The organism is Holtiella tumoricola (assembly GCF_027857615.1).
GTDB lineage: Bacteria > Bacillota > Clostridia > Lachnospirales > Cellulosilyticaceae > Holtiella > Holtiella tumoricola.
In genome coordinates, this window is the sequence record NZ_JAQIFT010000062.1 from 1 (window position 1) to 57,671 (window position 57,671).

A 57,671-nucleotide genomic window follows, 5' to 3' on the forward strand; every position below is an offset into this window, starting at 1 on the left:
TATCTCGGCCCTGCTACTCCATCTGTTTCTTTCTGTCCTCCTGCCATAACAACATAATCTTTAGGATAGATATTAAGAACTCTGTTATATTGCGAATTTAAATTAAAAACATTTGTATTAATTGCCTTATCATCCAAAATATCTGTATCTTGATAAGAGCCACCCATTAACGCTCCCAGTCCATCATTCCCAATGTCTACCATTAATCTTTTTGTAAATCTTGCTGCATCATTTGCAAAATTATTTTCAAAATCGCTGATACTTAAATATTTTGTATTATCGACAATAGCTCTATTTAAACTTTTTCCTCCACGAATTTCATTTAAGAATTTGTCTAATCCATTAGAAATATCTTCTTTTTTAATAGAATCTTCACCATTCATTAAATATCCTAAATACATGGTAGCTAAGTAACCTGTTCCATAATCAGCATATGTATTTCCTTTATTCAGATGATATCTCTGAAGTTTCGATTTTATATCGGACTCTTCTGAATCTGCTGTAATATCCAATGTCCTTCTGACTATATTAGCTCCTCCGCCAGCAGCCTGTGCCGTTCCTTCTATAAACCAACTAGGAAACATCTTAGCTTTGTGGCTTCTTGGATTGTCTTCAGATACTCCAAGCATACCGCTTGTTAATGCTTCATACATCATTGCATGCATCATTTCATGTGAAATAGTGCTTTCCAAATATTTTCTGCCATCAGGTGTTAATTCCCCAATGTCATTATTAGAGAACGAAAGCATATCATAATTTACCGCTAACGTATAATACAAATCCATTACTACTCTATCATTAACTTCCTCAAACACAGTAGACAATGTTACATATCCAACAGTACTTGCAAGAAGATTGTTATCAGGCAACCATGAGCCACTATACAGATTTAATCCAATTCCAATATCCGAGTTATCTAAATATTGGAATGTAATAGGAAAGGTTTTTATAAGAGTATTAACGGATTGAGGTAGTATTTGCTCTTTTAGTACTTCTCTGAGGTTCTCATACCCATTTACAGTATTTTCATCTGATTTTGAAATAATTTGTTGAGTCTTAAAAGTTCTCGAATTAGAAGGATATTTTAACTTATCATTTTTCTCATAAAGTGATTCATCTTCTTCCGTAGACACAGTAACATCTATCGCCGATTCTGTTGCCTCTTTTTCTTTTATAGGCACGGCAGTCCATTTTCCATCCATATCAGACAACACAACTTCATCTTTTTGGGTAAAATATGGAATAAATGTAAATACTCCTTGTTTTTCAGGCGCATTTTCAACATATATATATACATGATCTAGCCTTACCAACCCTGACTCCTCCTGCATCAAAGATGCCTCATTAACAGTTCTGAATTCAATCATTCCTGTAAATGATTCGTTAATGTTTAGACTTGCATCTTGGTCTGTATATAAAATACTTCCTTCATCACCATTTAATTTTCTTATTTTAAAGGAAGGATTCGTTTTAGTCACAGACGATAAATCTAAACTACTTCCAGAGTGAATTTTTATTTCTATGTCTTCATTTAAAACTTTAGGTTTTAACTTACCTTTCATCAATTCTAGTATGCCTACGTTTTGAAAAGACATCAAGTCATTTGTACCTTCTACACTTACTGAAACAACAGCATTCTTTAAGATGCTTTCACCTTGCTTCCCATCTACATTTTTCACATTACTGTTTTTAAGATTAATAGTCACCTCTCCACTAGAACTGCTACTTTTTCCTGCTGCATATATACTACCTATGTTGCCAACTCTTCCCTCCACAGTAATGTCCACATCTTGTGTCCAATCCTTATCTTGGCTTCCTGCAAAAATATCACCTATGTTTGTCTTTGTTCCTGTTACTATTATTTTACTTTTATCTCCATAGTCAACAGTTTGTCCACTTAATGAGCCACCAAATATATCAATAAGCTCTGTGCCTCTGATACATCCGATATTTTCCATCACTAAAGAGTGACCGTTTGCAAATACTGCCCCAATAGAATTTGTATAGTTGAAATTAAAATTTCTAAACGTTACATCTTCAGCAAGAATGATTCCTCCACGACGCATATTTAATGACGGCATAGAATCTCCTTCTCCTTGAATAGTAACTCTTTTATCAATAATTAGAGGAGCATTTTGGCCCAAGTCGCCTGAAGTTAAATCATTTACATAGCCCCCGCTACTTTTAATAACAATAGTATCTCCATCTTTTGCTGCATAGATTGCATCTGCAATATCATAATATGGTTTTTCTAAACTTCCATCTTGTTCAGAACTTGAACCAACACTTACATCTGTGTAAATAATTTTGTTTGATGTTGTTAAAACTTCTTTAGTTTCTCCAAACACCACAGTAGGCATCATCATGATAAATATACATATACATAGAAATAAACTTAAGACCTTTTTCTGCATTCCTATACCTCTTTCTTTTTCTTTCTTAAAACTAGAATTTTTTCAAAGCTATTATTCGTTATCTCATCCCCCCCCTTTCTTTTCTAATTTCTCGTATATTTACAAGTAGGTTACTAATTATTTATTTACACCACCTCATTTCTAAGAAAATCTCTTATACTTTAGAATGTATATTCTAATTAAATTTTAAAAAATTATTTAATATAAGTAAATGATTAATTAAATTTTATTAATTTATTGTAATGCATAATTGATACGATTAACTAATCTCCTGAAAAATGATACTGTTCCCATAGCTACATAAGAGACAGTAATTGAAAATCAAATTGGAAAGTTTCCCTATTGTAAATAACTTCTTGGATTTTGTTTCTCACCGTTGACTCTGATTTCAAAGTATAGATGGTTTCATGTACTTCTACCCGTAGTTACTACCTCTGCAATCTTGTCAACGCATTTCACTTGCTGCCCTTCAATGACAAGAACTTTGGAGCAGTGGCATACAATATAACAAAGCTACAACAGTATTGTTGTGATTTGCTGTGCCAGAGAGCAGTCCACAGATTAACACAGCAATTAAAATAATAGATGAGAGCATAAGACCTACTATCCAAGCAATATCTTTTCACAATCGTTTATCAAACAAAGCGGTAGCGCCCACCTTTGTCACAAATAGTATAGTTGATACTACTTCTGCAAAAAATCACCCACCATGGCAGTGAGTGATTTCATCTAAACATTTATATTTCAAATTCCTGAGTCTGTTCTGTTGAACCTTGTTACTCTTATTTTAAAAGCTCCTGTTTTAAAAGTAATTCCATGCTATAGTCCATTATTTTCGCTTTTCTCTCGGCGATCATGACCTTATAAAAATCTTTTTGCACCTCTGTAATTGCAGGTGCTTGATCAATCAGGCGATAGATGCTCTCATATGAATGCATTCTTCTATTCACTTTAATGGCCCATTACAATCTTCATTTTGAAATGAGGAGATGTAGTCAAAATAGGATATCTTTTTACCATTCTCTAAAATAGTGAGGTTGGAAAAACATAAATTCGCTGATCAATCTCTTTTTGATTGTTCAAGACAGTTTGCATCATTGTTCCATCTATTTGCGGATAAAGGCAAGAACTACAGTGATAGACTGGAGAAATCTTCTCACATTATTTTTGTTCATCAATTAGAATACCTCAGTTTTCATTATGGCAGTCAAAGTTCCCCAAGAAAGCATCTGTAATAAATATATTCCCAAAGAAATCCTTTAGCTTTTGCGAATCCACAAGAGACTGCTCATCAATAGCTTTCATAATAGAGGAAAGTTCTGTACTATATCCACTTTACTCACTATCCACACAAGTATTCTTAGCATGAGTAAATTTCATCAACTTTTTGCCATCAGCGGTAAATTCCTTCCAAACCACTACAATTTTTTCTTTTCCTCGCTTGTCAGTATAGGCGACAAGCAATGTTTGCTGTACATCTAATCCAAGTGTTTCGAAGATGTGCTAGGTAAGATATTCACTGATACAGCTGTTAGTATAGCTCTCCCCACAGACAATCCATGTAGTTTACCTTGTCTTTTTTTCCTTATATATAGTCACTGATTGCTTTTTGAAGTTGGGCAGAAAGGTTGGTTTCCAAGTAGGAACGATCTAGTGTTTTGCCGTTATTCTGATTTTCATAAGGCTCTACCCTTAGCTCCAAAACTTCCTCCATAGTGATTCCAAAGGTATTTGATAACTTTTAAAGGGTTTGAACATTGGATTGAGCAAGACTTGTGTTACCGGAACAAATATCTAAGAGTGTTATCCAAAGGATACCACTTATCTTTGATAAACTGTACTTGGACATTCCTTTTTCTTTTATTATTTCGTTAATTGCCATTTTCATAACTAACATTATATCGAATTTCCGATATATCATCAATGACGTTTTATCTACCACCCACCTTCCCTAATAGCTTTCCCGTGTAGCGGTGTTAGTATATAACTGTGGACACAAAAAGTCCAACAACTTATAATGAGTCCAATAAGATAAAGGAGTTGTTCGACATAACTAAAAATCATATCTACCAGAATTTAAACAACAATTAGTTAACTTATACAATACCGGTAATTATTCATACCCTCAATTAGAACAAGAATGTGGAGTTTCAAAATCTACGTCGTAAGATGGGTTAAAAACCTTTCTCCAATTAAAGTTCTGATTCAGAAACAATCTCTATGAAAGAATATAGACGCTTTATACAGTAAAGGCTGCTACACTCCTATTTCAAAGTGTAACAGCCTTCACCTCTATCACTCATCTATTTCATTAATCCTGAGTATTTTTCTTTTGTTGCTAGGCCACCTCTTAAGTGTCTTTCAGCTTTGTTGAGCTCTAAAACTTTCCTAGCTTCCATGGCAAGTTTTGGATTAATTTTTTCTAATCGTTCTGTAACATCTTTATGAACTGTACTTTTACTGATACCAAATTTTTTGGCCGTTTCCCTTACTGTAGCGTTAGAATTGATAATAAATTTTGCAGCTTCAATGGCTCTTTCTTCGATATAAGGTTTCAAGAAAAGGCCCCCCTTAACACAACTCTTGATTAATAAATATGCTAAGAAGTCCCTCTTTATTCTCAAAACTTAATTAAGGACAAGGTTTTTGACAAAAAATATATTTTAATTATATAATTTAACTCAAGTTTATATTTATTTTTAGCAAAGGAAATTTATCTATGCGATTGCTCACAAAAAAAGAATTATTTACTTCTTTAGGAATCGGAACCTTTTTAGGGCTCATTGTAGCTCTTATTCTCATATCTTATTTAATGCCTTCAGAAACTATAGAAGCAAATTCTATGCTTACAACATTTGATATACATGAACCAACCTTCTTTTCATTTTATAATGCCCATTCCGAAGATCATAGTTTCCCAGATATTATTAATATTCCGATGGAAATCTACATGGCCCATCCTTCCCTAGATACAAGTAACTACCATCTTATTAATGTACGCGTCTCCTTCTACACAGGCCTAGCTTGTGAAAATGGTGGCTATGCAGAACGCAATGCCATAGGTGGCCCACTTCAAATAGGCTCGCTAGCTGCCCCACAAGATATTCCATTCGGTACATCATTTATCATCAAAAATCTTCCTCAAGATGTATCAACCGATACCTTCATTGTCGATGACCGCGGTGGTGCCATTAAACGGATCAATGACAATACCATTAAAGTAGATGTCTATGTAAAACGCAACCCCGACGAAAGTGATGCCCAATACTTCGATCGCACCAATGCTCTTGGCATCATCTATACTAAAGCCCTCTACAAGCTTCCTCACCATTCTTAAATCCACTCCTCTTCATCCTCATAGTAGCTATCTTGCCTTGAATGTCTAACTGTAATCAGGGAAGTACAAGCAATTACCCATCTTCTTCCCACCCCTGCATTGTCCAAAGAAGTAGCATTTTCTTGCTGTCTAGCTGAAGTGAAAAGAAGTGATAGAAAACATTCTGTAAGCTTTTTCACGAAAGTAAAGCTGGAAGAATATTTTCTATCACTTCGACTTCACTTCCCTCTTCCCACACAAAAAAGAGGCTGCCTTTGGCAACCTCCTATTCTATGCAAACTTAGTCTGCAATATGACCCATATCTACACCTGCTACTGATTCATGGTAGCCTAAAATAGATGTAGGATCTACAATTTCATCATTGTGTTTAACTTGTAAATATACATTGCAACCAAGGTCAGCAAATGGACCAGTTGCACTTCCTGTTGTACCAATTACTTGCATAGCATCTACTGTTTGTCCTAATAAGTCTTTGTCAGCTTTACCACCTTGGATACCGATTTCTGATGTATATCCATTACCGTGGTCAATAACAATAACACGACCTACATTACCAATAAGTTTCATACTATCAAGTGTTGTTGCATCATCAATAATATCTACAATAATACCTTTAGCTGGAGCTTTAATAGATTCACCTTCTGAAGCACTGATACAAACACCATAAGTACGCATTGTTTGTTCTAATGCTGTACTATACCAATGTTTTGTACTATCATCTCTAAATGGTACAATAATATTACCTTCTACAGGCCATAACATTGTATCACCATCTGCGAAGAAAGGTCCTTCATTTGGATCTGCTGTTGTAGAGCTAAATGTTTCAACAGCCATTTCATCTTCTACAATTGCATCTGCTGATTCTGTTTGATTGTTTTCATCAACAGCAACATCTACATCTGTAGTGTCTGTAGCTACGCTATCAGATACAGCGTCTTCTGAAATAGCTTCTTCATTAGTTGCTACTTCATCTTCTGGTAAGATTTCTACATCTCCCATTTCATTTTCTGTTCCTTCTAGCATACCATTTGTAACATCTTCTACATATGCTCCATTTTCACTTTCTACTGTTGTTGTATTGTTTGAAAGTACAACAGCAGCCACAATAGCACTTACACTTACAAGTCCTACTGCTAAATAAAAACCATATTTTTTTGTAAAGTCTTTAAGTTTGTTCATCCTTTACACCTCCGACGTCTACATTGTCGCCAGAGTAATAGGCTTTTATTCACATACTATTAAAAATTTTTAATTATTAACCTTAACTTCTATACCTGTATAGTAGTAACCTAGAATTTCCTTATAAGTTGCGCCTTGTTTTGCCATTTCGTTAGCGCCATGTTGACTGAGTCCTATACCATGTCCTATACCTTTTACATTAAAAGTAATAGTATCTGCACTTTGTACAACTGTAAAGCAAGAAGATGGTAAATCAAGTATCTTTCTTAGTGTCTCTCCCTCTATCAATAGATTCCCAATCTGCAAACTTTCTATGTAACCTGCTTGGTCCTTTGATACTACTTGAATTTGTTGTGATAAGGCTTCTGCTTGTAAGGATAGATGGCTATATGCCTCTTGTAAACGTTTGACAAATTCATCTTGTGTAAAGTTAAAACTTTCTTGTACTGTATCAAGACCACTCTCAACCGGTTGTAGATAAGGAATATCCTGTTTATAAATTGCATTTGCATTTCTTGTCCAGCCAGCACTCTCATTATGATAAATAGGCTCGATCAATTCATTGCCACAATAAATGACTTCGTTAGCTGTATCTTCAACTGCTTTTTTTAGTTTATTATAATAGGTCGTATAACTTTTACCCCAAGTTTCTTTCATTTCATCGACTGTCATATAGTTTAATGATCCTTGACTTACAATACCTAACTGTCTTCTAAGTCTATAAGTTCTTAGCATAACAGCATAGGCTTTTAATGCTTCCTCTGATTCTGTAGGCGAAGCAATCTTTGCAATAGCTCCAATAAGCTCGTCCTTTTGTTTAGCCAACTCTTCGTCTTTGCTCTTATCTTGCTCACTTATACCTTTTACACTCTGTAATAATTCTGTACTATAATGTCCCCCCATATAAACCACTAATGAAGGTATACCAATCAACATTCCTAATAATAGTAGGCACCATGCTCCTATCTGTTTCATGCTTGTCCTCCCGTATCTCTATCTTTAATCCTGTATTACATTATATGAAAGGTAGACAAGTTTATGCCTCTATCTAGAACATCAATTCTAATCCAATGATGCAAATCGTACATATTACAAAGGTAATAAGGATTACCGTAATATTTTTCTTATCATACATAAAAAAGCCTCCTCCTCTTATTTTCTAAGAGTATGGAGACTTTTTTATAACTTTATTCAACTTATGGAAGAACCATTACAATAAGTTCTGCTAATTCTCCATATGTTACTGTTTGTTGTGGTGCTACATCATTAACTATTCCTAATGCATAAGCCTTTTGTACACCTTCTTTATAAACTTGGCTTACACCTCTCACACTTACACTAGAAGCTTTTACTCTATTACCTGAAGTCATCTCATAAAGTCTTACAACAGCATGCAGTGCTTGTTCTTGAGTAACTGTTCCAGGTCTAGCTTCTGTATAGATATTTGCTGCAGATGCTTTTTTTCTATTTTGTACAACGTCAGCATCCATATTAATATCTGTATAGCCTTGTGCAATACCTAAAATCAGATTAATCATCTGATCACTATTGACAGATGTATTTTTGCCATATTTATTACCTAATGCTTCTATATTGTATCTTGATAAGAGCTGATCCATAGCAGCATTGGTGTGACGATAATCTGTATAATTAATAATGCGTTGTAACGTATAAATCCCTGTACTTGCTGTAGAATATACCGCATAAGTTGCATCTACTCTTGTATCAATCTTATGCTCATTTGCAAGCCATCCACCATAACTATAATCATAAGTATAAGTCTTCAGTGTTTGTGTCTGATACATATTAGCTGTATCTAGTTTAAGTGCTACCTTAACCCTACTATCAAAACGTTCAAGTGGTGCTTTAGTAAGAACCTTACTTTGTAGTTTAACACTTAACTTCTCTGCCTTATCAATGCTATATGGGAATGGCATAGCAATATTCCTTAAGTCATATGCAAGAAGTGTTTCAAGTTCAAGTTGAACCATATCTTTAGCATTTGCCTTATCTATATAGTAGCTCATAGCTTGTGCTGGAATCTCATAAATCCCTATTTCAGTTTCTATTTTAAGCTCCATACGACTTGTCGCAAGTGCTTGCATCACTGAGACTGGAATCTTGATACGTCTTAAATGAGCTTCATAGCGATTATTATACTTTTTCATTGTAATGGTATAGAAGTAATCTTTAGAGGCTTTGATCTCACCTATGATTTTTTGTGCATCTACAATTTCTAAAGTCCACTCACCATTTTTAAATTCTTCTTCTATGGCATCTGGATAAGTGACAATGTTATCATTTTCTCCACCATCATATTCCCCACCACTTGTCTTCGTAAAGATACGTACCCAAGTCGAGTACGCAGACTCTTTGCTAATAGAGCGCTTAGATTGTGTATCTGTTAAAATAACTCTTGCTTTAATACGCACATAGTAAGGTCTGTTAGCAATTAACTTATTAAACTTCACTAAGTTCTTAGCAAGTACATCATAGTTATTGCCTTTTCCTAAGGAATCTTGCACCACTACAACTTGGCTATCTAAAAACTCAACATTATCTGCAAATTCTAGATCATACTCATAGGTCTTTTGAATATTGCCTTCTTGCTGAGTACCTGTATCGTTATGATCCTTTGTCCACTCTACTGTAATGTAATCTGGCCCCAGTGGTGCAAAGTCTAAATTAATATCTTGTAAACTTTGTGAAGCAGCTGGGCCTAATCCTGTTGGTATATGTGGAGCTTGTAAATCTTTGGTTTTAACTGTTACTGGATTACTCCATGCGGATTCTTCTGTTCCTTTTTTCTGTTTGGCTTTAAGCCATATATTATAAGTGGTCTGTGGGAAAAGGCCTGTTATAGTAACAACAGCTTTTTCTCCATCAGGTACATAATCTTTATCTGATTGATTATCTGAAATCACAAAATCCCATTTAATCGCTTCATCTGGCTTATCCTTTGTACTATATACAAGTTCATATTCAAAGTCCTTATTATACTTCCAAGATACTGTTACTTCTGTATCTGTATAGCTTTCTAACTGTAAAGTTGGTACAGTTGGTATAGGCTCTGGTCCTTCATAATCCGTAAGTGTTGTAGCAATAATATAACTTGGGAAGCTTTGCATAAGCTTTTCTCCCGTATCTAATGTACGATAGGCACGAAGCATAACAACATAACGTGTATTAGGTTCTAAGTTGCCTACACTATACTGTTTCCAAATCAGCCCTCTATCATCTTGAGTTCCTTCAGTTGGGTCAATATCTGACCAACCTTCTTCATTATCCTTTTGTGTTGTAGCCACCCAGTTTTCAATACTTTGATCTTTTTCAAGTACTGCTTCTACTTGGCTATAAGGTAATACTTTAAGCTCATATTTCACATCATCTTCAAGCTCTATTTTACGGTTATAATAATCTTCATTAAATGCAGCCTCTGTTACATTGTTTTTAACTTGTTTTACATCATCTTCAGTTAACAAGATATGTTCTTCCCAGTTTTCCTTAAACTTAAAGTGGATAAGTGGTTTGATTAAAGTTGGAGTCTTTGGTGTATAAACCTTTGTACTTCCTATTTCAGCAAGTACTTGTTCATCTTTATCATCATCATAAAGAGATAAGTCTTTTGCTAAAATCTCATACCATACAGTTCTCCATTCAATGGTTACACTTGTTTGTGTTACACCTTCTTTTTGAATTCTAAGAGGTGGCTTACCTATAACTGGAGGAACTGAAATGTTTCCATTTTTATCAAGATTAATACTTACATAAGTTGGTTGTGAGATGGCGTATTGGTCACCATATGCACGTTTTGCTACTATTTTAATGTAGTAGGCATTGTTTGATTTAATAGGTTGTACGATACCTAATTTATCAACATACTGTGTAAGCGTTGTACGCATACCTATAACTTTACTTTTATCTTCTGGATGCGTAATCAGTTGATTGAGATTACCTTGCCTAATCTTAAGATCCTTTTCAACAGGTTCTAACTTACTATTATTCTGTAGTGTTTTTAAATTATCACTTACCCATATATCATAAGAAAGGTCATAATCTATTTCATTCTTTTGACCATCTTCTTGCTTATGTGGTGCATCCCATACCACTTGAATAGTTGTTTCTTTATCTACCTTCCCATGGAATGTATGGTTAATAAAGTCTGGGTCTTCTAATCCTATTGTATCTCCTGTAACTAAGTATTCATTTTTCGTACTTGTAATATCTAAGTTTTTGCCATATGGCTTTGGTATCTTAGGATTAAGTGGTTGAAGTCTTAAATCAAGTGGTACATAGAGTTTCTCTCGACTTAGAATTTCTTTACCATCTATAATAAATCCAACTTGATAATACGTTGCCTTCTCTGGCTCATCCAATATGATAGAAATTAAATTCCCACCACTACTTACTGATTTTTCTGCTACAAGGTGTTGTTCACCACCATCTTGTCTAGCATATACTTTAACACCTTGTAAGTTACCACCAAGTTCTGCCCAAGCAATTGGTCCCCAGTAGATTTCAATTTCATCTTTACCTACATTGTAGATATCAATATCAATCCCTGGAATCCCTTGTACAACTTTTGGTCCTCTTTCATCTGTATATGTATTTTTTTGAATACGTTCAAAGCCTTGTCCTGATGGATCCTTACTAAATCCTGTTACTTCTACAAACATTGAGTAGATTTGTTTAGGTTTTAAGTCTTTTAAGACATAACGTACTTTGGTCTTACCACTGCTTTGAACGATAAATTCTTGTGCCATTTCATCTGTAACAGTGATTTTACTGTGAGGAATATTACCGCTTGATTGATCGATTCCCAAAATTTCTTGTTTTGTTTTCTTATCAGCAGCAACATAATAAATAGTATAATCTGCGCCTGGTATGTACTCCCATTCTAACTCCATACCTTCTGATGAATCATATAGCTTGGTATTAAAGTCTGTAAGGAAGTAAAGAGATGCTGGTATTCCTGGCGAATCTGGAGCTAGGTCTGCTCTTATTGTTTCTCCGTCTGTTATCTTGTGGTAATGCTTACCAAATACTGTTCCACGGTAGAAAGTACCATTTTCAATATAGTAATGTTCTCCTTGGAACACATTGACTTTATTGTATCCAAAGTCAATATTTTCTAGCCTTTGGCTCATACTATCATCTAGCTTTGTTGGAGCTGGGTCTTCAATGAATTTACTTAAGTATGTTTTTTTATTTGCATAATCATAGAGCTCAATTTGATAATGTGTAGTTTCATGTGTTTGCCCCATTACTGTATCAGGTTTCCCTACTGGGTCTGCTGGAGTTGGCTTGTTCCATACAAGTCCTATAGATGGTGTAATTTTCTCTGTATTATCCTTATCTGTTACATGTGTTATCTTATCATTTGTAAGTTGCAAGGTTGTTACATGATTCTGACTGTTTGCCAAAAGTTGAACTGGCATGACCTGTATCAACATGATACAGATCATAAGCCACGCCAACCATTTACTTTTTCTCATTCTTGCCTCCTATTTAGGTACAATTTTTGTAAGCATATATATGATTTCTTTTGCGGTCATTACTTTGCTTGGTAAAACTTTATTACTCTCTAGCACTACTACACCTAACTCTACCGCTGCATAAACATAGGGTCTGTATTGGGTTTGGAAAGCACCAATATTGCTCACTTTTAACTTGTTACTTACTGTAATTGTATTAATATCTTTGTAGTACATTTTTTCATAAGCTTGCATGATGATATATATCGCTTCATCTTGTCTAATAGGTTGATACATATTATTTGGTACAATCAGTTTAACTCCTCTATCTTTTAAATAAAGTGTATAGTCTGTACCACGTCTTGCGCCAAGCACTCTTGCTACTGCGCCATAAACTTTTTCTCTTGTTACTGTTTGATTTAATCCTTTTTCTATATCAAAGAAATCTGATAGTGTGTACTTACTAATTAGACTACTTCCTCCTGGAATATCTGGTACTAGAACAGTGCTACTACTCTTTCCTGTGAAAGCATAACTTCCTAAACGATCCATTTCTAATGCCAGTTTAGAAGCTACATTATAAGCGTATACGCTCTCCCATCTACTACCATCATGATAATATGCATTGGCTTCATAAGCATCTAGAGTTGCCTCTAAATAAATAGGTGTTTGAATCTCATAGATATCTGCATCTTTCTCTATGACTTTCTTTAAGATCTTTTGTACCTCAGTTAGGTGTTTGTTTTTAACCCAATTAATAGCTTTGTCTATAATACTATTTAACTTAGCATCATCTATTTTCCCACCTACTACATACTTCTCTAAATCTTTAACTACATCTTCTCGGCCATCATCAATCAATTCAAGAAGTTCATTCATAATAGTATCTTCAATAATTAGTTCTTCTTTGTTTAGATATACAATTTCTAAGTTCATAGAAATCTCAGGAGAAATAACATAGTCCCCTTGAATCCTGCCTGTTAAACCTATTAATCTAAATTCAATACCTACATAATAATCTTGATACTTACCTTTTTTAACTCGTTCTTGTGCTTCTTTAATATCTTCATTATCTTTAAGCATGTTTGGTCTTAATGTTGCTGTGTATTTATCCAGCTGAATCGTTACTAATGTATTGTTCTTAACTGCTTCATTAAAGAATGTTGAAGGCACATAGTAATAGACACTACTACCTGTATCATTGCTTACTAACTCATAGGTTTTAAAAGCTGCAAGCTCTGATTGAATATAACTGCCTCTATACTTATAAATTTCTTCGTATTTACTACTTTCTACTTCCCAATATGGATTACGTTTAAGTTTTTCTGCTTCTCTATCATATTGCTCTAAATATTTGTTGAATGCATTTTCTTCATCTTGATCGTCTTCACTAAAGTCTGTTCTTGCTGTTACTTTCTCTGAGTAAAGAGATGTACTCAGAGCTTCCCCTGTTTTATCTACAATACGAACTTTAATGTCATAGCGTGTCCCATGAGTCAGCCCTTTAATCTTATAGACAAAGCGTCTATATTCTTTACTAGATGTTTCTTCTTGTACAAAGCTTACTTCATAATCTAATCTATAATCTTCATCTTTTTCACCTTTAACGGCAATATCAAAACTAAAATCTTCTGGCACTTTACTTCCTTGTGGGATAGGTGCTAAGAAACTAATAACTGTTTCGTGTTGTCCATCATATTTAAAGGCACTTTGAGGTTCAACTTTTAAATTGATAGGTGGATTCACTGGTGATGTTGTAACAGGTAGCATAATCCAATCTGAGTAAACCTTCTCACCTAAGTTTTCATATACTGTACGAATGTAATAGTAATAGGTTGTATTTGGTAATAGGGTATTTTCTTCTAATCTTAAGAATTGGCTACCTTGTCTTGGTGTATGTTCTATCCATGCACCTTTATTATAAGTTTGGATATAGGTATCCTTTGTATGGAAACCTTTGTATTTACTGTTTTTACCTAGTACATCTTCAATATCTAGTAGACGATTGGTATGCTCTTTAATCATTGCTGTACCATCTGAACGTACTAATTGGTAATACGTCTTGTCTTTATGACTTAATGCAAACTCCGATTCTTCCCAACCTATTTTAACAGTTGTATTATTGGGCTGACTTTCAATGAAGAATTTTTCTGGTGCTGGTGGTACCTGCTCATCAGTTGTAGGTGGTACAGGCTTAGTTTGGGTTGTAAAGGAATGTATTTTTGAAAATACTGAGTAAACGCTCTTACCTAAAGGCTCTTCTCCTTTATACAAATCAATACGTGTTCTAATTTGAATATAATAAGGCGTATTAGATTCTAACCCTTTAATTTTTAATTCATGTAAGTTTTGTTCACCTGTTAAGGCATTTTGAGTACTTTCATAATTTAATAAAAGTGCTCCATTTTGCTCACGCATAAACACGCGATCTGCTTCAGATAAAGTGGTATAAGTCATACCTTCTTCATTTTTTTCGCTCTTGATTTCTTGTGTCTTATTAAATGGTACATTTTCACTACTTCCTGAATCTGGTGTTGTCTGATAAATATAAATCTCATAATTTCTATAATAAGTATATTGTTCATCAGATGCTGCAAGTTTGTGTAACTTAAGACCTAGAGGATTAAGCATGTATTTTACATAAGTTGTTAAATCTACTGGATTAAAGTATAGTGTTTGCACACTTTTTCCTTCATTTGCAGTTTGTGGCTTACTTTGAATAATTTCAGGTGTTGGAACAACTCTTTTTACAATATCCAAAGAAAGAGATTTTGGATTAGAGTATTTACTAATCGCAAGCTTAGGTTCTGCGCCTTCTCCACTATAACGTTTTTCATAAACTGGTCTTACTGTTAAGTAGTATGTATTAGGAACTTCATATTTGGCTTCATTTTTCACTACGATTTTACCTTTCGTAGGATATTTGGGATTTCCCTCATACTCAGGTATATCAAGAACTTCCCATTCATTTAAAGGTGCTGTCTCATCTTTTAAAACAATTCCAGGAGCGATGAAACTTCCTCTAGATGAATCATAAATAGTTTCTCCTTTTACCTCCCCTGCATGAGTTGTAAGCTTGATATCACTGCCCTCTAAGAAAGCTTTAAATACTTTAATAGGTTTACCTATTTTATTTGGGCTATCACTTAAATAAATTTCATAGTAAATATCCCCATCTTTAAGATAGCTATTAAGTTTCTCTTTCTCTGGTGCACTCCATTCAAGGTCAATTCCTACTGCTGCAACATCTGTACTTGTTGGGTTATCCTTTGTAAAGTCATCTGGGATAACATATACATTGTCAATATTGAGTATTTCTGAATAAGGTGGTGGTACAATATCATTTCTACCATTGTATTTTACAATTTGTGACTCAAATTCTCCTTTGTCACTCCCCGTAGTCATTACAATTTTATATTTTTCATAAGCACCCTTTTTAGTCGTCAATGTAATCTGCTCTGTCAGTGGCTTGTCTTGATAATGCCTTACATCTACGGCATCCCATCCCACACCTAAGAGTCCCTCTTTTAAAAGGGTATAGCTTACAGGTCCTCTAATATTATAAGGTTCTACTTTAAATGAAATATCATCTGTTGTTAAGCGATAAATGGTATAACGTACATAAGTGTATCCTACTTTATCTGGTTTAAAGGTAAGATTCTTTGTTGGATCTCCAAACAAATGTCCACCAAATGCAATTTCACCATTAATGAGCATACCTTCTTGTAAGTGTGGCCACTCAAATAAATATTTAAGGTCTTCCTCACTTGCTAAGCCTTTAATTTTCAAGTCCTTGGCAAAGTACAATTCAAATCGATTGCCATTAGAAATAACTTTTCCTTTTTCTTTACCATCTATGGTATCTACCATAGCTTCTCCATGTTTCAACTTAAATTTTACTTTGATTTGTTTGGCATCACCTGTACTAATATCTTTTCCTAATAATTCTTCTAAATAAATTTCTGCTTGCTGTGCATTGGTTGAATCCGTTACATTATCGATAGATTCGAATTTTAGCGAACCTGCTTTATTAACTAGAGTCATAGGTTTTGTAAGTGTTACAACAATCCCTGGTCTTGAACCTGCTTCAACTCCTAGTTCACCTTCTGCCACAACTTTATCTAAATCAACTACTGTTTGAGATGGTAACTTCAAACTTTTATCCGTTTCTACATCTGCTTCAGTTGTTAAATGGGTAGGAAGAATCTTGAACTCTTGAATACCCTTAAATGCATTAAAACTACTTTCCTCTTTATCTGCACCTACCACTCCACTATCATAGGTTAATGTGAAAGGCGTAATATAATCTTTCTTAATGCCTGTTACAGATACATGCATCTCATAATCTTTGAAAAACATCTTAACTTTTGTAAGATTTCCTACTGCTACGACTAACTCTTTATTTTTTGTTAATGCACTAGGATCCATATTGATTTTATGTGTAGATTTTAAGGTATCTTCAACCTTTTCAATATCTGTATCCCCATAAGATGGCTTATACGTTGTAAACTTAGTTTGAACTGGATTACCTTTGTCATCCAATACTTCTATATTTACATTTATATCAGTTGTCCCCGCTAATTCATAAGTTATTTTAACTTGATAAATCTTAGAAGCTTCCTTTGTCCCACTCTCAATATAATAATCTAAGACATAAGTTCCGTTTCTCGGTGCTGTAGCATCCCCTAGCTTCCACTTCATTGTTACCTCATCTAAGAGAAGTTCTTCTACAAGTTGAAGTTGCCATTGGGAGTACTGAATCCCCTGGGCCTTTTGAATGACAGTTCCCTTATTATCTTTAATTTCTATACTCATTTCTTGAAAGCCTAGCTTATCATCTGCTTTCATGCTATTTGTAGCTGCAAAGGTTGGTATACCTTGTAACACACCTACAAAAAGGATTATGCTTAGTAACATTGCAGTAATTCTTCTCATGCTTTACCCTGACCTTTCTATATTTGTTTTAGATGATTTTATAATAAATATCTTTGTTTAATTTAGGATTTGATTTTGGTTAAAGTTTCCCTTTATTTTATCGACATAATTAGCCTGTTTGATTATATAATTACTTAACTTTCGTGTTTAATCTCATAGCTCTCTACATATTTCGATTACTCTCTATTCGTATTACCGTATTAGAATGTTCTTTTGTTTCTTAGCTTGCATTGCTATATCTCTTCTTATATAATAGGAATTATTACATGCCCAATAGGAGGACTAGAATATGGCTCAAAATAAAGTAATTTGTCACTGTAAAAATGTAGATTACATAGCAATTCGTCAAGCAATGTGTAACGGTGCTCGTACTGTTGCTGAAATTCAAGAAATGACAGGTGCAGGTACTGCTTGCGGTGGTTGTATCCCTGAAATTGAAAAAATCCTTGCTTCTGTTTGTGGATGTCATAACGTTTCTCTTGAAGATGTTGTAACAGCTGTAAAAAATGGAGCAGATACAGTAGAAAAAGTTGCTGAAGTAACTAAAGCAGGTAGTGCTTGTGGACGTTGTCAAAAACTTGTTGCTAATGTTATTGAATTAGGTAGATAAAAAAGAAGGTTGTTTTTTAACAACCTTCTTTTTTATTTATAAACATATGTCCAATTTTATCCTTGTTGTAGTACAATAAATAAAAAGTCTAAGAATGTGAAAACTATTAAAAGACATCATAATTTTTAGGGAGGGCTTCGATTGCAGATTCGTTTAAAGTTACTCAGCTTATTGTTAATTCCACTTAGTATATTACTCTCTTATCTTTATACACTCTCACCTGAGAAATGGGAGCAATATTATTCTCTTGGCATTAATAAATGTACGATCCAAATTTTAAGTAAGATTACAGGCATCTTTCCTTTTTCTCTCTTTGAATGGGGAATCTATGTTGGTATAGTAAGTCTTATAATCTACACACTCTATACGCTTTATAAATGTATTACAGATTTTCACTCTATTTTCAAATTACTAGGTCATTATGTACTAAACATCGGATGTATTGCATCTATTTTATTCTTTATCTTCATTGCCTTCTGGGGAATGAATTACAAGCGTCCTCACTTTAGTGAACGTTACGATATTGTTATAGGTGAACATACTCCTCAAGAGCTTGGTGAACTTTATGCCCATTTATTAGAAGTTGCTGGTAAAATTCGTGAAGAACTCCCTGTAGATGAAAATGGACGCGCTCAACCTCTTGGAGATCATCATGATATATTTGACCGTGCTCAGGCAGGATTTGATATCGCTGGTCAAAAATTCACTGTTCTTAATGGGAACTATGGTAAGGCTAAAGCAGTCCTTGCTTCGCCTCTCATGAACTATACAGGTATAACAGGAATCTACTCACCTTTTACTAGTGAACCTAATATTAACATTAGTGTTCCTGCTATTACAATTCCTGCTACTACTTGCCACGAAATGGCCCATCAAAGAGGTTATGGCTTTGAAAATGAATGTAACTTCATTGCTTATATTACTTCTTTATCTCATCCAGATCCTGACTTCCAGTACTCTGGGTACATTATGGCTATTTCATATCTTAGTAATGCTCTGGCTTCTGCCGACCGTGACTTATTACTTTCAATCAATGCTACTATGCCTGATGGTATTTATAAAGACCTTGTAGCTATTAATGAATTCTGGGATGGCTATAAAGGTGATGTAAAAGAAGCCGCTGAACAAATTAATAACGCCTATCTACAATCTAACGGTGTAGAAGCTGGAACTGCAAGCTATGGTGAAATGGTTAATTTAATTTTAGCACTTCATGATAAGTATTATTAAATAAACCGAAGTTATAAGAGAGGTGTTATATTGTCCTCCATCTACTTTACTTCACTTTCAGAGAAATGTAACTCACTCAAAATGATAACGCCACAAACTCGTTGTACTCAAACAGGGTGGCTAAAATCATCATTCTTTCATTTCGAACATTTCTTACTGAAAGTTACGTAGGTAGATTCCAGGCAGTATAACACCTCTCTTTTATTAAACTTTCTTGTCTATTTAGCCTTATCGCCGTTTAAAAGAGATTTACTTTTTTTATTTAGTTTCACTCCCGTTTGAAAGGATATTTTACTTTCTTTGTATCTACAGGCTGAGTTGGGAGCAAAAAAAAATAGTAAGAACAGTTTGAGCTGTTCTTACTACTTTTGCTAAGGTGCTCTCTTCCCGATTGTTAAAAATGTTTGCTTTTTAGGGCAATTATCTTTAATTCTTTATGGAAGTGCTTGTCTTAGGCTTTGGTCATTTCGGATTCGAATCACTTAGTACTTTTATGGTTATTGCCATCTGTTCTCCAAGGGAATCATCCCCTCCATGATCTTTTATACACTTGACGTCTTTCATCTATTACAGATGTTGTACATCCTGTGTATGTTATTAGTATATCCTCACATACTTTTTTTATGTATGGTTTAATCACTTTTATTTATTTTTAAATTTATCAATAGCTAAGTAATAAGCTCCTATAACAGGACGTTTATCTATTACTGTAAACCTCGCATGGGGTGCTACCCTATGTACTTCTAATCTATACGCATCAATGAATAATGGATTATCTTCGACAAAAGCGCTTCCTCCCACAACAATAGGTACTTCTGTGTGTTGAAAATTTAACTGCTTAATAACTGAAGCTGCACTTTTGCCTATGGCTTTGCCATTTTCAATAATAATATTTTGGGCTACCTCATCTTCTTCTCTTGCTAATCTAGATAAGAGGAATGGTATTTGAGTTAAGCCTTCTATACTATATCCATGATCTCTAATCAATATATCTACGTCTTCCATTGTCTCCACACCTAGAATTTTAGGAATTTCTTCTTGCAACCTTGTAGTTGGCCCTACGCCTTCATCTGCTCTAAAAGTATGATGCAGCGCTTCATATACTACTTCCGTTCCACCGCCCCTGTTTCCTATCATATAAACTTTATTTCGTAATTGTACTTCCTTGCCTTCTCTTGTTCTCCCCATACATCCATGACCACGGCCACAAACACTTACAACACCCCAGTTTTCATCACTCCCTACTCGAAGTACTAACCAACAATCATTGTAAATTTCATATGGTACATTGTTAAATACCGAACTACAAATTTGATTAATTATTTTTAAATCATTTTCTCCATCTACCCCCGCAAGTCCGACAATTCCATGACTAATATCTGTTATTTTTATACTCAATTTACTTAGAGCTCTTGATATTGCTGTTATTATAGAATGTCTTGTTGTTTCTACCCCCACTGTTTGATAATTTGCTGGTCCCCCAAAACCTTCAGCAAATATATTCCCCGCTTCATCACCAATAATACAATGAGTTTTTGTTTCCCCACCATCTAGGCCTAATAAATACATCCTCGTCCTCCTACTACTTTTCTCTCTCTATGGACTCTATTTGATTACTTTTCTTTATAATCTTAGTCTGTTAAATCTATTTTAATATACCCTTATAAAAAAATCCATGTATTGTCTCCCTTAATTCTCCTTTTTTCTACTTCCCGGGAAATATTTTCTCTTTATTTTATGTTTTATAATAATAGTAACTTCTTAAAAATCCCCCTTTAATTCCTCTATTCTCGTCATCTCGTTTGCTAGATCAACTTTCTACCATCTCATTTCCCGTAGGATGCTAACTTTTTACGCTTAATAATTTCTTCAATTGCCTCAACTAAAATTTCTCTCTCTTCTAGACTTGTATATTTAACATTTACACAACCTTTACCTTTTCCTGGTTTTACGAGTTTTTCTTTAAGCATTCCAATATACTCAAAATCCATGGAGTGCAAAGAAAAGTGATTTTTAGCTAGTGAAAATGCAATATAATTTCGTAGTTTCCCACTACCAAGTTTGTAAGTGGGCATTTGAAAGGAAATAACTTCTTCCAAATCCGAATGTTTTTCACGCATATATTCTACAAAAAAGCACACCCAGTCTTGTTCTATACCAGAAAGAGCTGCGATATAGTGATCAACTTCATTACTTACTTTTGTCATACTTCAAACGCCTCCTAATATATAAATATAAAAGAAGGTGCCACCCTAAGGTAGCACCTCTTTTTAATCTATTTCTTTTTTAAATCTAAACGTACAAGTGATTTACGAAGTGCAATTTCTGCACGACGCATATCTAAGTCATTATGACCTACACGTCCCTCTGCACGTTCTTTAGCTGCCTCGGCACGTGCAAAGTCGATTTCTTCTTCTAATTCTGATGCATCTGTAAGTACTACTACTTTGTCCTCTGTTACTTCTGCAAAACCACCCATTGTTGTTACTTTGTGAACTTTACCGTCCACTTTGTAACGTAAAATACCGTAGTTAAGAAGTGTAACAACTGGCTCATGATCGTAGTACACACCCATATCGCCATCTAGTGTACGTAATACAACACTATCAACTTTAATGTTTAATACTGATCTAGTCGGTGTTATGATTTGAAGGCTTAATTTATTTTCTGCCATAGTCATCACCTACAATGTTTTTGCTTTTTCTACAGCTTCTTCAATAGTACCAACCATTAAGAATGCGTTTTCTGGAAGGTCATCATGTTTACCTTCAAGAATTTCTTTGAAACCACGGATAGTTTCTTTAATTGGTACGTATTTACCTGGATTACCTGTGAATACTTCTGCTACGAAGAATGATTGTGAAAGGAATTTTTGTACACGACGTGCACGGTTAACTACCACTTTATCTTCTTCTGAAAGTTCATCCATACCTAAGATAGCGATGATATCTTGAAGTTCTTTGTATCTTTGAAGAATTGCTTGTACGTCACGTGCTACTTGGTAGTGTTCTTCACCAACGATTTGTGGATCAAGAATACGTGATGTAGATTCAAGTGGGTCTACCGCTGGGTAGATACCTTGTTCTACTTGTGCACGAGAAAGTACTGTTTTCGCATCAAGATGGGCGAATGTTGTAGCTGGAGCTGGGTCAGTTAAGTCATCGGCTGGAACGTATACCGCTTGAACAGATGTAATAGACCCTTTGTTTGTTGATGTGATACGTTCTTGAAGTGCACCCATTTCAGTTGCAAGTGTTGGTTGGTAACCAACGGCACTTGGGATACGTCCAAGAAGAGCAGATACTTCTGAACCAGCTTGAACAAGACGGAAGATATTATCTACGAATAAAAGTACGTCTTGTCCTGATTGATCACGGAAGTATTCAGCCATTGTAAGACCAGTTAATGCAACACGCATTCTGGCACCAGGTGGCTCGTTCATTTGTCCGAACACCATTGTTGTTTTTGAGATAACGCCTGAATCTGTCATCTCGTGGAAAAGGTCATTACCTTCTCTTGTACGCTCACCTACACCTGCGAATACAGAGAAACCACCATGTTCTGTAGCAATGTTACGGATAAGCTCTTGAATAAGTACAGTTTTACCTACACCGGCACCACCGAATAAACCGATTTTACCACCTTTAAGGTATGGACAAAGTAAGTCTACTACTTTAATCCCTGTTTCAAGAATTTCTGATTCTGTAGATAATTCTTCAAATGTAGGTGCTGATCTATGAATAGGCCATTTTTCTACATCTGGGTTTTCTTTACCATCTACGGCATCTCCTGTTACGTTAAAGATACGTCCAAGTGTTGCAGTTCCTACTGGTACACTAATAGGTGCTCCTGTATCTACTGCTTCCATCCCACGCACTAAACCGTCAGTAGCTGACATCGCGATACATCTAACAACATCATCACCAAGATGTTGAGCAACTTCTACTACAAGTTTTTCTCCATCTTGTTTGATGATATCGATCGCATTATAAAGTGCAGGAAGGTTATTTGGCGTAAACTTAATATCTAAAACAGCACCGATGATTTGAACGATACGTCCTACGTTTTGTGCCATTAACTCTTCACTCCTTTTAATTTAATTACTTAAGGGCAGCAGCTCCACCTACGATTTCAGATAACTCTTGTGTAATCGCTGCTTGACGTGCACGGTTAGATTCAATCTCAAGTTTTGCAATCATTTCGTTTGCATTTTCTGTAGCTGAATCCATCGCTGTCATTCTTGCACCTTGTTCACTTGCACTTGATTCTACTAATCCTCCATAAATAACATCTGTTACGTATCTTGGCATTAAGTAGTTAAGTACAGCTTCTGGTGAAGGTTCATAGATTAATAAATCTTTTGGACCTTCTGTTTCTGGTTCTTCTATTTCTGATATATCTACTGGTAATAGACGAATCAAAGTTGGTTCTTGTTGGATTGTAGATTTGAATGCTGTATAAGCTAAATATACTTCTCCAACTTCACCTTTAGCAAATAAATCTATAGCATAATCAGCAATTTCTCTTGCATCATTATACGTAGGTTCTCCTGAAACTCCGATAACTTCTTTAGCAATATCAAAGTGTCTTGCTCTAAAGAACTCTCTTGATTTCTTTCCTACTGTAACAAGACGAGTTTCGTCTTTATTAGTTATATGATTTAATACTAATTTACCAATGTTTGAATTGTATCCACCAGCAAGCCCTTTATCTCCAGCTATAACAATATAGCCTTTTGCATTTGACCCATTTTCACGAAGAAGTGGTGAATTTACATTCTCTGAGTTTTTAGCAATTGATTTAATTACTTTTTGAACTTCAGTAAAGAATGGTCTTGTTTTAAATGCTGCATCTTTTGCTTTAGTCAGCTTAGCTGTAGCTACAAGATTCATGGCATTGGTAATTTGTTTGGTGCTGTTTACACTTTTAATTCGTCCTTTAATTGCTTGTAAAGACGCCATCTACCGCACCTCTTCTTTCTAAATTATTGAACTTTGAAACTAGCTTTGAATTCGCTAACAACTTTTTTAAGTTTTTCTTCAAGTTCTTTTGTAATACCAGCTTTACCTGTAACTTCTGTAAGAAGTTCTGGGTATTTTGTGCTAACAGTTTCAAGTAATTCTCTCTCGAATTGTTTAACTGCTGATACTGGAATATCAAGAAGATATTTTCTTGTAGCTGCATAAAGAACAATAATTTGTTCTGCAACACTCATTGGTCTGTATTGTGGTTGTTTTAAAACTTCCATAATACGTTCACCTTGTGCTAAAGCATTTTGTGTAGCTGCATCAAGGTCAGAACCGAACTGAGCGAAAGCTGCAAGAGAACGGTATTGAGCAAGTTCCACACGGATAGGACCTGCAATTTGTTTCATTGCTTTGATCTGAGCTGCACCACCAACACGTGATACTGAAAGACCTGGGTTAACCGCTGGTCTAACACCCGCATTGAAAAGTTCAGTTTCAAGGAAGATCTGTCCATCTGTGATAGAGATAACGTTTGTTGGGATATAAGCTGAGATATCACCAGCTTGTGTTTCGATGATTGGAAGAGCAGTCATAGAACCGCCGCCTCTTTCATCTGAAAGTTTAGCTGCACGCTCAAGAAGTCTTGAGTGAAGGTAGAATACGTCCCCTGGATACGCCTCACGACCTGGTGGTCTATGAAGAAGTAATGCCATTGTACGGTAAGCTACCGCATGTTTTGATAAATCATCATAAATGATAAGTACATCTTTACCACTTTCCATCCATTCTTCACCAATAGCAGCCCCAGCATATGGTGCTAAGTATTGAAGTGGAGAAAGGTCACTAGCTGTAGAAACTACTACTGTTGTGTAGCTCATAGCATCATTTTTTTCTAAAGTTTTAACGATTTGAGCAACTGTTGAAGCTTTTTGTCCAATAGCTACGTAGATACATTTTACATCTTTACCTTTTTGGTTGATGATTGTATCTAAGGCGATAGCAGTTTTACCTGTTTGTCTATCTCCGATAATAAGCTCACGTTGTCCACGTCCGATTGGTACCATGGCATCGATTGCTTTAAGACCTGTTTGAAGTGGTGTATCTACTGATTTTCTTTCGATAACACCTGGAGCAATACGCTCAACAGGACGGAATGTTGTAGAGCTGATTGGGCCTTTACCATCGATTGGTTGGCCAAGAGGGTTAACAACACGTCCGCTAAGTGCGTCACCAACAGGTACCTCTACGATACGTCCTGTTGATTTAACGTCGCTACCTTCTTTGATGTATTGGTCAGAACCTAAAAGAACAACCCCAATGTTGTCTTCTTCTAAGTTAAGAACCATTCCATATACGCCGCCAGTGAATTCAAGAAGTTCTCCTGCCATTGCTTTTTCGAGTCCGTGTACACGAGCGATACCGTCCCCTACTGTAATAACAGTTCCTACTTCTGATACTTCAAGGCGTGTTTTGTAGTTATTAATTTGATTCTTAATAACGCTGCTGATTTCCTCTGGTCTAAGGTTCATTAAATCATTACACCCCTTTTTTATGCAAGTCGCAAACTATTTAGCTGTGATTTTAAAGCATCCATTTGACCTTTAATGCTTCCATCAACTACTTTGTCACCAACACGAACGATAAGCCCACCAATAAGTGATGCATCAATTTGTGCATCAAGTTCGATTGTTTTACCTGTTCCTTGTTCAAGGTTCTCTTTAATTTGCGCTAGTTGCTGATTTGTGAGTGGCATTGCAGAAGTTACTGTAGCTTTAATAAGCCCTTCATCTTCTTTTGCCATTTCTATAAATTGTGTAAGAATACGGATTAAGTATTCTGTACGAGATTTTTTAATGATAAGCCCCATAAGGCCAACGAACTCATCTGATACACGTCCAGTAAAGGCTTGCTCAATAAGTTCTAATTTTTGTGCTTCAATTACACTTGGATGACCAAGAAGATTCATGTACTCTGGTTCGTTCTTAAGAACTTCACAAATAGCACTTGCTTCTTCTTTAAACTTTGTCATTGCCCCTTTTTCTTTGGCAATTTCGAAGAGGGCAGTAGCATAACGGTTTACAACTATCTCAGCCACTGTACATCCCCCATCTCTTTAATCATATCATCAACTAATGCATTTTGTTTATCTGCACTCATTGATTCAGCTACAAACTTACTTGCCATAAGTGTAGCTACTTCGATCATTTCTTGTTTCATCTCAGATTGAACACGTTCTTTTTCAAGTTCGATATCTTTAAATGCTTTTTCTTTAATGGCTTCAGCTTCTTTTTTAGCCTCGTTAATAATTTCTTCTTCACGGACTAATGCTTTTGCTCTTGCTTGTTTTAATATTTCACTAGCTTCTGCCTCGATATTAACAAGTTTACTTTGGTAATCTTTTTTAAGGCTTTCTGCATCTTTTTTAGCATTTGTAGCACCATTTACTTCTGCTGCAATCATTGCTTGACGTTTATCTAAAAACTCACTTACTGGTTTAAATAATAACTTCGCTAGAATTGCAATAATTAGAAATAGAGCAAGAAGCTGCACAAACCATTCCCATCCTGTTTGCATGGAAAATTCAATAATTTTTGAGCTCAAAGGGAAATTCCCTCCTTTCTATGTCTTATACCGCTTACTATGTTTTTATTAGCCAAGTAACTCAATATATTTTGTAATAAGTGGGTTAGCGAATAAAAGAATAATAGCTACGATAAGACCATAGATACCTGTTGTTTCAGCTACCGCTGCACCAAGTAACATTGTACGTACTACGTCTGATTGTGCTTCTGGTTGACGACCTACTGCTTCTGCACCTTTACCAGCTGCGTAACCTTGACCAATACCAGGTCCAATACCTGCGATCATTGCAAGACCAGCACCAATTGCTGAACATGCTAAAATTAAAGCTCTTCCATCGATTTGGTTATCCATTATGAATTCCTCCTTAAATATACAACTAATAAGTTAATGTTTTTGTTCTTATGCAAATAAATTTACGAATAATAAGAGTAATGCAATGATAAGGGCATAAATCCCTGTTGTTTGAGCAACTGCTTGCCCAAGAAGCATTGTTCTTACAATCCCACTTTGAAGCTTAGGTCTTTTACCAACAGCTTCTGCAGCTTTACCCGCTGCATAACCTTGTCCAATACCAGGTCCAATACCTGCGATCATTGCTAAACCTGCACCAATTGCGGAAGCCGCAAGTACAAGTGCAATGCCACCTTTATTAAGAAGTGGATTGGCAAATAACATAATAATGGCAATAACTAATGAGAAAATCCCTGAAGTTTCGGCTACTGCAGCACCTAGTAACATAACTAAAGTTGCTGGTTTACCACCATCTTTAGGATTTTTGCCCATTGCCTCAGCTGCTTTACCCGCTGCAAAACCTTGTCCAATACCTGGTCCAATACCTGCAATCATTGCAAGTCCTGCACCAATCGCTGAGAAGGCTAAAACGAGAGCTACTGGGTCAACATTTGCCATCCATCCGAATAGGAACTCTGTATATCCCATACTTTCACCTCTTTTTTTATTCTTCCATTGCGCTGGATACGAATGTCATACTTAGCATAACAAAGATAAGGGTTTGTAACGCACCTGCAAACACATCGAAATATGAATGTAGGATTGAAGGTAAACCAAGTTGTGCCCACCATGGCATCATCGCGTAGTATAATCCCATGATAATGGTTCCACCTAAGATGTTACCAAATAAACGGAAACTTAATGAGATTGGGTTAGCAAGCTCACCAATGATGTTAAGCGGTAACAATAATGGTATTGGTTCTAAGAAGCCTTTAAGGTAGTTTGCACCTTTGGATCTTAAACCAAAATAGTGGATCATGAAAAATGTGGTTAATGATAATGCAAATGTTGTTGCAATATCAGCAGTAGGTGGTCTTAGTCCAATTAATCCTGTTAAGTTACATAACAAAATAAATAAAAACATAGGACCATAGAATGCACCGAATTTTCTATTTTTCTCACCCATTGTACTAGATGTAAAGTTATAAATCGTATCAACTAAAAACTCGATAATAATTTGGAACTTAGTATCTGGTATAGTCTTAAAGTTTTTAACTTTAGCACGTACAATAAGAGCAAATATAGTTAAAACAGCCATTACTAAAAAAGTATTAATATGTGTTGTTGTGAGACCATAAGGTTTACCATCAATTGTAAAGAAAGTTACGACTTGATGAATCCCAAAGTCTAAATTTTGCTCCACCTACTCACTCTCCTTTCCATATAAATTTCTATGCTAAAGAGCTTACGCTCTTGTTGCTAAAATAATTAGTTTCTTACACCTAACTGTGCATATGCTCCTACTTTCATAGAAATTAGTCCAAAGAACACGCCTATTAGACTAACACTTGGAGATAAAGCTGCTATGAATAATACAAGACCTGTTACTAAATAACGTAACATATAGTGTCTTTGTGTATAATTTTTAGCCTTACCTTCTGGCATAGCAACAGCCTTAATAAAAGTGAGTTCCATAAGCCTTAATTTAAGAAGTGCAATGACTAGTCCCAAAAAGATTCCCGTTGTCCATGCTAATGCATCTGAAGTAAAAAACATTCCGATTCCATAAACAACAAGCGAAAAGGCAACCATTGTAACTTGCATTAAATGTTGTTTAATATATGCCTTATTCATCTCTCTCTTTTTCTCCTCTCTTAGCTTCTTTTCCTATTATATAGAATAAATTACGAAAAGCGGCCCCTACTCCTAGGAATATAAAAATAATTAGGAATAAGGGAGATTTGTTAGTGGTATTATCTATAAAAATCCCTAAAAATACACATAAAAAGATAGGAACAGCCATGGAAAAACCAACTTGTTCTAGAAGGGCTAATGCTCTTATCCAGCCTTTCTTTTTCATTGTTTCCACCTACTTCTTAGCATTATAAATATAGTCATTTGGACGAGGTGAACCTTCTATAAAATAAGAAAGGATTGCTTCAACAATACGTCTTGATGCTTCTCCATCACCAAATGGATTTTTGGCCTGTGCCATTTCTTTATAAACAACTTCATCTGTAAGAAGTTCTTTCGTTAAGTTATAAATTGTTTCTTTTTCTACACCTGCAAGTTTAAGTGTACCAGCCTCAATACCTTCTGGTCTTTCTGTTACATTACGAAGGACAAGAACTGGTTTACCCATAGAAGGTACTTCTTCTTGAAGTCCACCTGAATCAGTAAGAACTAAATAAGATCTTTGCATTAAGTTATGCATATCTTTAAGATCCAGTGGCTCTATAAGATGTACGTTTTGTAAGTCTCCTAAGATTTCATAGGCTACGTCACGTACAGCTGGATTCTTATGAACAGCATAGACAACTTCAACATCACTAAATTCATTAGCAATTGCTTTAACAGCCTCACAAATGTTACGTAAAGGCTCTCCTAAATTCTCTCTTCTATGTGCTGTCATAGTAATAACTCGTTTATTTGCATAATCGATACCATTTAATATATCTACTGTAAAATGATAATCTTCACTAATTGTTGTTTTAAGTGCATCAATAACCGTATTGCCTGTTACATAAATTGCTTTTTCATCTACGGCTTCACGTAATAAATTCCCTTTTGCAAGTGGTGTTGGTGAAAAGTGTAACGTAGCAATAGCGCCTGCTAATTTTCTGTTCATCTCTTCTGGGAACGGTTCGTATATGTTATATGTACGAAGTCCTGCCTCAACATGTCCAACTGGAATTTGTTTATAGAAGGCAGCAAGTGCAGTAACGAAAGTTGTTGAAGTATCCCCATGTACAAGTACAATATCTGGTTTTGCTTCTTCAAGTACCCCTTCCATTCCTTCTAAAACACGTGTTGTAATACCTGTTAATGTTTGTCTATCTTTCATGATATTTAAGTCATAATCTGGTTTAATGTCAAATATCTCTAATACTTGATCGAGCATCTCACGATGTTGAGCTGTTACACACACTAGATTCTCTATGTTGTCATTTTTTTCAAGTTCTTTTACTAAAGGTGCCATTTTAATTGCTTCTGGTCTTGTTCCAAAAACACTCATAACACGGATCTTTTGGTCCATTTCTTTACTCTCCTATCCTATTAGCAATATAGTACTTATTTCTATTGTGTTTATTATATTGTAATAATATGTACGTATATAAAAAAAACCAGCTTTTAATCCTTACTACTTTACCATTATAATCATACAATTGTAAATGCTTTATGTATAAGTTGGATTATATTGAATCTTATATAAAATTACGCCGCACTCTAATTCTCTTGCATTATAACATTTCTAGATTCTTACTGTCTAATACTAAAATGACTTTTGTTCATTTTAGTATTCTTATTTTATTAACATAAAAAAGAGGCGTTTTATAACACCTCTTCGCTCTCTCCAAAGTCCTCTTCTCCTACGAGCATTATATAATTCTTTCCTAAATCTTTGCCTCTTAGTAAGGCCTTATCAGCTAAGTGTACTAAATCTTTTTTATCTACTTTGGTATCTGGATAAGCAGATACGCCCATTGTTATCGTTACCGGAATATTAATATCTTTGATTGTTACAAGCTCAGGTACTGATTGTTGAAACGCTCTAAAGACTTTCATCCCTTCTTCTAACGCTAAAGGAAGTAGGAGTACAAACTCATCCCCCCCATAACGGATAACTTTTCCATTATATCTACTTATAGCTTCTGTTGCAGCATGAGAAATGGCTTGAAGTACTTCATCGCCCTTTCTATGCCCTAATAAATCATTTACTGCTTTAAAGTTATCTGAATCAAAAATCCCTATTGTTAATAGCTCATAATTTTTAATAAGCTGTTCAATCATACGATTTAGCTGCCTTCTATTATAAACACCTGTAAGCGGATCCTTTTTTGATTCTTGTGACACTTGTTCATACAACCTAGAATTCATTGTATTAGAAGCAATAAATGTAGCTAGCGTTTCAAAAAATACTCTATTATTTGCAGTAAAAAAGTTAGCTTGTCCATGTTCTAATACTAAGCCTCCTATTACACTCTCATCAACAAAGTTCATAAGTGGTACAACTAATCTAGACTGTGGAATACTTGCACCTTCTATAATAGGATATTCTATTTCTTCTTCTGTATAGATATAAGTATTTCTTAGAATTTTAATTTCTTTACTGATTGTACTTTCATCTAGCTCTAAAAACTCATTATTAAATTCCGTACTTCTATAATAGACTTTAATACGATCACCATGATACGCCCATAGATAACAGGCGTTAACACCTGTTACCCCCATAAGCATATCTGTCATCGCATTCATCAAAGCTTTAAAAGATCCAATATTGTTAGCGACTTTAATGATTTCCCCTAGTACCCATAGCATGCCTTTTTGCGCTTGAAGTTCTTTCTCAAGGTTGCCTATTGTAACCATTTGTCTTGCAGCCACTTCATTCATCGCGGTCCCTCCCCTGGTCCTACAATGTAGTTGCTTTATTTAGTAACTATTTTATTTATCGTCAAGTTTTAGCTTATGCATTAAAGATCTTTGAAAACTTTCTCGCTAATCCTTACAGTTTCCATAGCATCTTTTGCATAGAAGTCCGCACCTACGAATTCTGCCAACTCTGGTGTAAGAACTGCGCCGCCTACTATAACTTTACACTTTGGTTCAACTTTTTTCAAGCTTTCTATTGTTTCTTTCATACTTGCAACTGTCGTTGTCATAAGTGCACTGAGTCCAACTAACTTAACTTCATGCTTTTTGACCGCTTCTAAAACAGCTTCAGTTGGTACATCCTTACCTAAATCTATTACTGTAAAACCATAGTTTTGCATAATAACCTTAACAATATTTTTACCTATATCATGAATGTCTCCATGTACAGTTGCTAAAATAACTTTTGGCCCACTTTGATGTGTTCCTCCATTTTTAATCATAGCTACTTTTAATACTTCAAAGCTACTTTGTGCTGCTTCTGCTGACTTAATAAGCTGTGGCAAGTATAACACTTGTTTTTCATAGTCATCTCCAACCTGGTTAAGCGCAGGTACAATAAACTTTTCTACTATTTCTAGTGGTTCATAATCTTTTAAGTATTGCTGTGTAATCTTGTATGCTTCTTCTTTAAGCCCTTTAATAATGGCTTGTTCAAGGGTATATTCATTACTTGTAGATACTTCCTTACTGACTTCTTGCTGTTTACTAAAGTAATCTATATAATCTTTTGATTCTTTATCTTTCCCTACTAATACTCTATAAGATAAAATAGCCTCTATCATTTCTTTATTCTTTGGATTCATAATTGGTGCATCTAACCCTTGTAAGAGTGCCATTGTAAGCATCGCTTGGTTAAGTGCTGGTCTTGCTGGAAGTCCAAAAGACACATTACTTACTCCAAGTACTGTCTTTACGCCCAACTCTTCTTTTACTAATTTTACAGCTCTTAATGTCTCATAGACTAATTCTTGCTGTGCAGATGCTGTAACTACAAGACAATCTATAAAGATGTCCTCTTTAGGTATATTGTATGACTTAGCTGCCTCAACTATAATTCTTGCTACTTCTAGTCTTTCTTCAGCTGTATTTGGAATACCTTTTTCATCTAGTGTAAGCCCTAATACGGCTGCACCATACTTTTTAGCAATTGGTAAAATAGCATCTAGGCTTTCCTTTTTACCATTCACTGAGTTAATAAGTGGTTTACCATTATAAATACGAACAGATTCTTCTAATGCTTTAACGTTAGATGAATCAATTTGAAGTGGCAAATCTACTACCCATTGTATTTGTTTAATTGCTTTTTTAAGCATACCAACTTCATCTATATCAGGTAATCCCATATTGACATCGAGTAAGTCAGCGCCTTCTTCTTTTTGCTCTAGTGCAAGTCTAAGGACGTAATCCATATTATCTTCTCTTAAAGCTTGTTGAAGTAACTTCTTACCTGTTGGATTCAGTCTTTCTCCTATTATTCTTACATCATCAAAAAATACTGCTTTTTGACTACTACAAATCCCACATAAATTTTTAGGTACAATAGGTTTAGGCTGAATGTCCCTTACTTTATCCACAACACCTTTAATATAAGACGGATTTGTTCCACAACATCCACCTAAAATACTCACACCAAGTTCTGCAAAGTAACCCATGTAGTGTGTAAACTCTTCTTCTGTAATATTATAAACAGCTTTTCCATCCTTCATATCTGGCAACCCAGCATTAGGTTGTACGAGTACTGGGATAGAAGCTAAGCCTACAAGTTGCTCTACTAATGGTACAAGTTCTTTAGGTCCTAAGCTACAGTTAATACCAAGTGCATCCACACCTAATGCTTCTAGCGTTAATACCATGGCTTCTAAACTTGTCCCAAAGAAGGTTCTCCCATTTGCTTCAAAGGTCATGGTACAGAAGATAGGTAATGAAGTATTTTCTTTAGCTGCAAGTACCCCTGCCTTAAGCTCATATAAGTCTGTAAAGGTCTCAAAAAGGATAATATCTGCTCCTGCTTTTTCTCCCGCTATAACTTGTTCTTTAAATACTTCATAAGCTTCTTCAAAAGAAATATCACCGACTGGTTCAATAAGCTTCCCTGTTGATCCTATATCTAATACGACTTTACCTTTATTTTTCTTGCTTACTGCACTTTTTGCAATCCTTACTGCTTGTGTAATCACTTCTTCAACGGTATAGCTAGTCTCATTGATTTTATAGCGGTTTGCTCCAAAAGTATTGGTTGTTACACAGTCTGCTCCTGCATCTAAGTAATCTAAATGAACTTGTTCTACTAACTCACTATGAGTAAAGTTGAAAAGTTCTGGTATCTCACCTAACTTTAATCCTTTGTTCTGAAGGACCGTCCCCATTGCACCATCAAAAAATCTAACTGCCACACTTTTCACCTCGTTTTCTATAAATACACTTATCTTGTATCAAGCAGCTCTCACATCCTTTATGTCTTTTCTCTTTTATACTAGATAGACCTATAAAAGCTGTAACTGATTTGAGTGGGATAAGCATTCCTGCCTTTGTTGTTGTAATACCTGCTTTTCTTGTTGCATCTAAAAAATTTAAAATTTCTGTTTGTACTGTAAGAGGTACATCTCCATAACCTGGACTATAACGCATAGTTAAGTATTGTCCCTCTTTTATGTTTTTCATGATTTCTTCTTCTACATGATCACATGCTTGCTCGATTAAAACATTGGCACAAGCGTTATAAATAAGTGCTTTCATCATATCAGTCTGCTGAGTCCCACTAATACGTTTATCAATTTCACTTCCTATTGTTACAGCCATTACATATAATTGATTACAGTTTTTAACAACCTTTGCTAAATCTGCACTCTCTATTTGAAAATTGATTTCTTGAAATACTATTAGATCTTTTTTCGGCTCTATATTAAAAAGTCCATAGACCTGTCTGACCCTAGCCATAGACTCTATTTCACCATAGGCAGTAAGTATTTCTTGTTTAAGTGTTGCATCTGCCGCATGGTAAGGTACATTGATATATCTCAGTACTTCTCTAAGTATAATTTCATCTTTTGCCATAATGATTTAAGCCCTCTTTGTCTTTACTGCATAATTAATTCCCCTAATGTTTTCCATTATACGTTTTGCAATATCTGCTTGATTCATGGTATATAAGTGAATCCCATCGACACCAGATGCTAGTAAGTCAATAATCTGCATGGTTGCATAAGCAATGCCAGCTTCTTTTAAAGCTTGTGCATTATGGTTATAAGCTTTTACAAGACCTTGGATTGTACTTGGAATGCTTGCACCACATAAAGTCACCATACGTTCTAATTGTTTTGCAGATGTAATAGGCATAATCCCTGCAACAATAGGCGTTTGTATCCCTAAGCTTCTCACTTGGTCACGCCATTTATAAAAGGCTTCATTGTCAAAGAAAAGTTGGCTAATAAGTACGTCTGTTCCACATTCAATTTTATGTTTTAAATGTGTTATATCATCATCTAAAGTAAGTGCTTCTATATGTTTTTCTGGATAGCAGGCTGCTGCTACATCAAAATTTCCGTTTTCTTTTATGTAACTTACTAAATCATTGGCATAATGGAATTCACCTAAACTTGCTCCTTCTGGTAAATCACCTCTTAGTGCTAGGATATTTTCTACACCTTCATCTGCTAGTTCTTGTAATATCTGAGCCATGCTTTCCTTTGTGCCATCTACACACGTTAAATGCGCCAGTGGTGTAATATTATATTTATTCTTTAATACAGATGCAATTTGTACTGTATTTCCCCTTGTACTTCCACCTGCACCATAAGTTACACTAATAAAATCTGGTGATAAGGGTGCTAACGCATCAATAGTACTATAAATACTATCTATTGATGTTGTTTGCTTTGGTGGAAAAATCTCAAACGAAATGACTGGTTTATTTTTTTCAAATATTTCACTTATTTTCATGCTAAATCCCCTTTTACTCATCTATTTTTTTAATACGGACACAAACGGATTATCTTTAATGTAGAATCGCCATTCTTTGTCTTTATATTCTTCGGCATAGTCAATATTGATACGCTTGTCTGTTACAATCTCTTTTGGTGTTTCACCTTCTTCAATATATAAAGCACCTTCTTTTGTAACATCTATCTCATTTAAAAATTTATCAATTTCTAAGGCTTTACATAGCTTACCTGGTCCATTGGTTAAATCTTGTACTTTCTTCGATTTAATAGGTCTGTTGGCTTTACAATACACTAGACTCTCTTCATCTAATGGCTCGACAGCCCTTATTAATACACAATGAGGTATATTCACCTCATTGGCTACGATATTGAGGCAGTAATACATACCGTAAATAAGATAAATATAGGTTATCCCACCTTCGTCAAAAATAGGTTTTGTCCGAGCAGTTGGCTTACCACCATAAGTATGGGCACCTTTATCATTTGGCCCTAAATATGCTTCTGTTTCAACAATTTTGAAAGCATATCGCTTCCCATCTTTCACTCTTACTAATGTCTTTCCTAACAAGTCTTTTGCTACTTTTAGCCCATCTCTTAGATAGAAGGAACGCTTAATGTTACTTTCCACTTCTTTCCTCCCTTCTTATTCTTGCTGGTCTTACATGCTTCATATCTTGGAAAAGTGCATTCATCTCAGCTCCAAGAAGTACAAGCATACCACTGGTATAAAGCCAAATAAGTAAAATGAATATGCTTCCAATACTTCCATACATTTGATTATATTTACTGAACTTATCTACGTAGATTGAAAAGAGATAAGAAAAAGCATACCAACTGATACTAGCAAAAATAGTACCTGGCCATACATTCCCATCTCTTAAATGTTTTCTCGGAACATATTTGTAGATAATATATAAACCTACCAACAGAGCTGCTACTGGCAAGGTGAAACGAACAAGATCCCACAGCATTTTATAATATTGCTGTTCAATACTAAATCGATGAATAATATATTCACCTATTCTATTTCCAAATACTAATAATACAATCATCCCTGCTATCAACACTGCAAGAATGACTGAATAAATCATAGAAATAATCTTTCTAATAAAAAAGGATCTTTCATCTACAGCACTATAAGCCTTATAAATACCTTTCATCATAGCATTTACAGCTGCTGATGCTGACCAGATTGCAGCAATCGCACTAAATGACAGTAGTGTTGCACTACGGTATTCAATTAACTGATTAATTGTCTGCTCAATAAAAGGCATAATCGCAGTTGGAATAACTTCTGCTAAGTACACCATAAATTCACTCTGTGCAATATTCGTAAATGTTAAAATAGAGATGACCATAACCAAAAATGGGAAAAATGCTAATACCCAATAATACGTAATTTGTGCACTTCTAGAAGCAATTTCATGTCCTGTAAATCGCTTTTCTAATTTCAATATATAATCTATAAAATACTTTATTTTCTCCAATGATATTCCTCACTTTTATGTACAATCTCATATTCAGTATATCTCGAGCTAAGTGGAAGTATACTCACTTTATCCATCATTTTTATAAATCTTTTTTATAACTATATCATAATTTATATTTTTGTAAAAGTTTTTGATCATAAAAAAAACACAAGCATTTGCTTGTGTTTTTGTGACTATTTATTTCTAAGCTCTTTCGCTTTACGTTTCATTTTGTTCATAAAACCTTCTTTTTGTGGCGTTGGAAGTTTTCCAGAAACCACATTAACAAGCATAATACCTGCTACTTCGGCTTTAATTTGCTTTTTAACAGGTACTGTATTGTATACAACTTCATCACACATAAGTGTTACGATTTGTGGACCTGCTTTTGCAATAACAACTGGCATTTTACGTTTACGTTGCATTTTTGGAACTTGTTCTTTTACTTGTTTAGGAAGCTTTAAGTTCTCTAATTTATCTTTCTTCTTATCAATAACAAATAATGGAACCACTTGTTTATATTGGTTAACCATTTGTTGTTGTTCATCATATCTTTTTTGTAGCTTTCTACCCCAAAAATAAAGCCCAGCACCGATTGCGGCAATTACGACTACCCATATTAAAACTACCATCCAGGTTTCCATCTTAGACCTCCTTGTACAACTTTAATCTTCAAATAGTATAGCATATAACCGAATATACCACAATATGATTAACATATTAGTTTTTATCTTACAAAAAGGTGGTATCATCATGCTTATTTTCTTCCTTATTTTATCCCTATTCATCAATTTAAGTCTCATAGGCTATATGATTTTTATTGAGCATAAAGATGTAACCGCAACATGGGCGTGGCTAATGGTACTCCTATTTCTTCCTTTTATTGGATTCTTTCTCTATCTTTTTTTTGGACAGAGTATGAAAAAACGTAAGATGTTTAATAAAAAAGAAGAATCTGATCGTTATATGCATCTACTACATAGTGAGATTTATAAAGACTCATGTAGCCATTGCACTCATAATAACTGTTCAAGTTGTTATGACTATAACCTTTTACACTTCTTACTCATCGGTCATGAATCTGTCTATACTTGTGATAATGCAATAGAAATCTTCACCGATGGTCACGCTAAATTTAATGCACTCTTTGAAGATATCAAATCTGCAACTCAATATGTTCATCTAGAGTACTATATTATTCATAATGATAAACTAGGTATGGCATTTAAAGACTTACTTATCAAGAAAGCATCTGAGGGCGTAGAAGTTTCATTACTTTATGATGGTATGGGATGCCTTAAAACACCTTCTTCCTATTTTAAGGAACTCAAAGAAGCTGGAATTAATTTAACCTGCTTTGCACCCCCTTTTACACCTTGGCTTAATCTCCATTTTAATTATCGTAACCATCGTAAACTCTGTATTATTGATGATAAAGTTGCTTATCTTGGTGGATTTAATGTGGGTGATGAATACCTTGGAAAAAGTAAATGTATGGGGTATTGGCGTGATACCCATCTTAAAATAGTAGGAAGTGGTGCTTTACTTTGCAATCTTCAATTTCTATTAGATTGGCGTTTTGCATCCCATGAGTCCCATTGTCTAGATCATTATAAGCTTCCTAATCTATCACCTTTATGCCATGCTACAGGCGCTATTATACAGCTTGTTTCAAGTGGTCCTGATTCTAAGTACCCTACAATTAGAAATGGCTATATCAAAATGATTAATGAAGCAAAGTCTAGTATTTGGATTCAGACCCCTTACTTTATTCCTGATGAAGCACTTCTTACTGCTCTCAAGCTTGCTAGCTTATCTGGCCTTGATGTACGTATTATGATTCCTAACAAACCTGACCATATGTTTGTTTATTGGGCAACTTATTCTTATATTGGTGAACTTATAAGCTGTGGAGCTAGAGCCTATACTTATGAAAAAGGTTTTCTACATTCTAAAACCATTGTAATAGACCAAACCCTTTCTTGTGTAGGGACAGCAAACTTTGATATGAGAAGTCTAAAACTTAACTTTGAGATGAATGCTTTTATCTATGACAAAAGCTCCGCTATTCAACTTAGCGAAGCTTTTGAAAAAGATTTATTAGATTGTAAAGATCTAACTTTAGAAATTTATGATGCTAGGCCTCTATTTATCAAGTTTAAAGAATCTATTTCTAGGCTATTTTCACCTATTCTTTAATAGCCACCAATAACAATATCAGCACCTGATCGCTTAACTGTACAATATGTAACATCTTCAAAAATATACTTTACTAAGCTACCCATCGTAACTTTCACACCTGAGTGAAGTATATTTTTGACTTTAATTTGCCCTCCTGTAGCATCTTGTATGCTCTCAGAAAGTTCCTTATATCTACTTGATAATTCTCTGTGAGTACTTTGAGTTTGCTGTCTCGTAATTAATAGTTTCCTTAGAAGTTCTAGCTTATCTGGTGGTAATTCTCCTCTAGCTTGTTTGGTTGTAAGGAAATTTACACTTTGACCAATTTTACTTAGTTCTTCTGATAATGTAAAGTATTTCTTTTCAATCTGTTTAAATTCATTCATAACATGTGGTGGTATACCAATTTGTAAGTCTGTTTGTGTTGCCATTGAAGAACCCATCGTAGTAGCAGTTATATAATGACTTGCTATAATCTGCCCTCCAACTATAAGCCCTTTTCCTTTTTCTACATAAACATTGCTAGCTGCAACTTGGCTATGCATAATAGCTTCTGCTACTACATTCCCTGTAGCTTCTACTTTTGCATTTTGAATGAACTTCGCCACCAAGTTCCCATTAGTCTTTACAGTACCTTTATCAATACCTTGTATACCATACCAAACACTGATGTCACCTTCTGCTTCAAGATGTGCTGCCTCTACGCTTCCATGGATTTCTATGTTGCCCGTGGCCTTTACTTTGAAGCCATTTTTAACACTTCCATTGATAAGTATACTTCCTACAAATTCTACATTACCTGTACTACTATCCACGTCTTTTTCAATGACTAAAAGTGGAGCAATATAAATATTATGTTTATCATAGCAAAGACGACCACTTATACCTGCTACTAATGTTTTACCATCTTCTAATAAGTCTACATTTTTACCACGTGGTAACCTTATATCTTTGCCTTTGACTGCGCGTACTACTTCGCCAAAAACATTCATACCTTCTATACCCTCAGTAGCAGGTACTTTTTCATATAGAACTTGCCCTTTATTCACATTATGAACTATATTTAAGCTTTTAAAGTCTACAGTACCATCTTCATTTTCTTTAGGTTGAACTTTATTAAAGTTTTCTACATCAAAATGAAATAGGCTTTTAGCATCATCACCTTTTTGTGGCACCATTCCTCTTGCAATGATATATTTAAACTCCATTTGTCTATTTGATTCAATATCATTTAAGACATTCTCATCAAGTCCATATACTATTCCTTTATCATGGATTTGCTTTTTTATTTCATCTATCCCTAACTGTTTTCCATCTCCTAAAGATGGTTTAAAAGATACTACAGCAAGCATCTTATCTGGTGTCACTTCTAAAGTCATTGTCTCATTAACAGCTTCTCTTAATGTATCCATGCGTAGCCCCCCATTTTATCTGATGTTTGATTAGTACTCTTAATTCTTTATGCTTAATCTGTAATTTCTTCTAATAACGCTCTTACGGTATCTTCTACATCTTGTGGTAATCTTTTCTTTTCTTCTGCACTTAAACTCGCTACGTCTATTGGCTTACCTACATTAACATAAATTGTAGTTTTTTGAATTCTACCCTTTTCTTCTAACACCTTATAACTGTTTTGAATAGCTATAGGTACAATTGGTACGTTTGCTTTTGTTGCTAGTTTAAAGCTTCCTGCTTTAAAGCTTCCCATTTCTGGTCCTTTTTGGCGTGTTCCTTCTGGAAAGATTACTACTGACTGCCCTTGTTTAAGTTCATCGATCCCATCTAAAATCGCTTTTAGAGATTGTTTCATATCATCTCTTACAATATAAATACACCCCATTGCATCAAACCATGGTCCAATAACAGGCATTTTCTTTGTTTCATCTTTTCCAATAAAGATTAAAGTATCCTTTTCTACTAGCGTAGCCATAACAGGACTATCAAAAAGACCTTTATGATTTGCCATATAAACAACTGGCCCATGTTCAGGTAAATTTTCTTTACCTTTAATCACAAGTTCTGCTCCCGCTGCACGTATCATTCTACGGCTTAATTCTCTCATCATTGCATAAATTTTAGCACGATAAGCTTGCTTGGTTGCACGATCTAACTCTTTGTTATCCACTCTATATTTTTTACGATTAAATGTATTGGTTACAAAGTGAAAACCCATAGCCCACAATACCCAAATTCCTCTTAGCACATTCTCACTTCCTTCTTTTGTTTTGTCTGATAACCATTATAGAAGTTTATTTATATGCATCTAGCATACGTTCTTTGAGATAATATAAATCATCAGATAAGTCTACTGGAATATGAGCTGGATTAATTAGACGCTTTTGCTCATCCCATAGCTTTTCTAACTCTTGTTTTGCATAAGCACGAATGTCCATTGTCTTTGGTGATTCATAAACACATTCACCTTCTCTAAAGATTGGTACAAGGAGTTCACGCATAGTGTATTCCCCAGCTTTAAGATGCATTTTTCTCCATCTTGCTTTTGGATCACGTACCGTAATATCTTGAGTTAAATCAAATTCTTCCTCTTCTAGAGCGATTAAATCTACTTTAACCTTTTGTGTAGCATTGTCATAGATACGGATAACTTTTTTAATCCCTGGGTTTGTTATTTTTTCTGGATTCTCTGAGATTTTAATTTTTGGTTTGAACATTTCTTGATTTTCACGTTCTGCTGCAAGCTTATAGATTCCTCCAAAAGATGGACAATCATCTGAAGTGATAAGCTTTGTACCTACACCCCATAATGTAATAGCTGCACCTTGACGTTTAAGGTCTGCAATTAAGTATTCATCTAAATCACAAGATGCACTAATAACTGCATCTTTATAGCCTGCATCATCAAGCATCTTTCTTGCACATTTTGATAAATAAGCAAGGTCACCACTATCTAAACGAATACCATAGGATTTGGATTCAATACCTGCTGCTTTCATCTCATCAAAGACTTTGATGGCATTAGGCACACCTTGCCCTAATGTATCATAAGTATCTACAAGTAAAATACACTTATGAGGGAATAACTTTGCATAAGCACGGAAAGCCTCTAGCTCACTTTCAAAACTCATAACCCAGCTATGTGCATGAGTACCTGCAACGGGTACATCAAACATTTGCCCTGTAAGTACGTTAGATGTTGCATGGCAACCACCAATAATAGCTGCTCTTGCACCATATAGTCCTGCATCTGGTCCTTGCGCACGGCGAAGTCCAAATTCAAGTACTGTATCACCTTCTGCTGCTCTTACAACACGAGATGCCTTTGTAGCAATTAAACTTTGGTGATTGATAATATTTAATAATGTTGTTTCAATAAATTGTGCTTCAAAAATAGGTGCTTTGACACGCATAAGTGGTTCACCTGGAAGTACAACTGTCCCTTCTGGTATAGCATCAATATCTCCTGTAAATTTAAAATCACTTAAATACTCTAAGAAATCCTTACTAAAGATATTAAGGGATTCTAAGTACTGAATATCTTCATCTGCAAAATGAAGGTTTTTAATATAATCAATAGCTTGCTCCAATCCACAGCAAATCGCATAGCCATTTCCTGATGGATTTTTTCTATAAAATAAGTCAAATACTACTTCGTGGTTATTTACATCATTTTCAAAATAACCTTGCATCATAGTTAATTGATAAAGGTCTGTTAACAATGTAAGATTTCTATTACTCATACAATAGTCTCCTGTTCATTTATAAATACTTATCGCTGTCTACCTATGTTTGTTATCTATTATTATATCATATAAATAGTTATTTGTAGTCTAAATGGAATACTCTTTTCACACTATTTGTCCACATTATGCTCTATTATTTCTTATACATACGTGGATAAATCACCAATTCTTACACAACTTGTGGACTTTTCCTTTTAGTAGCTTATGTTATTTATTATAAACTACTCCTTTTAGTTTTAATTTATTTTGTTCAAAAAGATTTGCATGCAAAACAAGCCAGCCTAAGATTACAATCATTCCCCCCTTTTCTAAGTTCATCAGAAGTTGGAATACCGTAATTCTTATAAATAAAAAAGTAGTACTTTTGTTATCTCAACCAAAACACTACTTTTAACAATTAACTATTTGCTTCTTTATCATTAGAATAAATATGTATTACTATATCTCTTTATAAAGCGCATATCCACTTATTAATACACCACATCCACCTATTAAAGATAAAACTCCCCCTATAAGTTGATAGTTAAGTGTTGTTGTATCTATTACTCGATAATATGCATTTGTATCCATTGAACCACCATTATTTTTCATCGCTTTGTGTCCAGCATTTTCTCCAGCTTTAACTGAGCTAAATACAAATATTAGTCCTATAGCAAAAATAATACTCATTATAATAAGTGCTCTTTTTGCAAATATTTTCTTCATAATATAATTTCCTTTCCCAAAATTATGTTGGATTTCTATTTATAGATTATCTATTTTTCAAGTTGATCTTAGTTTACCTTCTTTCTCTAATCACCATCTCAAATCAATAAATATCTATCCTTTACGATTCTTTTTAATATAAATACTCAATGCTCTTATCCCTAATATAATAAGAATAATAGGACCTACCACTATGGGAATTAATAAGACTAAACTTAATAGCTGTACAAACCATTCCCATCCTGTGACCATACTAAACTCTATAACTTTTGTACTCATTTTTTCTCCCCCTCTTTTCCCTAACACTATTATTGAACTTATATTCTCTATAGCGTGTTAAAATAAACACTACCTGTATTTTATTTAGTATATCACTTTTTTGTACTCATCCATATATTCTACACAAGTTGTTTTATTCATTTTTTCTCCATTACTTATAGCTTAATCCATATTCTATTATTTCTTTATAACCTTCTTATCTTAGCCTTTTATCTACTCTCAGCCCTAGCTATGTACAGCCAAATGATATACAATACAGTTATCAAATCTATAGAATGAAGAGTACACAACTATGTCTACACAAATGGAACGTATGAAACAACTTATTGAAGCTAAAAAGAATAAAAATAACCAAAAAAATCAAGTTAAACGCCCTGAGAATGTTTCTATCACTACACACAAAGGTTTTAACAATAAGAAAAGTGGCGGTGCATTCGACAAATAATCTTTACAAATTTCTTATTACCTTTTATAATAGGAATAAATTCATATAATTTTGAAACACTATGAAAAGGAAAAGTAGTATTTTTAAGGCGTTAAAGCGAGTGGGGACGGTGTGAGCCCATACGATAGAAAATATGAACAATCACCTTGGAGTGGCAGACCGAACTTCTAAGTAGGCTCTGACGGAATCCTCCCGTTAACTCAAGGAAAGGTATAACGAGTGGCCTAATAGGCAAATCAGGTGGTACCGCGGAAGATGGATACTTAATGCCCTTTCGTCCTGTATATAAACGTGGACGGAAGGGCTTTTTTATATTTTTTTAGCATTTCCCCACGTCATCAAGCCTTACAGTGTTTATATCTGTTGGCGCTACTATATATTTATAAAAATCCTAAGGAGGCACAAACAATGTATAAAAAAGTTGATACCAATCTCAACTTCGTTGATCGTGAGCTTGAAGTCCTCAAGTTCTGGCAAGAAAACAACGTGTTTGAAGAATCAATCAAATCAAGAGAAGACGGCCCTGTATTTACATTCTACGATGGCCCACCAACAGCAAACGGTAAACCACATATCGGTCATATCTTAACTCGCGTTATCAAAGACCTTATCCCTCGTTACCGTACTATGAAAGGTTACAAAGTACTTCGTAAAGCTGGTTGGGACACACATGGTCTTCCAGTAGAGCTTGAAGTTGAAAAACTTCTTGGCATCAGTGGTAAACCACAAATCGAAAACTATGGTGTAGAAGACTTCATTACTAAATGTAAAGAAAGTGTTTGGAAATACCAAAGTGAATGGGAAAAAATGACTAGCCGTGTTGGTTACTGGGTAGACATGAATAATCCATATGTTACTTATCACAATAACTACATCGAATCTGTATGGTGGTCACTTCGCCAAATCTGGGACAAGGATCTTATCTACAAAGGTCACAAAATCGTTCCTTACTGCCCAAGATGTGGAACATCTCTTTCATCACACGAAGTAGCTCAAGGCTACAAAGATGTGAAAGATGCTACAGCTATTGCTAAGTTCAAAGTTGTAGGTGAAGAAAATACTTACTTCCTCGCTTGGACAACAACACCTTGGACACTTCCATCAAACGTTGCACTTTGTGTAAACCCAGATGAGAACTATGTAAAAGTAGATGCTAGTGGTACATTCTACATCTTAGCTGAAGCACTTGTTGCAAGTGTATTCTCTGATGAAGAAGCTACTGTAGTTGAAACAGTAAAAGGTACTGACCTTTGCGGCAAAGAATACGAACCACTCTTCGACTTTGCTAAACCAAACAAAAAAGCTTACTTCGTAGTTGCTGATAACTACGTTACAATGTCAGACGGTACAGGTATCGTACACATTGCACCTGCATTCGGTGAAGATGATGCGAGAATCGGTCGCGAAAATGACCTTCCATTCGTTCAACTTGTTAACGAACAAGGTTACTTCACACCAGAAGTTACTGAGTGGCAAGATATCTTCGTTAAAGACGCTGACCCAGCTATCCTTAAATGGTTAGAAGCTAATGGCAAACTCTTTAAAGCTGCACCTTATGAACATAGTTACCCACACTGCTGGAGATGTGATACACCACTTCTTTACTATGCACGTGACACATGGTTCATCTCTATGTCAAAAGTTCGTGACAAACTTGTTAAAAACAATAACACAGTTAACTGGTTACCACCATCAATCGGTGAAGGCCGTTTTGGTAACTTCCTTGAAGGCGTAATCGACTGGGGTCTTTCACGTTCACGTTACTGGGGTACTCCACTTCCAATCTGGGAATGTGAATGCGGTCACCAACACCTTATCGGTAGCATTGAAGAACTTAAAGCAATGAGTTCTGACTGTCCAGATGACATCGAACTTCATAAACCATACATCGATAATGTACACCTTAACTGTCCAAAATGTAATAAACAAATGACACGTGTATCAGACGTTATTGACTGCTGGTATGATAGTGGATCAATGCCATTCGCACAACTTCACTATCCATTTGAAAACAAAGAAGTGTTTGAAGCAAACTACCCAGCTGACTTCATCTCTGAAGCTGTTGACCAAACTCGTGGTTGGTTCTACACACTTATGGCTATCTCAACACTTATCTTCGATAAGGCTCCATACAAAAACGTTATCGTTTTAGGTCACGTATGTGATAAAGATGGTCTTAAAATGAGTAAACATAAAGGTAATGTAGTAGATCCTTGGACAGTACTTGATGGTCAAGGTGCTGACGCTGTTCGTTGGTACTTCTACTCAGCAAGTGCTCCATACCTTCCAAGCCGTTTCGGTCCAGAAAATGTAAGCGAAGCACAAAGAAAGTTCATGGGTACTTTCTGGAACACTTATGCGTTCTACATCCTTTATGCAAACATTGATAACTTCAATCCAACACAATATGAACTTAACTATGATTCATTAAACATGATGGATAAATGGGTTCTTTCAAAACTTAACACATTAGTGAAAGAAGTTGATGAAAACCTTGAAAACTACCGTATCTTCGAAGCTTCTCGTGTAATGCAAGACTTCATTGATGATGTATCTAACTGGTACGTTCGTCGTAGCCGTGAAAGATTCTGGCAAAGTGATATGCCACAAGATAAAGTAAATGCGTACATGACACTTTACACAGTTCTTACAACTTTAGCTAAAGTATCTGCACCATTCATTCCTTTCATGACAGAAGAAATGTACCAAAACTTAGTTCGTACAAACGATACTAACGCTCCAGAGAGCATTCACCTTTGTGACTTCCCAGTTGCAAACGAAGCAATGATCAACAAAGAGCTTGAAAAACACATGGATGATGTACTTCAAATCGTAGTACTTGGTCGTGCTTGCCGTAACGAATCTAACATTAAAAACCGTCAACCAATCGGTACAATGAGAATTGGTGCAACAGAAGTTCTTCCTGCTGCATACAATGAAATCATTGCAGACGAATTAAATGTTAAGAACGTTGTCTTCACAGAAGATGCAAGTGACTTCATCTCTTACACATTTAAACCACAAATGCGTACTTTAGGACCAAAATACGGCCAACTTCTCAACCCAATCAGAACTGCTCTTACAGAGCTTGATGGTACAAAAGCTATGGCTGAACTTAATGCAACAGGCGTTCTTAAACTTGATATCAACGGTCAAGAAATTGAGCTTACAAAAGATGATGTTCTTATCGCTACAGCTCAAAAAGAAGGTTTCGTAGCACAAAGTGAAGGTGGTTTCACAGTTGTACTTGATACTAACCTTTCAGAAGAACTCATTGAAGAAGGTTTCGTACGTGAAATCATTTCTAAAATCCAAACAATGAGAAAAGAAGCTGACTTCGAAGTTCAAGATCACATCTTAGTTGGTTATGCAGATAATGCTAAGATTGCTGACCTTATGACAAGAAACAATGCTGAAATTGCATCTGAAGTTCTTGCAAATGAAGTAGCAGAAGGCACTCTTGTTGATGGTTATACAAAAGAATGGAAAGTTAACGGTGAAACTGTAACACTTTCTGTTAAACGTGCTTAATTTATAAGCTCTATATAATTTCTAACTTTAAAGACCTAGCTGGTCATGGATGCACTTACTTATAGCTTCCATCACTAGCTAGGTCTTATTTATTTTTATCCTTATACAATTTCTAACTGCCTGTATGCTTCTATCTTAAGTAAATAAAAAGCTGCTACTAACTCTTCTCATTGACCAAGTTAGTAACAGCCTCTTTATCTATATGTAAAATGATACAGTTTATTATTTTCTATTACGAGATCATTTCAACGATTTCTAAATCTGTTCTACGATCTAAATCATAATAAGTCTCTGCTACTTTTATAATCGGTCTATAAATACAATGTGGATGCATGAAAACCACTTCACCTACTTCACCAGTATTTAGTGTTACTTGTACACCAATATAATAGTCCGCCATATTTTTCAAAAAGAGCAGTAAAATCTGTGTATCTAGTTTATCTATGCCCTCACTCAGCATCTTTTCCATAACTTCAAATGGGGTTTGACGTGTTTTATAGACCCTTTCAGAAATCATTGCATCATATGTATCTGCAATTGCTAAAATCCTACCATAAAGGTGGATTTCATCACCCTTTAGTTCTCTTGGATAGCCCGTTCCGTCTATGCGTTCATGGTGGCTAAGTACCCCCTCTTTTACCGCATTACTTATTCCATCCACATCTTTAATAAGATTATAACTTTCTGTTGCATGTCTCTTTACTATTAAGTACTCTAAGCTACTCAATTCACCCTTTTTATTTAATACATTTTGATTAACTTTATACTTACCTGCATCATGTAAAACACCTGCTAAAAAAAGCTCCTCTAATTGCTCATCTTTAAGTCCCATCCACTTACCAATTAATACTGAAAGCATCCCTACATTTAAACTATGTGTATAGGTATACTCATCTAAAGTTTTAACTACATTCACACATCCCATAATTGTACTATTACTATTAAGCTTTGTGAAAAAAGTAGTTTTTATTTCTTCTACTGCTTCTTTATCTATTTCTTCTCCTAGTCCTATTGCACTAAGTGTCTTTTGTAACTTTTCTTTATCTTGTTCATAAGACACTTTAGACTCGGCAGGTATATGCCATACTTTATCCCAAGTATTAGATTCTATATAAATATCTGAACACATGAATCGCTTCAGCCACTCTATACTTTGCTCAGTTAAAACGTGGCCTTCTTGACATAGTGTAATACCTGAACGGATGTCTATAACGTTTCTTGCAATAATATCCCCTGCATTGCATTCATAAATAGTTACCTTTTTATCTTTCATATTTAATATTACCCCTTGTTTTAATATTTGCCCTTACTAAAATAATATTTATATGAATATTTTATCACTTAACTTTATAGATTAAAATACGTTTTTTTACAAAATAATAAAAAAATTTACTAGAACATTTTCTTACGAAACATAATAATCACACCTATAATAATTAAAATAAAACAGCCAAATAAGATATACACAAGACCTGCTGGATCATGCATAAAAGGGAGGGGCACATTCATACCAAATAAACTGAAAATCATTGTAGGAATAGAAAGTACTATGGTTAATGATGTTAGGGTTTTCATCACAATATTTAAGTTATTAGATATAACAGAAGCAAAGGCATCTCTTGTCTCACTTAAAATACTACTATATATATTGGCCATCTCCATTGCCTGTTTATTTTCAATAATAAGGTCTTCTAATAAATCCTTATCTTCTGGGTATTGTTTGATTTTCTCCATGCGCATCATTTTTTCGAATACTATTTCATTTGCTCGTAATGATGTGGTAAAGTAAACCAAACTCTTTTCTAATTCTAAAAGTTGTATAAGTTCTTTATTTCTCATTGCTTTATTTAATTCTTGTTCTACTTTGTTACTTGCTTTATCTATATATCTTAGATATTGAAGATAATAAGAAGCATTTTTATAAAGTAGTTGCAGAATAAATCTTGTTTTTTTAAAGGTATAGAATGTCTTTACTTTTCCTGTAATAAAGTCTTGAATCATTTCTACACGTCTAAGACAAATAGTCATAATGAAATGTTCACTAATTACAATTTCCATAGGTATTGTTACATATTCGTGCACACCCTCTTCATCTTTAATAGGAACGTCTACGATAATAACTGTATAATCATCTTCCGTATTAATGTGAGCACGTTCTTCTTCGTCAAGACCCGCTTTTAAATCTTCAGGTGCAATACCAAAAGTTTTTGAGAGATAATCCATCTCTTCTAAGGTTGGATTTTCTACATTTATCCAAGTTCCAGTTTCAAAAGATTGCATGAGTTCTAGACGGTCATGTTGAGTTTTATACATACTAATCATTTTTTCACATCCTTCGTCTTTTCATTAGACAAGGGACCTAAAAAAGCGACTAGGCATCTTGTACTAACAAAAAGAAATCATTTTATTATTTGATTTTAAAACCTTGTACCTGGGACTACTCGGTCCAATATCCATTGTTCTATTCACTCTCCTTATTATCTTAATGTATGCAAAAAATAATTCTTGCCATTTCAAGTGTAGAGGATAGTATGCCGTTCGTCAAGAAATTAAATAAATAGCTTTGAAAGGGCTGCCACAAAATAACTTTCATTTTATGACAGCCCTTTAATTTTACTTTCATCTAGAATGTACTATTTAATAAATTTTTCCTGCTTTTTTATTACCTGTCTTTGCTTTACCACTAATTTCTGGAACAGGTTCTACATCATTTTTAGGAAAATGAGATTTACTATTACTTTCTAAACCATGTGGATCATTAACATCTGGTCTTCTCATACCTTTTTTAGCCATAACTATCACACCTTTCTTTGCTTTTCTATTCCCCTCTATTATTTGTCACATCTCAATGTTTTATTCTCACATAATTATTTCAATCGGACAAAGTCAAATTTACTTCTTGCTTCATATACTATATTACTCCTATTAATCACTTACTTGTTTTTCTAGTAAAAGGGGGGATATTATGAGTAAAGAATTTTTTAAATGTCTATTGGCTGTTCTATATTTTATATTAGGCACCATTTTAACTGTATATTTTGTTTTGCATTTTAATGCTGCTAGTCCAGCCTATATACTTACTATAATACTTGGATTATTTCTTATCATTACTGGATTTTGCTCTTTTATTTTACATTATAAGAATCACTTGATTATTAAAGCTATAAAGGAAGAAAAGCTCTCTCCACTGGCAAAATGGTCCTATATACCTTCTGCTTATACACTTACCAGAGATAGAGCTACTGAAGATTACCATATTGATTTATCGATTATTATGTTAATAGGTATTTTAGGTCTCATTGTATCTATTGGCTTTATCTTTTCTAATACACCAAACCATTACCTCATTGCTGCTACTTTAATTACTCTAAGCGTTATCCTTTCAAGTTTAATAAGTATTTGCATCTCTATCTACCACAACGATAAACTAGAAAAGGAAACAATGACTATTATTACTGACAAATACATTTATTATGACGGTACACTATACAGTTTATATAAATCTTGTTATGCACTAGATCAAATTGAAGTCATCTACGGAGAACAAAATTACCTTCAATTCAATTACGGTATACCTGGCACAACTTATGACACTTATCAAAAACTAATCATCCCTATTCCTAAGACAGAACTCCCACTCGCACAGAAAATACAATCACATTACCTAGAACTCATACATTAAAATTCCCATAAAGTTAAATCCCGAAAAGTTAAATCCGCTCCTTCACCGATCTATCTCCCTTGATCCATGAAGGAGCTTTTGTATTGTCTTTTCTTTGCTCCAGTGGTAGGTTTAATCATTCTACGAAAGCGGCTAGTGAGGTGAGCTATTAGATTGCCTTTTATGGTTACTCTAGGCAGTTTAGAAAGTGGAAGGCTATGCATAGCTACGCTGGAGGCTTCTTTATTAAAGGTTGTTTAGAAGGCGTTAATGAAATATGATGGCGTTTTTGTGATTATAGAATTTACGCCTTCTTAGCGTTCTTGAAGTTGAAGCTGAAAGCGTATACTATGAATAGCCTACACACTCCCCTACACAAGGAGTTATTGTATTGTCTTTTCTTAGCTGCCGGAAGGTTTCTTTACTCTAGTGGTAGGTTTGATCATTCTACGAAAGCGGCTAGTGAGGTGAGCTTAGAGGCTGTTAATGACGGTTGCATAGGGCATTTAGCCATATGTCTGAGTAAAGCGAGTTTATGGCGTTCCTATGCAAACAAATTTACAGCCTCTTTGCCACCGAACGTTGAGCTGAAGGAGAATAATCAAGCCGACCACTACTCCTCACAACCTAAAAGGAGCTATTGCATTATCCAATGCAATAGCTCCTTCTTTTTATTTATCCATTTTTCCGTGTTTAGGTAAAATACGAATGGCATTTAAAATTGCAATAATAGATACCCCTACATCGGCAAATACTGCAAGCCACATATTGGCAAAACCTAATATACCTAAAATCATTACTAAGAATTTAGTTCCTAGTGCGAAGATAATATTTTGTTTAACAATACGTTTTGTATACTTAGCAATCTCAATTCCTTTATTAATTTGCATTAAGTTATCTTGCATAAGCACAATATCACTTGCTTCTACTGCTGCATCTGAACCTATACCACCCATAGCAATCCCTACATCTGCTAATGCAAGTACAGGTGCGTCATTAATACCGTCACCTACGAAGGCTACTTTATTGCCTTCTTCAATCAGTTTTTCAACTTGATGTACTTTATCTTGTGGAAGTAACTCTGCATAGACTTGGTCTACACCAACTTCCCCACCAATATATTCAGCAACTTCTTTTTTGTCACCTGTAAGCATGATTACCTTTTGAATACCTTGTTTCTTAAGTTCTTCAATGGCTTTCATACTTTCTTCTTTTACAACGTCAGCTACAATAAGACATCCAATATATTCACCATCTACTGCAACGTGTACACTTGTTCCTAACATTTTTGGTACTTTATACTCAACATGATTCATTTCCATGAAGCGTTCATTACCAGCAATAACTTTCTTACCTTTTAATGTAGCACTTAATCCGTATCCTGCTTTTTCTGTGTAATCTGTAAGCTCTTCTGTCACTAACTCACTTCTATAATTAGCAATAGCTCTTGCTATCGGATGGTTAGAGTTTCTTTCAATTTGTACAGCATATCTTATAAGGTCTTCTTCTAACCCTTTACGTGCTGGGAAGATACCAATAACTTCAAAGCTTCCTTTTGTAATTGTTCCTGTTTTATCCATTACAACTGTATCAATTTGTGTAAGTTTTTCTAGATAGTTACTTCCTTTAATAAGCACACCACATTTAGAAGCTGCACCGATTCCTCCAAAGAACCCAAGAGGTATAGATACGACTAATGCACATGGGCAAGAGATAACTAAAAAGACAATACTTGTATAAATCCAATGGTTCCAATCACCTGTAACTAATGAAGGAATAATAGCAATAAGCGCTGCTGCTATAACAACTGCTGGTGTATATACAGCTGCAAATTTAGTAATAAATTGCTCTGTTTGTGCTTTTTTGCTTGTTGCATTTTCTATTAAGTCTAAAATTTTGGATACTGTAGAGTTTTGTAGTGTTTGTGTAACTTTAATTTCAATAAGTTGGTCAACGTTAATACTTCCGCTTAATACTTCACTACCTTCTTCCATAAATACAGGCACAGATTCGCCTGTTAATGCAGAATGGTCCAAATTACTTTTACCTTTTACAATAATACCATCAAGAGGAATTTTTTCTCCTGGTCTAACTGCTAAAGTATCACCAATTCTTACTTCACCTGGTGCTACAACGACCCAATTACCATTTCTCTTCACACGAGCAAATTCAGGTTTGATATCCATAAGCCCTTCAATAGCTTTTCTTGACTTAGCTACTGCTTTAGATTGGAAGTACTCCCCTACTTGATAGAAAAGCATAACCGCTACGGCTTCGCTATACTCACCAATAACAAATGCAGCTAATGTAGCAATCGTCATTAAGAAGTTCTCATCAAATACTTTTCCTTTAATAATATTTTTAACAGCTTTTAAGACAATGTCATAGCCAACAATAACATAAGATATAATTGTGAATACTTCTAATTTACTTACTGCCCCAAACAATAATAAACCTAAACCTACAATAATACGCATCATCATTGCATCTTCAGTTTTTAAGTACTCTTTAAACTTTTGTATAGCTGACTTAGGTGCCTGACTAACTTCATTCTTAGGTTTTTTTACTTTTTCAATTCTATTATTCTCTACTGTACCAATAGATCTAACTGTTGCTTTCCCAGCTACTGCTTTTCTAGTTGCTGTTCTCTTAGCAACTTTTTTTCTTGTTACTTGTTTATGATGATGGTCACCACATCCACATCCATTCTCATGTTGGTGATGATGATCTACACCGCATCCACATTCATCCTTATGGCTGTGATGATGTGCTTCACCACACCCACATCCGTCTCCATGCTCATGGCGATATGATGTAGTTGAGCTAGCCTGATTATCCCAAGATTCAATAATTACGCCATCTTCTACCTTGTTAGCAATCTTTTTAAGCTTTTCTTCTATAAGAGTAACGTTATTTTCCTCTGTAAGGACTTCTACCTTCTTAAGCATAAAATTAATATAGGCTTCTTTAAAGAAGTCATCTTTATTTAAAGCGCGCTCAATCTTTGCTGCACAATTGGCACAATCAATACCATCTATTTTAAATAAGTGTTTTTGAGCTACAGCTTGAGTAGCTTCTTGAGTTTGGTTATCCCAAGGTGTAATGACTACACCATCCTCTACCTTATTTGCAATTTTTCTGATCTTTTCTTCTATCATCTTAGAATCTTTTTCTTCAGTATGTACTTCAACTTTCTTAAGCATAAAGTTAATATAAGCTTCTTTAAATAACCCATCTTTATTTAAAGCTCTTTCAATTTTTGCCGCACAGTTAGCACAATCAATGCCTTCTATTCTAAATAAATATTTCATACTCCGCCTCCTTTTTTATCTGCCGATTTCCCTTTTTCATATGAATGATTGCTCATATATTATTATATTATGCATCTCATATTATTTTGTCAACACTTTTTCATAATTTAACTTTCTCTTTTCTTTCCCTGTTATTATGCGTCGCTTTTTGATAAAATAATAATATTAAATCGATTATTATCGCATTATACAAAGGAGAATTATTATGTCTAATCTATTGGTTAATGGACTTCTATCTTTTTTAGATAAAAGTACTTCTATGTTTCATGCTGCAGATTCTGTTATTCAAAAATTAGAATCTGAGGGCTTTTCTTTCTTAGATTCTGTTTCTAACTGGGAGCTTCAAGAAGGTGGCAAATACTATGTAACTTCTAATCATTCAGCAGTTATTGCTTTCACTGTAAATAGTACATCTATTGAAAATGAAGGTTTTAAAATAGTAGGTGCTCATACTGATATACCAGGATTTAAAATCAAACCAAACCCTCAAATGAGTACAGAGTCTTACGTTAAACTTAATACTGAAATCTACGGTGGACCTATCGTTAATACTTGGTTAGACCGTCCTTTATCTGCTGCTGGCCGTGTAGCACTTAAAGGTAGTCATCCTCTTCATCCTACTATCCAATTAGTAGACCTTGAAAAACCTATTCTTATCATTCCAAACTTAGCCATTCATATGAATCGTGAAGTCAATAATGGTGTTAAACTTAATCCACAAAAAGAAACCCTTCCAATCCTTACTTATATGAAAGAAAAAATTGAAGGCAATCTTATATTAGAAGAAGTTGCTAAAAAACTTGGTGTAGCATCTTCTGATATTTTAGAAATGGACTTATTCCTTTATCCAGTTGAAAAAAGCTGCTTAGTAGGCTTAAATGAAGAGTTCATCTCAGCTGCTAGACTTGATGACTTATCTATGGTTTACAGTGGACTTGATGCTCTAATCAACAGTACATCTACTTGTGGTATCAATGTTTTAGCTTGCTTTGATAACGAAGAAGTGGGAAGCACTTCAAAACAAGGTGCAAATTCTCCACTCCTTAACCACACACTTGAGCGTATTGCTATGGCTCTTGGTAAGTCTCGTGATGAATACTTAAGATCTCTTGCTATGTCTTTCATTATCTCTGCCGACGTAGCTCATCTTCTTCATCCAAACTACCCAGAAAAATCTGATCCAACAAATAAAGTACTTCCTGGTAATGGACCAGCTATCAAATTAACTGCTGGTTGTAGCTACACAACAGATAGTGACTCTTTTGGTGTATTTGCTAACCTTTGTGCAAGCAATAATATTCCTTACCAAGTATTTGTAAATCGTTCAGATGAACGTGGTGGGTCTACTATTGGGCCTGTAACAGCTTCTCACTTAGGCGTACGTTCAATTGATATCGGTACACCAATGCTTAGTATGCACTCTGCACGTGAGCTCATGGCGACTTCTGACTTTATTCATACAACTTCTGCTATGGCTGCTTTCTTTAACCTATAATCTATATCCACAATTAACCAACTCTAAGAAACCTTGTTATTTCAAGGTTTCTTATTCTCTTCATGAATTGTTAACAAATACATATATACAGTTTCATAATTTGATTGTATGATAGAGAAGGTGCATTTTTAATCCACAAATTAGGAGGGTAAGCACATGAATAAAGTACTTGTATGTATCACTATTCAAGAAAATAGTAAACGACTTATTAGAAAAGGTTATGATCTTGCCACTGAAAAAAATGGTGAACTTCATATTATACATATCCGCAAAGGTGAAACCATATTTGAATCTCCAGACAGCAGCTTATTATTCGAAGAATTATTTGTTTATGGTAGTGAATTAGGAGGACAAGTTCACTTCCTCTGTAGCACGGATATACCAAAAACTATTCATGAATTTATCATAAAAAATAATATCACCCAGCTTATTATTGGGAAACCGCCTGTATCATCACATGCTCCATCTATATCTACTGTATATGAACAACTCATTCAATTACCTGAAACTGTAGAAGTATGTGTATTAGATAGAGAAGAAAATTGATTCCATTACGAAAGGATTTGTTCTAGATGTATTCACATTTTGTAGACGTTGGCCGCTTAGAAATGATCTGTGGCCCTATGTTCTCAGGTAAATCTGAAGAACTTATTAGAAGACTTAAACGTACCATATTAGCTGGTATGCCAACTATCATTTTCACACCTAATATTGATAACCGTTATGCAGAAGACCATATCTGCTCACATGACGGCAAAAAATTAGAAGCTATTTCTATTTCTCACATTGAAGAAATTTTAGATTATGTGAAAGATGATACAACAGTTATTGGTATTGATGAAGTTCAATTCCTTGATGGAGAAATTGTAAGTGTTATCATGAAACTTGTTAACTCTGGCAAACGTGTTGTTTGTGCTGGACTTGATAAAGATTTCAAAGCAGAAAGCTTTGGTCAAATGCCTGAACTTTTAGCACTTGCCGATGATGTAACAAAGCTTACAGCCATTTGTATGTGTTGTGGACGTCCTGCTAACTTTACACAACGTCTTATTGCAGGCAAACCTGCTTCTTATAACGATCCTCTTATTTTAATAGGTGCTTCTGAAAGCTATGAGGCAAGATGTCGCTTATGCTATCAAATAGATCGTAATGATATATAAAAAATTAGACGAGCTTCTACAAAGCTCGTCTAATTTTTTTATATTGTACTATTATTTTATTGGATTTTTGTGGTATACTATATAGGATAAATTTCTAAAAGCGAAATTATAGGAGTATTGTCATGAACACATTAATGATTGATGAGCAAGAAAAACTTCACATTGCTGCTGATATTCT

General features: G+C 34.8%; 49 protein-coding genes, 1 pseudogene and 1 other annotated feature (1 of these 51 running past the window's edge). Of the genes and pseudogenes, 11 read left to right on the forward strand and 39 right to left on the reverse strand.

The genetic code is table 11. From position 1 onward, the window contains the following. From PBV87_RS17870 to spoIIID, 3 genes are all read right to left on the reverse strand, one after another. Positions 1–2,414: hypothetical protein (locus PBV87_RS17870; protein WP_271013203.1), on the reverse strand; the 2,414-nt coding region annotated here is incomplete at its 3' end. Between the two features lie 782 nt (positions 2,415–3,196). Beyond that, a complete protein-coding gene (locus PBV87_RS17880) occupies positions 3,197–3,352 on the reverse strand; it encodes a hypothetical protein (protein WP_271013204.1) in 156 nt (51 codons plus the stop codon). Between the two features lie 1,365 nt (positions 3,353–4,717). Then, positions 4,718–4,972 carry a sporulation transcriptional regulator SpoIIID gene (gene spoIIID / locus PBV87_RS17885; RefSeq protein WP_053983186.1) on the reverse strand — a complete coding sequence of 85 codons (255 nt, stop codon included), beginning with the start codon at positions 4,970–4,972 and terminating at the stop codon, positions 4,718–4,720. Positions 4,973–5,133: 161 nt separating this feature from the next. Between spoIIID and PBV87_RS17890 the strand changes: the two genes are divergently transcribed. Continuing rightward, on the forward strand, positions 5,134–5,751 hold the full coding sequence (locus PBV87_RS17890; protein ID WP_271013205.1) for an RlpA-like double-psi beta-barrel domain-containing protein: 618 nt from the start codon (positions 5,134–5,136) through the stop codon (positions 5,749–5,751). On the opposite strand, the gene PBV87_RS17895 is transcribed toward PBV87_RS17890, so the two are convergent. The 5 genes from PBV87_RS17895 to PBV87_RS17915 all read right to left on the reverse strand — a co-directional run bounded on the left by PBV87_RS17895 (position 5,748) and on the right by PBV87_RS17915 (position 17,340). Continuing rightward, complete coding sequence (locus PBV87_RS17895; RefSeq protein WP_271013206.1) at positions 5,748–5,930, reverse strand: hypothetical protein; 183 nt, start codon at positions 5,928–5,930, stop codon at positions 5,748–5,750. The two genes, PBV87_RS17890 and PBV87_RS17895, sit on opposite strands and share 4 nt — an antisense overlap. Before the next feature lie 101 nt (positions 5,931–6,031). Next, the gene (locus tag PBV87_RS17900; RefSeq protein WP_271013207.1) at positions 6,032–6,931 is read right to left on the reverse strand and encodes a peptidoglycan DD-metalloendopeptidase family protein; all 900 of its coding nucleotides are present in this window, start codon (positions 6,929–6,931) and stop codon (positions 6,032–6,034) included. Between the two features lie 69 nt (positions 6,932–7,000). Then, positions 7,001–7,906, reverse strand: a complete 906-nt coding sequence (locus PBV87_RS17905) for a SpoIID/LytB domain-containing protein (RefSeq protein ID WP_271013208.1) — start codon at positions 7,904–7,906, stop codon at positions 7,001–7,003. 221 nt (positions 7,907–8,127) lie between these two features. Then, positions 8,128–12,426: a fibronectin type III domain-containing protein gene (locus PBV87_RS17910; RefSeq protein WP_271013209.1), complete on the reverse strand. Its 4,299-nt coding sequence runs from the start codon at positions 12,424–12,426 to the stop codon at positions 8,128–8,130. A 9-nt stretch (positions 12,427–12,435) separates the two neighbouring features. After that, positions 12,436–17,340, reverse strand: a complete 4,905-nt coding sequence (locus tag PBV87_RS17915; protein ID WP_271013210.1) for a fibronectin type III domain-containing protein — start codon at positions 17,338–17,340, stop codon at positions 12,436–12,438. Positions 17,341–17,629: 289 nt separating this feature from the next. On the opposite strand from PBV87_RS17915, the gene PBV87_RS17920 reads away from it, so the two are divergent. Both PBV87_RS17920 and PBV87_RS17925 read left to right on the forward strand, forming a co-directional pair. After that, complete coding sequence (locus tag PBV87_RS17920; protein WP_053983180.1) at positions 17,630–17,950, forward strand: (2Fe-2S)-binding protein; 321 nt, start codon at positions 17,630–17,632, stop codon at positions 17,948–17,950. A gap of 141 nt (positions 17,951–18,091) precedes the next feature. Then, the gene (locus tag PBV87_RS17925) at positions 18,092–19,180 is read left to right on the forward strand and encodes a DUF3810 domain-containing protein (RefSeq protein ID WP_271013211.1); all 1,089 of its coding nucleotides are present in this window, start codon (positions 18,092–18,094) and stop codon (positions 19,178–19,180) included. A gap of 642 nt (positions 19,181–19,822) precedes the next feature. On the opposite strand, the gene PBV87_RS17930 is transcribed toward PBV87_RS17925, so the two are convergent. The 22 genes and pseudogenes from PBV87_RS17930 to PBV87_RS18030 form a co-directional block, all read right to left on the reverse strand. After that, positions 19,823–20,749: an N-acetylglucosamine kinase gene (locus tag PBV87_RS17930; RefSeq protein ID WP_271013212.1), complete on the reverse strand. Its 927-nt coding sequence runs from the start codon at positions 20,747–20,749 to the stop codon at positions 19,823–19,825. 257 nt (positions 20,750–21,006) lie between these two features. Then, on the reverse strand, positions 21,007–21,387 hold the full coding sequence (locus PBV87_RS17935) for a DUF1801 domain-containing protein (RefSeq protein WP_271013213.1): 381 nt from the start codon (positions 21,385–21,387) through the stop codon (positions 21,007–21,009). A 68-nt stretch (positions 21,388–21,455) separates the two neighbouring features. Then, a complete protein-coding gene (atpC, locus tag PBV87_RS17940) occupies positions 21,456–21,854 on the reverse strand; it encodes an ATP synthase F1 subunit epsilon (RefSeq protein ID WP_053983176.1) in 399 nt (132 codons plus the stop codon). Positions 21,855–21,863: 9 nt separating this feature from the next. After that, positions 21,864–23,255, reverse strand: a complete 1,392-nt coding sequence (atpD, locus tag PBV87_RS17945) for a F0F1 ATP synthase subunit beta (protein WP_053983175.1) — start codon at positions 23,253–23,255, stop codon at positions 21,864–21,866. A 25-nt stretch (positions 23,256–23,280) separates the two neighbouring features. Beyond that, a complete protein-coding gene (gene atpG, locus PBV87_RS17950) occupies positions 23,281–24,141 on the reverse strand; it encodes an ATP synthase F1 subunit gamma (RefSeq protein WP_053983174.1) in 861 nt (286 codons plus the stop codon). A 23-nt stretch (positions 24,142–24,164) separates the two neighbouring features. After that, positions 24,165–25,676 carry a F0F1 ATP synthase subunit alpha gene (gene atpA / locus PBV87_RS17955; RefSeq protein ID WP_053983173.1) on the reverse strand — a complete coding sequence of 504 codons (1,512 nt, stop codon included), beginning with the start codon at positions 25,674–25,676 and terminating at the stop codon, positions 24,165–24,167. Between the two features lie 20 nt (positions 25,677–25,696). After that, on the reverse strand, positions 25,697–26,242 hold the full coding sequence (locus PBV87_RS17960; RefSeq protein WP_271013214.1) for a F0F1 ATP synthase subunit delta: 546 nt from the start codon (positions 26,240–26,242) through the stop codon (positions 25,697–25,699). Continuing rightward, complete coding sequence (atpF, locus tag PBV87_RS17965) at positions 26,230–26,748, reverse strand: F0F1 ATP synthase subunit B (protein ID WP_053983171.1); 519 nt, start codon at positions 26,746–26,748, stop codon at positions 26,230–26,232. The genes PBV87_RS17960 and atpF overlap by 13 nt, the downstream gene beginning before the upstream one ends. 48 nt (positions 26,749–26,796) lie before the next feature. Next, positions 26,797–27,081 (reverse strand): ATP synthase F0 subunit C, encoded by a 285-nt coding sequence (gene atpE / locus PBV87_RS17970; protein WP_053983170.1) that lies wholly within the window; start codon positions 27,079–27,081, stop codon positions 26,797–26,799. A 48-nt stretch (positions 27,082–27,129) separates the two neighbouring features. Further along, positions 27,130–27,369: an ATP synthase F0 subunit C gene (atpE, locus tag PBV87_RS23015; protein ID WP_334305096.1), complete on the reverse strand. Its 240-nt coding sequence runs from the start codon at positions 27,367–27,369 to the stop codon at positions 27,130–27,132. Between the two features lie 6 nt (positions 27,370–27,375). After that, a pseudogene (locus PBV87_RS23020) lies at positions 27,376–27,639 on the reverse strand (ATP synthase Fo subunit C); the annotation flags it as partial. A gap of 46 nt (positions 27,640–27,685) precedes the next feature. Continuing rightward, positions 27,686–28,384, reverse strand: coding sequence for a F0F1 ATP synthase subunit A (atpB, locus tag PBV87_RS17980; protein WP_053983168.1), 699 nt, complete (start codon positions 28,382–28,384; stop codon positions 27,686–27,688). Positions 28,385–28,449: 65 nt separating this feature from the next. Continuing rightward, positions 28,450–28,815, reverse strand: a complete 366-nt coding sequence (locus PBV87_RS17985; RefSeq protein ID WP_271013216.1) for an ATP synthase subunit I — start codon at positions 28,813–28,815, stop codon at positions 28,450–28,452. Further along, positions 28,808–29,041, reverse strand: coding sequence for an AtpZ/AtpI family protein (locus tag PBV87_RS17990; RefSeq protein WP_271013217.1), 234 nt, complete (start codon positions 29,039–29,041; stop codon positions 28,808–28,810). Before PBV87_RS17990 ends, PBV87_RS17985 begins: the two co-directional genes overlap by 8 nt. Positions 29,042–29,050: 9 nt before the next feature. Next, positions 29,051–30,217, reverse strand: a complete 1,167-nt coding sequence (wecB, locus tag PBV87_RS17995; protein WP_271013218.1) for a non-hydrolyzing UDP-N-acetylglucosamine 2-epimerase — start codon at positions 30,215–30,217, stop codon at positions 29,051–29,053. A gap of 296 nt (positions 30,218–30,513) precedes the next feature. Then, a complete protein-coding gene (locus PBV87_RS18000) occupies positions 30,514–31,572 on the reverse strand; it encodes a sensor domain-containing diguanylate cyclase (protein WP_271013219.1) in 1,059 nt (352 codons plus the stop codon). Positions 31,573–31,652: 80 nt separating this feature from the next. Then, positions 31,653–34,007 (reverse strand): homocysteine S-methyltransferase family protein, encoded by a 2,355-nt coding sequence (locus PBV87_RS18005; protein ID WP_330680476.1) that lies wholly within the window; start codon positions 34,005–34,007, stop codon positions 31,653–31,655. Further along, positions 33,997–34,668, reverse strand: a complete 672-nt coding sequence (locus PBV87_RS18010) for a vitamin B12 dependent-methionine synthase activation domain-containing protein (RefSeq protein ID WP_271013220.1) — start codon at positions 34,666–34,668, stop codon at positions 33,997–33,999. The genes PBV87_RS18005 and PBV87_RS18010 overlap by 11 nt, the downstream gene beginning before the upstream one ends. Positions 34,669–34,674: 6 nt before the next feature. Then, positions 34,675–35,553, reverse strand: a complete 879-nt coding sequence (gene metF, locus PBV87_RS18015) for a methylenetetrahydrofolate reductase [NAD(P)H] (protein WP_271013221.1) — start codon at positions 35,551–35,553, stop codon at positions 34,675–34,677. A gap of 21 nt (positions 35,554–35,574) precedes the next feature. Next, positions 35,575–36,183: a DNA-3-methyladenine glycosylase gene (locus PBV87_RS18020; protein ID WP_271013222.1), complete on the reverse strand. Its 609-nt coding sequence runs from the start codon at positions 36,181–36,183 to the stop codon at positions 35,575–35,577. Then, complete coding sequence (locus PBV87_RS18025; protein WP_271013223.1) at positions 36,173–37,042, reverse strand: YihY/virulence factor BrkB family protein; 870 nt, start codon at positions 37,040–37,042, stop codon at positions 36,173–36,175. The genes PBV87_RS18020 and PBV87_RS18025 overlap by 11 nt, the downstream gene beginning before the upstream one ends. 176 nt (positions 37,043–37,218) lie before the next feature. After that, entirely contained in the window at positions 37,219–37,668 is a 450-nt protein-coding gene (locus PBV87_RS18030; RefSeq protein WP_053983160.1) for a Z-ring associated ZapG family protein, read from the reverse strand. Positions 37,669–37,732: 64 nt separating this feature from the next. Between PBV87_RS18030 and cls the strand changes: the two genes are divergently transcribed. Next, positions 37,733–39,223 carry a cardiolipin synthase gene (cls, locus tag PBV87_RS18035; RefSeq protein ID WP_271013224.1) on the forward strand — a complete coding sequence of 497 codons (1,491 nt, stop codon included), beginning with the start codon at positions 37,733–37,735 and terminating at the stop codon, positions 39,221–39,223. Here the strand turns inward: cls and PBV87_RS18040 are convergent. From PBV87_RS18040 to PBV87_RS18060, 5 genes are all read right to left on the reverse strand, one after another. Further along, positions 39,220–40,617 carry a DUF342 domain-containing protein gene (locus tag PBV87_RS18040; RefSeq protein WP_271013225.1) on the reverse strand — a complete coding sequence of 466 codons (1,398 nt, stop codon included), beginning with the start codon at positions 40,615–40,617 and terminating at the stop codon, positions 39,220–39,222. The two genes, cls and PBV87_RS18040, sit on opposite strands and share 4 nt — an antisense overlap. 53 nt (positions 40,618–40,670) lie before the next feature. Beyond that, positions 40,671–41,408 (reverse strand): lysophospholipid acyltransferase family protein, encoded by a 738-nt coding sequence (locus tag PBV87_RS18045; protein WP_271013226.1) that lies wholly within the window; start codon positions 41,406–41,408, stop codon positions 40,671–40,673. Positions 41,409–41,454: 46 nt separating this feature from the next. Then, positions 41,455–42,903 carry a nicotinate phosphoribosyltransferase gene (locus PBV87_RS18050; RefSeq protein WP_053983156.1) on the reverse strand — a complete coding sequence of 483 codons (1,449 nt, stop codon included), beginning with the start codon at positions 42,901–42,903 and terminating at the stop codon, positions 41,455–41,457. A gap of 441 nt (positions 42,904–43,344) precedes the next feature. Next, entirely contained in the window at positions 43,345–43,611 is a 267-nt protein-coding gene (locus PBV87_RS18055; protein WP_271013227.1) for a hypothetical protein, read from the reverse strand. Between the two features lie 114 nt (positions 43,612–43,725). Beyond that, positions 43,726–43,890, reverse strand: a complete 165-nt coding sequence (locus PBV87_RS18060) for a hypothetical protein (RefSeq protein WP_271013228.1) — start codon at positions 43,888–43,890, stop codon at positions 43,726–43,728. Positions 43,891–44,182: 292 nt separating this feature from the next. On the opposite strand from PBV87_RS18060, the gene PBV87_RS18065 reads away from it, so the two are divergent. Continuing rightward, on the forward strand, positions 44,183–44,335 hold the full coding sequence (locus tag PBV87_RS18065) for a hypothetical protein (protein WP_154668767.1): 153 nt from the start codon (positions 44,183–44,185) through the stop codon (positions 44,333–44,335). A 52-nt stretch (positions 44,336–44,387) separates the two neighbouring features. After that, positions 44,388–44,620 (forward strand) — a binding site (T-box leader). Between the two features lie 123 nt (positions 44,621–44,743). Continuing rightward, positions 44,744–47,866 (forward strand): isoleucine--tRNA ligase, encoded by a 3,123-nt coding sequence (gene ileS, locus PBV87_RS18070; RefSeq protein WP_271013229.1) that lies wholly within the window; start codon positions 44,744–44,746, stop codon positions 47,864–47,866. Between the two features lie 232 nt (positions 47,867–48,098). Here the strand turns inward: ileS and PBV87_RS18075 are convergent, their stop codons facing one another. The 3 genes from PBV87_RS18075 to PBV87_RS18085 form a co-directional block, all read right to left on the reverse strand. Beyond that, positions 48,099–49,139, reverse strand: coding sequence for an HD-GYP domain-containing protein (locus PBV87_RS18075; protein ID WP_271013230.1), 1,041 nt, complete (start codon positions 49,137–49,139; stop codon positions 48,099–48,101). Positions 49,140–49,258: 119 nt separating this feature from the next. After that, positions 49,259–50,188 (reverse strand): magnesium transporter CorA family protein, encoded by a 930-nt coding sequence (locus PBV87_RS18080; protein ID WP_053983152.1) that lies wholly within the window; start codon positions 50,186–50,188, stop codon positions 49,259–49,261. A 315-nt stretch (positions 50,189–50,503) separates the two neighbouring features. Beyond that, entirely contained in the window at positions 50,504–50,659 is a 156-nt protein-coding gene (locus PBV87_RS18085) for a hypothetical protein (protein ID WP_198524851.1), read from the reverse strand. A gap of 172 nt (positions 50,660–50,831) precedes the next feature. Here PBV87_RS18085 and PBV87_RS18090 point away from each other — a divergent pair, with 172 nt between their 5' ends. After that, positions 50,832–51,548 carry a hypothetical protein gene (locus tag PBV87_RS18090; RefSeq protein ID WP_053983151.1) on the forward strand — a complete coding sequence of 239 codons (717 nt, stop codon included), beginning with the start codon at positions 50,832–50,834 and terminating at the stop codon, positions 51,546–51,548. A 650-nt stretch (positions 51,549–52,198) separates the two neighbouring features. Here PBV87_RS18090 and PBV87_RS18095 read toward each other — a convergent pair. Further along, complete coding sequence (locus tag PBV87_RS18095) at positions 52,199–54,838, reverse strand: heavy metal translocating P-type ATPase (protein WP_271013231.1); 2,640 nt, start codon at positions 54,836–54,838, stop codon at positions 52,199–52,201. Positions 54,839–55,043: 205 nt separating this feature from the next. Here PBV87_RS18095 and PBV87_RS18100 point away from each other — a divergent pair, with 205 nt between their 5' ends. From PBV87_RS18100 to PBV87_RS18115, 4 genes are all read left to right on the forward strand, one after another. Beyond that, complete coding sequence (locus PBV87_RS18100) at positions 55,044–56,333, forward strand: M18 family aminopeptidase (RefSeq protein ID WP_271013232.1); 1,290 nt, start codon at positions 55,044–55,046, stop codon at positions 56,331–56,333. 156 nt (positions 56,334–56,489) lie between these two features. Then, on the forward strand, positions 56,490–56,879 hold the full coding sequence (locus PBV87_RS18105) for an adenine nucleotide alpha hydrolase family protein (RefSeq protein WP_271013233.1): 390 nt from the start codon (positions 56,490–56,492) through the stop codon (positions 56,877–56,879). A 26-nt stretch (positions 56,880–56,905) separates the two neighbouring features. Next, positions 56,906–57,493, forward strand: coding sequence for a thymidine kinase (locus PBV87_RS18110; protein ID WP_271013234.1), 588 nt, complete (start codon positions 56,906–56,908; stop codon positions 57,491–57,493). Between the two features lie 122 nt (positions 57,494–57,615). Further along, a protein-coding gene (locus PBV87_RS18115) for an L-threonylcarbamoyladenylate synthase (RefSeq protein ID WP_271013235.1) crosses the window boundary here: on the forward strand, positions 57,616–57,671 show its 5' portion. 976 nt of this gene lie beyond the right edge of the window; only the first 56 of its 1,032 coding nucleotides appear in the window; it begins with the start codon at positions 57,616–57,618; its stop codon lies off the right edge, out of view.

Excerpts from the sequence above, each read along its gene's own strand:
- PBV87_RS17880 (WP_271013204.1), bottom strand. The coding sequence starts at position 3,352 with ATGCATTCATATGAGAGCATCTATCGCCTGATTGATCAAGCACCTGCA.
- PBV87_RS17890 (WP_271013205.1), top strand. The coding sequence starts at position 5,134 with ATGCGATTGCTCACAAAAAAAGAATTATTTACTTCTTTAGGAATCGGA.
- PBV87_RS17900 (WP_271013207.1), bottom strand. The coding sequence starts at position 6,931 with ATGAACAAACTTAAAGACTTTACAAAAAAATATGGTTTTTATTTAGCA.
- PBV87_RS17905 (WP_271013208.1), bottom strand. The coding sequence starts at position 7,906 with ATGAAACAGATAGGAGCATGGTGCCTACTATTATTAGGAATGTTGATT.
- PBV87_RS17910 (WP_271013209.1), bottom strand. The coding sequence starts at position 12,426 with ATGAGAAAAAGTAAATGGTTGGCGTGGCTTATGATCTGTATCATGTTG.
- PBV87_RS17915 (WP_271013210.1), bottom strand. The coding sequence starts at position 17,340 with ATGAGAAGAATTACTGCAATGTTACTAAGCATAATCCTTTTTGTAGGT.
- PBV87_RS17920 (WP_053983180.1), top strand. The coding sequence starts at position 17,630 with ATGGCTCAAAATAAAGTAATTTGTCACTGTAAAAATGTAGATTACATA.
- PBV87_RS17930 (WP_271013212.1), bottom strand. The coding sequence starts at position 20,749 with ATGTATTTATTAGGCCTAGATGGTGGGGAAACAAAAACTCATTGTATT.
- PBV87_RS17935 (WP_271013213.1), bottom strand. The coding sequence starts at position 21,387 with ATGACAAAAGTAAGTAATGAAGTTGATCACTATATCGCAGCTCTTTCT.
- atpC (WP_053983176.1), bottom strand. The coding sequence starts at position 21,854 with ATGGCAGAAAATAAATTAAGCCTTCAAATCATAACACCGACTAGATCA.
- atpD (WP_053983175.1), bottom strand. The coding sequence starts at position 23,255 with ATGGCACAAAACGTAGGACGTATCGTTCAAATCATCGGTGCTGTTTTA.
- atpG (WP_053983174.1), bottom strand. The coding sequence starts at position 24,141 with ATGGCGTCTTTACAAGCAATTAAAGGACGAATTAAAAGTGTAAACAGC.
- atpA (WP_053983173.1), bottom strand. The coding sequence starts at position 25,676 with ATGAACCTTAGACCAGAGGAAATCAGCAGCGTTATTAAGAATCAAATT.
- atpE (WP_053983170.1), bottom strand. The coding sequence starts at position 27,081 with ATGGATAACCAAATCGATGGAAGAGCTTTAATTTTAGCATGTTCAGCA.
- PBV87_RS17985 (WP_271013216.1), bottom strand. The coding sequence starts at position 28,815 with ATGAATAAGGCATATATTAAACAACATTTAATGCAAGTTACAATGGTT.
- PBV87_RS17990 (WP_271013217.1), bottom strand. The coding sequence starts at position 29,041 with ATGAAAAAGAAAGGCTGGATAAGAGCATTAGCCCTTCTAGAACAAGTT.
- wecB (WP_271013218.1), bottom strand. The coding sequence starts at position 30,217 with ATGGACCAAAAGATCCGTGTTATGAGTGTTTTTGGAACAAGACCAGAA.
- PBV87_RS18000 (WP_271013219.1), bottom strand. The coding sequence starts at position 31,572 with ATGAATGAAGTGGCTGCAAGACAAATGGTTACAATAGGCAACCTTGAG.
- PBV87_RS18010 (WP_271013220.1), bottom strand. The coding sequence starts at position 34,668 with ATGGCAAAAGATGAAATTATACTTAGAGAAGTACTGAGATATATCAAT.
- metF (WP_271013221.1), bottom strand. The coding sequence starts at position 35,553 with ATGAAAATAAGTGAAATATTTGAAAAAAATAAACCAGTCATTTCGTTT.
- PBV87_RS18030 (WP_053983160.1), bottom strand. The coding sequence starts at position 37,668 with ATGGAAACCTGGATGGTAGTTTTAATATGGGTAGTCGTAATTGCCGCA.
- cls (WP_271013224.1), top strand. The coding sequence starts at position 37,733 with ATGATTAACATATTAGTTTTTATCTTACAAAAAGGTGGTATCATCATG.
- PBV87_RS18040 (WP_271013225.1), bottom strand. The coding sequence starts at position 40,617 with ATGGATACATTAAGAGAAGCTGTTAATGAGACAATGACTTTAGAAGTG.
- PBV87_RS18050 (WP_053983156.1), bottom strand. The coding sequence starts at position 42,903 with ATGAGTAATAGAAATCTTACATTGTTAACAGACCTTTATCAATTAACT.
- PBV87_RS18055 (WP_271013227.1), bottom strand. The coding sequence starts at position 43,611 with ATGAAGAAAATATTTGCAAAAAGAGCACTTATTATAATGAGTATTATT.
- PBV87_RS18060 (WP_271013228.1), bottom strand. The coding sequence starts at position 43,890 with ATGAGTACAAAAGTTATAGAGTTTAGTATGGTCACAGGATGGGAATGG.
- PBV87_RS18065 (WP_154668767.1), top strand. The coding sequence starts at position 44,183 with ATGTCTACACAAATGGAACGTATGAAACAACTTATTGAAGCTAAAAAG.
- ileS (WP_271013229.1), top strand. The coding sequence starts at position 44,744 with ATGTATAAAAAAGTTGATACCAATCTCAACTTCGTTGATCGTGAGCTT.
- PBV87_RS18075 (WP_271013230.1), bottom strand. The coding sequence starts at position 49,139 with ATGAAAGATAAAAAGGTAACTATTTATGAATGCAATGCAGGGGATATT.
- PBV87_RS18080 (WP_053983152.1), bottom strand. The coding sequence starts at position 50,188 with ATGATTAGTATGTATAAAACTCAACATGACCGTCTAGAACTCATGCAA.
- PBV87_RS18085 (WP_198524851.1), bottom strand. The coding sequence starts at position 50,659 with ATGGCTAAAAAAGGTATGAGAAGACCAGATGTTAATGATCCACATGGT.
- PBV87_RS18090 (WP_053983151.1), top strand. The coding sequence starts at position 50,832 with ATGAGTAAAGAATTTTTTAAATGTCTATTGGCTGTTCTATATTTTATA.
- PBV87_RS18095 (WP_271013231.1), bottom strand. The coding sequence starts at position 54,838 with ATGAAATATTTATTTAGAATAGAAGGCATTGATTGTGCTAACTGTGCG.
- PBV87_RS18100 (WP_271013232.1), top strand. The coding sequence starts at position 55,044 with ATGTCTAATCTATTGGTTAATGGACTTCTATCTTTTTTAGATAAAAGT.
- PBV87_RS18105 (WP_271013233.1), top strand. The coding sequence starts at position 56,490 with ATGAATAAAGTACTTGTATGTATCACTATTCAAGAAAATAGTAAACGA.
- PBV87_RS18110 (WP_271013234.1), top strand. The coding sequence starts at position 56,906 with ATGTATTCACATTTTGTAGACGTTGGCCGCTTAGAAATGATCTGTGGC.